The organism is Streptomyces sp. NPDC101393, from assembly GCF_044767385.1.
In the GTDB taxonomy this organism is placed as follows: Bacteria; Actinomycetota; Actinomycetes; order Streptomycetales; family Streptomycetaceae; genus Streptomyces.
In genome coordinates, this window is sequence record NZ_JBIWNU010000005.1 from 579,950 (window position 1) to 635,705 (window position 55,756).

The following is a 55,756-nucleotide window of genomic DNA, read 5'->3' on the forward strand; positions in this document are numbered from 1 at the left end:
GGCGGCCCACTCCGGTGCAGCATCCGTAGCTGTAGCTGTAGCTGTAGCCGTATCCGGAACCGACGTCGTGTCCGGCTCCGCCGCGGACGACGCCGGTGCGGCGTTCGCGATGCGGCTGGGGACGACGGCGACGGAGAAGTACGGGACCGAGTCCCCGTCGATCGCGGCGAGCCGGTCGGTGCGCTCCCCGGCCATCGTGGCGCGCTCGACGTACTGCGCCTCCGGCATCCGGCCCGAGCGTTCCATCGCGCGGCGGACGGTGGGGAAGGTACGGCCGAGCTTCATGACGACGGCGGCGTCGGTGGCCGTCAGCCGCGCGGTCAGCTCCTCCTCCGGCAGCGTGCCGGGCAGGATCGTCAGCACCTCGTCGGCCTCGGCCAGCGGCTTGCCCAGACGGGCCGCGGCCGCGCTGATGGACGTGACGCCGGGGATGACCTCGGTCGGGTAGCGGTGTGCCAGCCGCTTGTGCATGTGCTGGTACGAGCCGTAGAAGAGCGGATCGCCCTCGGAGATCACGGCGACCGTGCGGCCCGCGTCGAGATGCACCGCGAGCCGCGCCGCGGCCTCCTCGTAGAACTCGTCCAACGCGCCCCGGTAGCCGCCGGGGTGATCGGTCGACTCGGTGGTGACCGGGTAGACCAGCGCCTCCTCGATGTGGTCGGCGCGCAGGTGCTCGGCGGCGATGGAGCGCGCGATCGAGCGTCCGTGCCGGGCGCTGTGGTAGGCGACGACGTCCGCCTCCGCGATCACCTGGACGGCCCGTACGGTCATCAGCGACGGATCGCCGGGGCCCAGCCCGACGCCGTAAAGACGGCCCGCGGCCGGCGCCTCTCCTGCGGGGTGGCGGTCGGTCTCCCGCTCGCCGGTGCCGCCGTCTGCCTGCTGCTCGCTCACGCTCACTCTTCCTCGCTCGCAATGGCGTTGACCGCGGCCGCGGCCATGGCGCTGCCGCCCCGCCGTCCGCGCACCACGATGTGGTCCAGCGCCGACGGATGCGCGATCAGCGCGTCCTTGGACTCGGCGGCGCCGATGAAGCCGACGGGTATGCCGATGACGGCCGCGGGACGCGGCGCGCCCTCCTCGATCATCTCCAGGAGGCGGAACAGCGCGGTCGGGGCGTTGCCGACGGCCACCACGGCACCCTCCATCCGGTCCCGCCACAGCTCCATCGCCGCGGCACTGCGGGTGGTCCCCATACGGGCGGCCAGGTCCGGCACCGACGGGTCGGCGAGCGTGCACAGCACCTCGTTGCCGGCCGGCAGCCGCTTACGGGTCACGCCGCTGGCGACCATGTTGGCGTCGCACAGGATCGGCGCACCGGCGCGCAGCGCCTCGCGGGCCCGCGCCACCACCTCGGGGGTGAAGGCCAGGTCGCGTACGAGGTCGACCATGCCGCAGGCGTGGATCATCCGGACCGCGACCTGGCTGACGTCGGCGGGCAGGCCCGCGAGGTCCGCCTCGGCGCGAATGGTGGCAAAGGACTGGCGGTAGATCGCCGCCCCGTCCTTCTCGTAGTCGAACACTGTGCCCTCGGTGGTGGGGTGGGAGTGGGGAGGTGGCCGGTGGTGGGGCTGGGGCCGGGGGTGGTGGGTCATGGAGTGGTGGGGGTCGGGCGTACGACGGTTACCCGGTATCCGGGCTCCCCGTCGAGTCCGGGGCCGTCACTCCCGTGGGCGCTGCGGTCATCCTTGGCGCCTTCGCCCCTGCCGTCGCCGTCGCCCGCGCCCGTGGCCACGACGTCGATCCAGCTGCCGTGCGGGTGGCCGCAGCGGCGTTCGCAGCCGGACCAGTGGACGGGGAGCCCGCCGACCGGCGCCGGGGTACTGCCCCGGACGACGGCGGCCGTGGCGTCGGCGCGGACATCGGAGAGGGACTTGGCGCAGCCTGGCCGGCCGGTGCAGGCGCTGATCCGGTGCCAGGGGGAGCCGGGGTCGGTGATCAGGCCGGCGGCGGCCAGCTCGCGCAGCCGCGCCCCGGCCGTGGTGCCCGGCAGGCCGGGGACGATCACGCCGCGCCAGGGGGTGGTCCGCAGCTCGCCCGCCCCGTCCTCGGAGGCGATCGCGGTCAGCAGCCGCCACTGGTCGACGGTCAGCCGGCCGAGCGGCGCGAGGACGGAGAGGGCCCGGCGGCCGTCGGGGGCTTCGGTGATCCCGGGAGCGGTGGCGCCCGCGCCCGGCGGCACGGCGCCCGGATCCGGCGCCGCGACGTACACGGCCCCGATACCCGCCGCCCGCAGGTCCGCCGCCACCGCATGCGCGGTCGGCACCTGTGGGGCGGGGAGCTCGCGGACCCGCCAGGCGCCGGTGCCGCACGCCTCGGCGGCGGCGAGGAAGGACCCGGCGGCGAGGAGCGCGGCCCGCGCCGCGTCCGGTCCGGCGATACGCAGCGCGGCCCCGTCGCCGAGGCGCAGCAGCGCCCCGCCGGGCGCTGCGACCAAGGTCACATCACCGCCGAGCGTCGCCACATCGCCGCGGCCGTCGTCCAGGACGAACAGGAAACGGCCGGAGAGCGCGGTCGCCGAGGGGCTCGTGCAGAGCAGGGTGTCCAGCTGCCGGGCCCACAACCGCACGTCAGAGGGGGTGTGCGGGTCCAGGCCCGCAAGGGGTGAGGCGAGGATGTTGCGGAGGCGTTCGTGGCGCTCCGAGGGCAGCAGACCGGCCTCGCGCAGCAGGCCGGCGAGTTCCTGGCCGCAGTCGTCGGCGAGGCCGCGCAGCTCCGCGTTGCCGCGGGAGGTGAGGGAGAGGTGGCCGTCGCCGAGGCGGTGGGCCGCGTCCCCCAGCGCAGTGGCCTGACGTTCCGTCAAGTCACCGGCGGGCAGCCGTACTCGTGCCAGCCGGCCGTCCGCCGCCGGGTGCAGCCGCAGCGCTCCCGGGCAGGCGTCACCGCGGTCCCGTGGGGGCGGTGCGGCCCGTGCGGGCCGTGGCGAGGGGGAGGGCGGCATGGCGGCGAGCATACCGACGTCGGCGGGTGGCGGATCCGGGGAGGCGGGCACCCGGGGAACCCGCGGACCGCGGGCCCGGAGGCGCCCTCCCACGCCCCGGACACAGCCTTTACTATGCAGGTCGGTGGGTCGGCTGACCCACCGGACGCCAGCGACGGCGCCAAGGGAGGAAGCCCGGTGAGAATCCGGCGCGGTCCCGCCACTGTGAACCCGGCCACCGCCGGGCGAGCCAGGAACTCCCGCCGTCCCTACGACCCACCCGGGGCGCGGACACCCCGAGGAAGGCCTGCGCTCGCATGCTCCTGCTGCTGTCGACCTCCGACACCGACCTGCTCAGCGCCCGCGCTGCCACCGGTCCCGTGCCCTACCGGCTCGCCAACCCCGCCCGCCTCGACGTCGCCGAGCTGCCCGCGCTCCTGGAGGGGACCGACCTCGTCGTCGTCCGCCTCCTCGGCGGCATCCGCGCCTGGGAAGAGGGCCTGGAGGTGTTGCTCGCCGCGGACCAGCACCGTCCCGTCGTCGTCCTCACCGGTGAACAGGCCCCCGACGCCCAGCTGATGGAGGCCTCCACGGTCCCCGTCGGCACCGCGGCCGAGGCGCACGCCTACCTCGCGCACGGCGGCCCCGCCAACCTCGACCAGCTGGCCCGCTTCCTCTCCGACACCGTGCTGCTGACCGGCCACGGCTTCGAACCCCCGGCGCCCGCCCCCACCTGGGGACAGCTGGAGCGCCCGGACGCCCGTACGGACACCGGCGGCCCGCAGGTCGCGGTGCTCTACTACCGCGCCCACCACATGAGCGGCAACACCGGCTTCGTCGACGCCCTCTGCGCGCAGATCGAGCGGGCCGGCGGGCGCCCGCTGCCGCTGTTCGTCGCGTCGCTGCGCGCGCCCGAACCGGAGCTGATCGAGGCGCTGCGCCCGGTCGACGCCATCGTCACCACCGTCCTGGCCGCCGGCGGCACCAAGCCCGCCGAGGCCTCCGCCGGCGGCGACGACGAGTCCTGGGACGCCGGTGCGCTCGCCGCCCTGGACGTACCGATCCTCCAGGCGCTGTGCCTGACCGGTTCGCGCGCTGCCTGGGAGGAGAACGACGAGGGCCTGTCGCCGCTGGACGCCGCCTCGCAGATCGCCGTGCCCGAGTTCGACGGCCGGCTGATCACCGTCCCGTTCTCCTTCAAGGAGGTCGACGAGGACGGCCTGCCGGTGTACGTCGCCGACCCCGAGCGGGCCGCCCGGGTCGCCGGCATCGCCGTGCGGCACGCCCGGCTGCGGCACATCCCGGCCGCCGACAAGCGCCTGGCCCTGGTCCTCTCCGCGTACCCCACCAAGCACTCCCGCATCGGCAACGCCGTCGGTCTGGACACCCCCGCCAGCGCCGTCGCCCTGCTGAGCCGCCTGCAGGCGGACGGCTACGACTTCGGCACCGAAGAGGTGCCCGGCCTGGTCTCCGGCGACGGCGACGAGCTGATCTACGCCCTCATCGAGGCCGGCGGCCACGACCAGGAATGGCTCACCGAGGAACAGCTCGCCCGCAACCCGGTCCGTATCCCGGCCGCCGACTACAAGCGCTGGTACGCCACGCTGCCGCAGGAGCTGCGCGCGTCCGTCGAGCAGCACTGGGGCCCGCCGCCCGGCGAGATGTTCCTCGACCGCAGCCGCAACCCCGAGGGCGACATCGTCCTCGCGGCCCTGCGCCGCGGCAATCTCCTCGTCCTCATCCAGCCGCCGCGCGGCTTCGGCGAGAACCCGATCGCGATCTACCACGACCCCGATCTGCCGCCCTCGCACCACTACTTGGCCGCCTACCGCTGGATCGCCGCCTCCCAGGAGGACGGCGGCTTCGGCGCGGACGCGATGGTGCACCTCGGCAAGCACGGCAATCTGGAGTGGCTGCCCGGCAAGAACGCCGGCCTGTCCGCCGCCTGCGGCCCCGACGCCGCCCTCGGCGACCTCCCGCTCATCTACCCCTTCCTGGTCAACGACCCGGGCGAGGGCACCCAGGCCAAGCGCCGGGTGCACGCCACCCTCGTCGACCACCTCGTCCCGCCGATGGCCCGCGCCGAGTCCTACGGCGACATCGCGCGCCTGGAGCAGCTGCTCGACGAGTACGCCGCGATCTCCGCGATGGACCCGGCGAAGCTGCCCGCCATCCGCGCGCAGATCTGGACCCTGATCCAGGCCGCCAAGCTCGACCACGACCTCGGCCTCGAAGCCCGCCCGGACGACGACGGCTTCGACGACTTCCTGCTGCACGTCGACGGCTGGCTGTGCGAGGTCAAGGACGCCCAGATCCGCGACGGTCTGCACATCCTCGGCGGCGCGCCCACCGGTGCGGCCCGCGTCAACCTCGTCCTCGCCATCCTCCGCGCCCGCCAGATCTGGGGCGGCACCACCGCCCTGCCCGGCCTGCGCGAGGCGCTCGGCCTGGACGAGTCCGCGGCGACGCGCACCGCGGCCGACGACACCGAGGAGCGCGCCCGCGCCCTCGTCCAGGCGATGGAGGACGCGTCCTGGGAGCCGTCCGCGGCAGAGACGGTCGCCGCCGAACTCGCCCCCGAACAGCGGGACGCGGTCACCGCGATCCTCACCTTCGCGGCCCGTGAGGTCATCCCCCGCCTGGCCGGCACCACCGACGAGATCACCCACGCCGTGCACGCCCTGAACGGCGGCTTCGTCCCGGCCGGCCCCTCCGGCTCCCCGCTCCGCGGCCTCGTCAACGTCCTGCCGACGGGCCGCAACTTCTACTCCGTCGACCCGAAGGCGGTCCCCTCCCGCCTCGCCTGGGAAACGGGCCAGGCGCTGGCCGACTCGCTCCTCGCCCGCTACCGCGACGACAACGGCGACTGGCCCACGTCCGTCGGCCTGTCCCTCTGGGGCACCAGCGCCATGCGCACCTCCGGCGACGACGTCGCGGAAGCGCTCGCCCTGCTGGGCGTCCGCCCGGTCTGGGACGACGCCTCCCGCCGCGTCACGGGCCTGGAGGCCATCCCCGCCGCCGAGCTGGGCCGCCCCCGCATCGACGTCACGCTCCGCATCTCCGGTTTCTTCCGCGACGCGTTCCCGCACGTCATCGGCCTCCTCGACGACGCCGTGAAACTCGCCGCGTCCCTCGACGAGCCCGCCGACGCCAACTTCATCCGGGCCCACGCACAGGCCGACCTCGCCGAACACGGCGACGAACGCCGCGCCACCACCCGCATCTTCGGCTCCCGCCCCGGCACCTACGGCGCGGGCATCCTCCAGCTCATCGACAGCCGCGACTGGCGCACCGACGCCGACCTCGCCGAGGTCTACACCGTCTGGGGCGGCTACGCCTACGGCCGCGGCCTCGAAGGCCGCCCGGCCCGCGACGAGATGGAGACCGCCTACAAGCGGATCGCGGTCGCCGCCAAGAACACCGACACCCGCGAGCACGACATCGCGGACTCCGACGACTACTTCCAGTACCACGGCGGCATGGTCGCCACCGTGAAGGCGCTCAAGGGCAAGGCCCCCGAGGCCTACATCGGCGACTCCACCCGCCCGGAGACCGTCCGCACCCGCACGCTGGTGGAGGAGACGTCCCGGGTCTTCCGCGCCCGCGTCGTCAACCCCCGCTGGATCGAGGCGATGCGGCGCCACGGCTACAAGGGCGCCTTCGAACTCGCCGCCACGGTCGACTACCTCTTCGGCTACGACGCCACCACCGGCGTCGTCGCCGACTGGATGTACGACAAGCTCGCCCAGACCTACGTCCTGGACCCGGAGAACCGCGCCTTCCTCCAGGAGTCCAACCCCTGGGCCCTGCACGGCATCGCCGAACGCCTCCTCGAAGCCGAATCCCGCGGCATGTGGGAAAAGCCCGACGCCGAGACCCTGGCCGCCCTCCGCGCCGCCTTCCTGGAGACGGAGGGGGAGCTGGAGGGGGAGGACTGAGACGGGCGGGGGCGCGGGCGCGCCCCGGTCAGTTGTCCGGGCGGCCCGGTCCGGGGCCGTGCCCCCGCTGATACTGGGGGCATGGCCGAGACCGTCACCCAGTCCGCAGCGCAGGCTCCGCGCGCACCGCACCCTCCCGCGTGGCGCCGGGCCCGCCGCACCCGCGGCGGTGCCGGTGCTGTCGGCGGCATCCGTCGGCTGCGGCGCCGCCGCGCTCGCCCTGGCCGACGCGCACATCTCCACCACCAGCCCGGCGCCTGCCGCTACATGGCGGTGCCGGGGACGCCTTTCGCCTGTGCCCACGGCGGACTGCTCGTGGCCGTACCGGCCCTCCTGGGGTACGTCGTGACGGCCCGTGCGCGGCGGCGTCGCGGGGAGGGGGCGCCCGCCGCCCTGCCGAGAGCGCTCGCCGCGCCCGCCGTCGTCGCCGGCTTCATGGTTCCCGTGATGGTGCTCGTCGTCACCCTCACGCATACCGAAGCCGCCGAAACGGCACGGAAACTCGGTACGCCGCTGTGTGAAGGGTGAGGTGGGCAGTCATGAGGGGGCGTCATGTGGACGGGGAGCGGACCGAGGCGGAGCGGGAGGCGGCGCGGCGGGCCGCGGAGAGGCCTTCCCGCCGGTGGTGGTGGCACGGGTGGTCGCCGGTGACGAGGGGTGTGGTCTTCTGGGGCGCCCTGGCGGCCACCGCGGCGCTCGTGGTGGCGATGGTCGTCGGCGTCCTCGGCCTCCTCGGGGACATGGACCATCCGGACGAGAACGGCTGGAGCGGGTGGCAGTGTGCCGCCGACTCGGGGCCGTGCGACAGGTGACGGGACGCGTCGGCAGCCCGGGCCTCAGCTGCCGGACGGGGGGAAGTCCGGGCCCACCGTCAGGGTCACCACGCCCGGTGTCGCGTCGTCCGTCTCCTTGGCCTCGGTGCCGGGGAGGCGGGACGCCAGGACCTGCGCGCGGGTCTTGAGGGAGGGCGAGGAGGGCGGGTAGGTGACGGTGGTCTTGCCGGTGGAGGGGCCGTTGCCGGTGGTGACGACGGTGAAGCCGAGCTTGCGGAGCGCGTCGGCGGCGGTGGCGGCGTGGCCGGGGGTGCCGGTGCCGTTGAGGACCTGGACGCGTACGGAGCGGGCGGTGACCGGGTTCTTGGCGGCTTCCGCGAGTTTCTTCTTGCCGGCGGCGCCGACCTCGCGGTCATGCGCGAGGTCGCTGAACAGGCCCCCGGCCTGCGGATACTGCCAGACGACGTTGGCCTTGTCGGTGGGTACGTCGGCCTCGCGCCCGTAGTTGGGGACCGTCAGGAAGGTGAGGCGGTCGGTGGGGATGTCCTTGACGGTCGCGGCGAGGTCGTAGAGCGGTTTGAGGCCGGCCAGGTCCTTGTCGGTGGTGATCGACTTGGTCGCGGAGTCCAGGAAGTCGTAGAGGTCGCCGGGGCTGGTCAGCTTGGACTGGGCCTTCGTGGCGAGGGCCTTCATGAATTCCTGCTGCCGGCCGATGCGCCCCAGATCCGAGCCGTCGCCGACGCTGTAGCGGGTACGGACGTAGCCGAGGGCCTTTTCGTCCTTGACGGTCTGGCAGCCCGCCTTCATGTCGAGGTGCGCCTTCTCGTCGTGGATGGCGTGCTCGGGGCAGACCTTTATGCCCTCCAGGGCGTTGACCATCCCCTTGAAGCCCTGGAAGTCGACCGAGGTGAAGTGGTCGATGCGCAGTCCGGTGTTCTTCTCGACGGTCTTGATCGTGCAGGCCGCGGCGTTGCCGATGTCGCCGCTCTCGCCGCCGATCGAGAACGCCTCGTTGATCTTGAAGTGGTGGGGCGAGGACCGGGCGCCGTGGCCGCGGTCGCAGGCGGGGATCTGCACCCAGGAGTCGCGGGGGAAGGACAGCGCCGTCGCCCACTTACGGTCGGCGGCGATGTGCAGCACCATCAGCGTGTCCGACTGCATGGTGGTCAGGCCCTTGCCGTATTTGGCGTTGGCGCCCGCGCGGCTGTCGGAGCCGACGACCAGGATGTTCTTGGAACCGGGGCTGAGGTTGACGGGCCGGTCGCCGTCGAGCCGGCTGCCGACGTCCGCGCTCTGGATGTTGCCGTCCAGGTGCTGGTAGAGCCAGGCGCCGGCCCCGCCGGTGGCGAGCAGGACGACGCCGAGACCGCCGCCGGTCCAGGCGAGTATCCGGCCGCGGCGGGTCATCCGCGTCGTGCCCCTCGTGCCCTTCGTGCCTGCCTCACCCGTCTCACCTGCTTTGGCCGCTTTGCGGGTTGCGGCGGTTCCGGCGCGCTCGCCGGTGCTGCCGGTTCTGCGGGCGGCCCGTCGGGTCGTCCGTTGAGAGGTCTGCCTGTCGTCCACGCCGGTGGCCCTTCTGGTTCCTTCTGGTGCTTCAGATGGTTCAGCTGCTTCGGGGGGAGAGAGGGGTACACCGGCGGCCGGGTTGCGGCAGGAGGCAAGAAGGCAGAAGTGGGCAGCGGCGGGCAGAGGCGGGCAGAGGCCGGGGAGGGGAGTGGAAGGAGGGGAACGGGCGGCGCCGGGAGGGCGCCTGAGTGCGCGCCACATCGGCGGCCCGGAAGACCGGCCACGGATGCAGGCGCGCGTCAGGTCCGGGTCAGATGCCGGTGCTCGGGAGGAGCCGTACGGCTTCGGGGTCGTACCGGAGCCACTGGGGGCGGGGGCCCGCAGGCAGGGTGCGCAGCCGGCACCATTCGCCGCCGGTGGCGTCCGTCCACCACCCGCTGATCCGGCCCAACTCCCAGTTGCCGTCCGGGTGGTGGACCTCCACGGGTTGGTAGACCCATCGCACTTCCGCCTCCGGGGGCGGGCAGTCCCAGGTCAGGAGTCCGCTCTTCGTCGCCATCTCCCCCTCGGGGCGCGCCTGTTGTGCATGCCGTGCACGAACCGTGCAGTGTCAGGCGCAACCCTACCGGGCGTATCTACAGCGTTGTAGAAGTTGTGGGGTGTGGGACGGATCACAGAGTGGATCACTGGGGGACGTCGGGTGCGCAGGGGTGCGCGGGGGGCGCACGCGCGCACTCACAGGGGAGTCGCGGCCTTGAGGACGAGGAACAGCGCCACCGCGGCATTCAGCGAGGAGAGCGCGGAGGCGGCCGTGCCCGCCGCGGCGACCAGCGCGGCGAGGCCCGCCGGGGTCAGCGCCGGCGGCCAGCTGCGGGCCGGCGGCACCGGCGCCAGGAGAGCGGCCACCCGGCGCGGTACGGGGCCTGGTTCCGGCGCCGCGAAATGCGCCAGCTCCGGTTGCGGCGACGGCCGCGCGATCAGCGCCGCCTTGCCCACCGCGCGGGCGGTCAGCCGCCGGTCGCCGACGAACCGCGCGGCCTCCTCGTCCGCCCACCGTTCGGTGCTGAAGGCGACCGCCGAACGCATCGGCAGCAGGAGCGGGTTGACGCAGCCCGCCAGCCGGACGGCGAGCAGATAGCGGTGGTGGCGGTGGCTCAGATGGGCGCGCTCATGGGCGAACAGTGCCTGGTGCTCGTCGGCGTCCAGGCTGCGCAGCATCCCGCGGGAGACCGCTATCCGGCCGGGCCGGGCGGGACGCCCCGGGCGGCCGGGGGCGCCGGGCACCGCGTACGCGTACGGATCGTCGTCCGGCAGCACCGCGGGATCGGCGTCGGCGGGCAGCCCGTCCAGCGCGCGGTGGGTGCGGGTCCGGATCCGGCGGTGGCGGCGCAGTGTGGCGCCGGACACCGTGAGGGCGGCGGTCAGCGCGACGATCGCCGCGGTGCCGGTCACCTCGTCGTGCGGCACCGCGGCCCGCACCTCCGGGACGGACCAGCTGTCGGGCAGCGGATTGCCGGGCAGCTGGGCGGTGCCCACGACCATCAGCAGCGCCAGGCAGAGGGTGCTGCACAGACCGAGGACGACCGAGAGCAGCGTCAGCAGGCGGGTGGTGACGCGCGGATGGAGGTGCTGCTCCGCGAGCCGGGCGATCGGCAGCGCGGTGAGCGGCAGGACGAGCGGCAGGAACACGAAGACACCCACCGGTCAGCCTCCGGGCGCTTCGTCGGCGCCGGTGCCGCCGGCGGGGGCGTCCGGGCCGGACTCCCCCGCGCCCTCGGCCGTCACCCGGTCGAGGAGGCTGCGCAGCAGCTGCTCGTCATGTGCGGAGAGCGCCGAGACGAAGCTGGTGAGCACCGCGTCCCGGTCCGGTTCGCCGTCCAGGACCCGGCGCATCCGCAGCGCGGCGAGACCGGCCTCGTCGGCGGCCGGGGTCCAGACGTAGGCGCGGCCGACCCGCTCGCGGGTGACCGCCTTCTTCGCGTGCAGCCGGGACAGGATCGTCATCACGGTCGTGTAGGCGAGGTCGCCGCCGAGCCGTTCCTGGACCCGGGCCGCGGTGGCCGGGCCGGGCGAGTCGTGCAGCGCGGCCAGCACCTGGGCCTCCAGCTGCCCCTGTCCGCGGCGCCGGGCGCGGTCGCTGCCGGAGGCGCCGAACGGCCCGCCGAAGGAGTCCTTGAACGAGTCGCCGAAGGAATCGCCGAGGGCCTTCCCGAAGGACTTGCCGCCCATGCCGTCGCCTCCCGTCGCGCCGCCGTCCCGCCGGCCGGGACATCGGAGCATCTTACTCAGCGCGGGTGTACGGGGGCATGGACGGTGGGGCCGCGGTGGCGGCCCCGGCGCCCGGTCCCCGCCGGTGGGGGAGGGTCCCGGCGCCCGGTCCCCGTACGGGCGCCCCGTGCACGGCGCACGTCCCCCGCACCAACTTCTACACTCCTGTAGATTTTGAGATTCCGCACGGGGAGAGCCGGTGTGCACCCACGCCGGAACCACCCCCAACGCAACGCATCCACCACCTGGAGGGAAGCCATGGGAGTCTCGCTGGCCAAGGGCGGCAACGTCTCGCTGTCCAAGGAAGCGCCCGGTCTGACCGCGGTCACGGTCGGCCTCGGCTGGGACGTCCGCACGACGACGGGCGCCGACCACGACCTGGATGCCAGCGCGCTGCTGTGCACCGAGGCCGGCAAGGTCGCCTCGGACAGCCACTTCGTCTTCTACAACAACCTCACGAGCCCCGACGGCTCGGTGCAGCACACCGGCGACAACCTGACCGGTGAGGGCGAGGGCGACGACGAGACCATCAACGTCACGCTGTCCGCCGTGCCCGCCGAGATCGCGAAGATCGCCTTCCCGGTCTCCCTCCACGACGCCGAGAGCCGCGGGCAGAGCTTCGGCCAGGTCCGCAACGCCTTCATCCGCGTCGTGAACCAGGCGGACGGGGTGGAGCTGGCCCGTTACGACCTGAGCGAGGACGCCTCCACCGAGACCGCGATGATCTTCGGCGAGCTCTACCGCAACGGCGCGGAGTGGAAGTTCCGCGCGGTGGGCCAGGGGTACGCGTCCGGCCTGGCGGGCATCGCGGCCGACTTCGGCGTCAACGTCTGACGGGCGCCCGGCCGCCCGGCGAACGGCCGGGCGGCGGTGAGGGCCGGGGGCGAGAGGGGCCGGCGCCCCCTCTCGCCCCCGCCACGTTCCTCCCGCCCCGTCTCTCCTCCCTGCCGCGTCGCTCAGAGGTCGAACTCGGCCGGGGCGATGTCCAGGGCGAAGCACACCTCGCGCACCACCGCCTGCTCGGTCTTGTCGAAGTCACCGTCGGCGCCGCCGATGACGATGCCGATCTGGATGACGGCCCGCGCCTCGACCGGCTTCTTCTTCACCTTGCCCAGCTCCTGCATCACGCTGACCTTGCCGAAGTCGGCATCGGCGGCCAGCTTGTCCAGGTAGCCGTTGAAGCGCCGCTGCAGATCGTCGGCCGGGAAGTTCTGCAACACCTCGTCGGTGGCGATGAGTTGCGCCACGCGCCGCCGCTCGGCCGCGTCGATGGTGCCGTCCGCGGCGGCGACCAGCGCGCACATCGCCACGCTCGCGTCCCGGAAGGCGCCGCTCTTGAGGTCGTTCTTCTTGGCGACGAGCTGGGTCTGCATCGTCTGCGCGGAATCCTTGATCCGGTCCCACAGCGCCATGTGGCTCTCCTCAACTGATCCTGAACTGATCGTCCGATGGGTCGCGCGACAGGTCGTGCGGCAGGTCGCGACAGGTCGTACGACAGGCCGTGCGCTGCGCTCGCGACGCGTCGCGCGACGGTCATGTGGAAGTAAAATCTACAGTCTTGTAGAAGTTGGCGGAGATGCGGGGCCCCTCTCGCGACGGCCGAGCCGGCTCCCGGAAGCTTCGGATGCACCGCACCGAATCCGTTTAACCCGACATTGACCGATACGGGATGATTCGCGGGCTTGGTCCGGAGTACGGTGGAGCTACCGCAGGGCATTTCGTATGCCGACACTCACGTCGGCCTCGTCCTCGGAGATCGGTAACACCGGGCGTGCCGGCACCTGCAGCGATCCGCCCGAGTGAGGTGAGCACCATGCAGATACTGCTGACCGTGATCGTGCTACTGGCTCTGGTCGCGCTGGGCGTGCTCTTCATCGTGCGGGTCAACGCACAACAGGCCGGACGGCTCGCCGGCCACAAGTACGCGTCCCTGCGCCCGTCCTTCCGCCTCCGGATGCGGAAGCGGTCGCACGGCGGCGGCGCACATCCCGGGGCGCACGCGGCCGGACCGCCGCCGCCCACCCGCAGGACGGGCGACGATCCGTGACCACGCGCCCTTCCGCGCCGCAGGCCCCTACGGACACTCCGGACGCCCGTGGAGGGCGTCGAGCAGTCCGGCGCCCGGCCGCCGCTCCCTCATCCCCGAGGCACCTGGAGTGCTCGTGTCCGCAGATCTCCCCGTGAACCGCACCGCAGCCACCGCCCGGTCGTCCTCGGCACCGGCGCGCTCGTCGGCATCGCCGTCGTCATCAGCGGCAGCATCGGCCAAGGAGTACGACGGAACGTCGCCCTTCCCCACCGACGGACCCGAGCCGCCGCCGAGCAGCGGCCGGCGGATGTATGTGACCGTGACCGCGATCATCGTCATCGCCCCGTTCGTCGGCCTCGGGCTGGCCATCCCCCTCTTGTGGGGCAGCGCCGTCCACCTCACCGATCTCGTGCTCGCCGCCGTGTTCTACGTCGTCTCGGGCCTGGGCGTCACCGTCGGCTTCCACCGCGGCCTCACCCACGGCAGCTACACCGCGACCCCCGCACTGCGCGTCGCCCTCGCCCTCGCCGGATCGCTGAGCTTCCAGGGCGATGTCATCGACTGGGTCGCCACCCACCGGCGCCACCACGCCTTCACCGACCGCCCCGGCGATCCGCACTCCCCCTACCGATACGGCACCAGCCTGCGTGGCCAACTGCGCGGCATGGCGCACTCGCACATCGGCTGGCTGTTCGGCAACGACCCGACCTCGCACGAGCACTACGCCCCCGATCTGCTCGCGGACCGCGGTATCCGCGCCGTGGACCGGGCGTTCCCGCTGCTGTGCCTGGTCACTCTGGGCCTGCCGTTCCTGCTGGGCTGGGCCATCGGCGGTACTTGGGTCACCGGCCTGACCGCCCTGCTGTGGGCCGGATTCCTCCGGATCGCGCTGCTGCACCACGTCACCTGGAGCGTGAACTCGCTCTGCCATGTGATCGGGGAGCGGCCGTTCCGCACCCGGCGGCACGACCGTGCGACGAACCTGTGGCCGCTGGCCCTGCTCTCCTTCGGCGAGAGCTGGCACAACCTCCACCACGCCGACCCGACCTGCGCCCGGCACGGCGTCGACCGCGGTCAGCTCGATCCGTCCGCCGCCCTCATCCGGGTCTTCGAACGTCTCGGCTGGGTGCGGGACGTGCGCTGGCCGGACCCCGCCCGCGTTGCGGCCCGTCGCATCGAGGCGGCGGAAGGCGCCTGACGGAGAGGGACGCGGGGGCGGTCCGGGCCTGGGGCGCGGGAAGCCTCAGCGCCCCAGGCCCGGACCGCCCCCGGACCCGCACCCACCCGCACCACCGTCGAACTCCTTCCTCCCTTCGCGCCTCCCTTCGCCCTTCATGACCTGTCAGGAGCACAACATGACCACCGCTCTCGGGGCCCTTCCCACGCAGCCGGCCCCGCCGCCCGTCTCCCGCCTGACCATCGCGCCGCCCAGCGGTGCCGTGCGGCGCGTGGACGGGGCATGGTGGCCGCACTCGGTCGACCTCGTCACCGAACTCCCGCAGCTGCTGGCTGCGTTGCCGTTCAACTGGCCGCAGATCACCCATGCCACGGTGAACGGCACGATGTGGTCCCCGCTCCCCGGCCGGATGCTCGTGGCCCACCACGTGGTCCGGCTGCGCACCCTCGCCCACCGGCAGCCGCCCGGCCCGGACACCATCTGCCTCGTCTCCGCCGGCCACGGCCGTTGGGACCTGCTGATCATCCCGCCGGACACCCCCGAGCCCACCGCCGTCCGGATCATGGCGGAGATGGCGGAGATGGCCGAGAGTGCGGAGCGGACTGAGAGGGCGGGCGGGACGGAGAGTACGGAGCCGTCGGCCGGGAAGGGGAGGCCCGGTCTGACGGCGGGCCGGGACATGCCGTCGGCCCGTCTGCCCCGCGTCCGTCGGCGCGGCTGAGCCCTCCCGCTCTGCCGGGAATCCCCCGGCCGGCCGGGGCACCGGTCCGCTCGCCCTGCCCGGTCCGTCCGCGGGCCGCACCCGGACCGCCCCGCCCCACCGATGACGGTCATACCCCGAGGACCCGCGCCGCGCATCTTGTGGCGCACGGCCCCCACGCGCGGCGCCGGCGGCAACTGAAGCACTGACCGCAGGCCCACGACCGGCTGACCGCGGCAAACGCCGTGGTCCCGGGCCTGCCCGCCTCCGGTGCGGTCGCGGAGCCCACGGCGGGGCCCGGCTACTGCGTACGGGTGGTGTTCATCCGAAGAACGCCCGAGAACGGGCGTTGCTCCCCATATCCACTCATTACGTACTCATCATAAGAAAACGCAACGGATCTCCCACAGATCCGGTGCGCAGAGCTCACGCAGCTCGCACAGCTCAACAGCTCACGCAGTACCGCAGTACTCCGCACATCCCGCAACTCCTGCGACACCGCAACTCCTGCGACACCTACCGAAAGTGAGGGGCCATGGCTGCGACCAAGGTCATGAAGTTCTGGGCGGTATGCCTTGCCGTACTCGGCAAGCTGCTGGCATCACTGGGCGTCTCCGCCCCGGCATCGGCGGCCCGCCGGGAAGCCGCGCTGTACGAGGCGGCCCTGCGCACCGCGGACGCCACGTCGCCGCGCACCACGGGCGCCGCGTCGAGAGCCGGGACCCGGCGCGATCCGGAGGCGGTGAGCTGTGCCGCACCGGCCAAGTCAGTCCTGCCGCTGTACGGGCCCGCCGTGTCCGATCCGCGGATGGCGAGCTGCCCGCAGCTGCCGCCCACGATCAAACAGCGCATCCGCGCCGAAGCGCACGGGGCCTCGCCCACCTCCCGCACCCGCCTCACCGCCGGGGTCGAGCCGCTGTCCACCGTCGCCGAGGCCGCGCTGCACTCCGGAACCGGAGCAGGCGAGCAGCCCACTGTGGCCATCCCGGCGGCCCGCCGCCGGGGGCAGCACACCGCGTACGCCGCCTGATCGACCGGCAGTTCCGCTTTTCGCGGACCCGTTCATCAGCGGACCCGTTCACCAGCGGACCCGTTCATCAGCGGACCGGTTCACCGGCCAGGCCCGCCGGCCGTAATGGCGGGACGGCGCGTGAGTGTTCCGCGCCATGGAGCCACGAGACCACGGAGCCCCGTGCAGTACCGGGGCCACGGAGCAGTACCAGGACCACCGGTCAGCACCAGGACCACCGAGCAGTAACCAGGACCACCGAGCAGTAACCAGGACCACTGAGTACCACCCGGATCGACCCCGGGACTTCGCGGCGGAGTGCGAGCCACTTCCGCCGGGGGCCACGGCGGCTGGTGTTCGGGTGGCGACGACGCTGTACCGATGACGGCGGTGCCGCTCACGCGGATGCGTGGGGTGAGGCCCGCCGGCCCGGAAGGTGCACGCCGCAGATCGCTGACCTCCCCCGGAGCGCGGAACGGAATCCGTGACGGCGGGCAGGCTCTCGACGGCGCGGCCAACTCCCCCTGCGTACGCGCCCGGTAGGCCGCCTCGCAGCGCTGTGGTCAGCTTCTCCAGGGTCAAGAGCCCCTCCGCGGGGCCTCCCTGAGGTGCTCGGCCACGTCCTCGCGCTCGGCGTCCGCAGCGCGCGTCGGCCGCGCCCTCCGCGCCCGGCCTCTCCGTACCCCTGATGTCTCGTGAACTGCGCCGCGCATCGGCCCGGTTGAGCGGAACCCCCGGCTCCGGGGTGACCCCGCTCCCGCCTCATGCCCCCATGCGAAACTGCTCGGATGAACATGCGGAGCACGAGGGGTGCCGGCGCACTCGTGGCGGTGGCCGCGCTGGGGCTGAGTGCCTGCGGCGCGGGGGCGGGCTCCGGCGGCGCAGGCTCCGCCGGGGACGACGGTGCGGACGGCGCCCAGGGCACGAACCGGGTCGTCACCACCATCCCCAAGGCCGAACGGCAGCCGGCACTCGACCTCTCCGGCACCACCACCCGCGGCAAGCCCCTCGACCTCGCCGACTACCGGGGCAAGGTCGTCGTCCTGAACCTCTGGGGCTCGAACTGCGCCCCGTGCATTGCCGAAGCGCCGCATTTCAGCAAGGTCGCCAAGGCCACCGAGGCCAAGGGCGTGCGGTTCGTCGGTATCACCCGCGACGTGGAGAGGTCGCGGGCCGTGGACTTCGAGGACAAGCACCACACGCCCTATCCGAGCCTCTTCGACCCCGGCGACAAGCTGGTGCAGCGCTTCCCCAAGGGCGTCATCAACCCCCAGGTCATCCCGGTGACCGTGGCCCTGGACCGCAAGGGCCGCCCGGCCGCCCGGTCCCTCGGTGCCCTCGACGAGGGCGAGTTGCGCGCCCTGATCGCCCCGCTGCTCGCCGAGAAGTGACCGGCGTCGGGGCGGTGCCCGTGACAGCGGGGCGGTCCCGCCGGGCGGGTGAATCACGCGCATGTCGCGGTGTCCTGGCGCCGCGAAAACCATATTGGCGGGTTACCTGGCTCGTGCCCATCGCCGTGGCGAGCAATCGCCGCGGCGCTACCGGAGCACAGCTGAGGAGTACCGTCATGCCGTCGACCCACGCCAAACGGTCCGTCGAAGCGACCCTGACCGTTTTGCTGGTCCTGCTGGGAATTCTTGGTCTCGCAGGCCAGAGCGCTGCGGCAGTGGGCGCGCAGGCAGCTCCAACGGGAACCGACTGGCAGCGGGTGGCGGCGTGCGAGAGCAGCGGTCGCTGGCACATCAATACCGGGAACGGTTACCACGGCGGTCTGCAGTTCGACGTCCGGACCTGGCGGGCCTACGGCGGCCATCGTTACGCCGCGCGTGCCGACCTCGCCTCGAAGCCTCAGCAGATCGAGATCGCCGAACGCGTCGTCCAGGCCCGCGGCTTGTCCGCCTGGCCCGTATGCGGGCGTCTCGGCGCCATGGGTACCGGATCCGGCAGTTCCGCCACAGGCTCGGGTGACACGGGCTCCGGCAGTGACAGCGTGACGCAGCAGACCCCCTCGGTGAACGACGCACCGGCACACCGCCATGAGAAGGCCACCGGAACGACGTCCGGCCGGTCGACCGGCGAGTCCTCCCGCGCCGCCGCACACCGCTCGTCCGGTACCTCGGCCCACCACGGACCCAGCGCCACCGCTCGCACCTACGTCGTGAAGTCCGGTGACTGCCTCTCCGTCATCGCGGACCACGCCGAGGTACAAGGCGGCACCCAGGGCCTGTACGAGCTGAACAAGCACCAGCTGGACGAGGGCCCGGACCGCATCTACCCCGGACAGCACTTGGTCCTGAGGGCCTGATCCTCCGGGCCTGATCCTGTGGGCTTGGTCCTGCGGGCCTGATCCTGAGGGTTTGGTCCTGAGGGTGTGCTCCTGAGGGTGTGCCCCCCGGATCTGACCTCGTGGGCCGCTACGCCTCGGGCTACGCCTCGGGCCGCACCTCGTTCAGCACCTCGTTCGGCGCCTTGTTCGGCACCTCGTTCGGCAATGCGTTCCGTACCTCGTTCTCCGACTCGACGGCCGGTTCGATCGCCTGCTCCGTCCAGACGGTTTTGCCGGAGATCCCGTAGCGGCTGCCCCAGTGGGTGGTGACCTGGGCGACCAGGAACAGGCCGCGGCCTCCTTCGTCCGTGTCGCGGGCCTGGCGCAGTCTCGGCTGGCTGTTGCTGGAGTCGGTGACCTCGCAGATCAGCACCCGGTCCTTGACCAGACGCACCCCGATCGGACCGTCGGCATAACGAAGGGCGTTGGTGACCAGTTCGCTGACGACCAATTCGGTGGCGAAGGCGAGATCCGCCAGCCCCCACCGTTCGAGCTGTTCGGTGACCAGTTCCCTGGCCTGCGCGACCGCGGCGGGCTCCGGAGGGAATTGCCACTGTGCGGTGCGGTCGGCCGGGACGGCCCGGGTACGTGCCAGAAGGATGGTGATGTCGTCGGTGCGCGGAGTGGACCGGAGCGGTCCGGCCAGGTCACGGCCGATGGCTTCGAGCGTCCGCCCCGGTTTGCAGGCGCGGCTCAGCCGGGCCAGCACATCGGCCTCGGCGTCCCCGTTCGTACGGTCCGCACCATGACTCGCGGCCTCCAGGAAGCCGTTGCTGAACAGGGCCAGCACGCTGCCCGGCGGGATGCGCACCTCCGTCACCTCGAAGGGCATGCCGCCGACGCCGAGCGTGGGTCCGGGTGAGACGTCGATGAAGCGGGCGGTGCCGTCGGGATGCACCACGGCGGGCGCCGGATGCCCCGCGCCGGCCAGTCGGCACAGCTGGTCGATGGGGTCGTAGACGGCGTAGAGGCAGGACGCGCCCACGGTGTCGGGGTGGTCGGACTCCTCGGCCATGCGCTGCACGAGGTCGTCCAGCCGGGGCAGCAACTCGTCCGGGGCCAGGTCGAGTTCGGCCAGTGTCTGGACGGCGGTACGGAGCCGGGCCATGGTGGCCGACGCGCCCAGACCGTGGCCGATCACATCGCCGACGACCAGGGCGGTCCGCAGCGAGGACAGCGGTACGGCGTCGAACCAGTCGCCGCCGACGCCGGCGTCGCCCTCGGCAGACAGGTAGATGCCGGTCGTCTCGGTGGCCGCGGTGCTGCTGGAGACCGGTGGCAGCAGGCTGTTCTGGAGGAGGACGGCCATCCGGTGCTCGCGGGTGTAGCGACGGGCGTTGTCCATGCCGAGCGCGACGCGGGTGACGATCTCCTCAAGCAGCTTGGCGTCCTGACCGTCGAACGCGTACGGCCGCCGGGTGCGGTACACCTGCACATAACCCAGCACCAGGCCCCGCGCCACCAGGGCCGCCCCGATCGAGGCGCGCATGCCCTCCGGCACCATCCGCGCCGCGCCCGGGTCCCCGCCGAGAAAGGCGACGTATTCCCCCGGATCGTTGGCGACCAGCACCTCGCCGCGCTCCAGGCCCCGGAAGCCCAGCTGGTCGGGGATCGGCGGCAGCAGCTCGCCGGGCTGGAGCTGGTCGGGCGGCCAGGGACCGTGCGCGTGCTTGACGGCGATACGGCGGAAGTCGCCGTGCACGCCCTCGACGCTGCGCGGCGGCTCGTCGCCGCGCAGCGTCGCGTCGGCGATCTCCACCGTGGCCAGGTCCCCCAGCGAGGGCACCAGCAGGTCCACCAGGTCCTGCGCGGTCCGGTCGACGTCCAGACTCTCGCTGATGCTGCGCGACGCCCGGTAGACCAGGTCGAGGCGGCGCATCGACCGGTAGCGCTCGGTGACGTCGACGAGAGAGGTCAGCGCGCCGTTCGTACGGCCCCACAGGTCGTGCACCGGGGCGGCGGTCATGGAGTAGATCAGGTCGGGCTGCCCCGGCCGCGGGGCGCGCAGCACACCGGAGGCGTCCACCACCGGCACACCGGTCTCCATGACCTGCGCCAGCAGGTCGGCGCCGGTCCCGCTGCCCTCCACCCCTGGCATCGCGCACAGCGGGTCGCGGCCGTCCTCGCTCAGCCGCCCGGCCCGGGTGACGGCGGGGCTGCTGTCGCGTACCCGCAGGTCCAGGTCGTGCACGGCCATCTGCCAGGCGTCCTGGGTGAGCAGGGTCCGGCCGAGCGCGGTGTCGTCGCTCCAGGCGGACAGTGTCAGCGCAGGCAGCCCGAACGCCAGCACGTCCGGCGATCCGCTCATGCCCAGCAGTCGTACCCACACATCGACCGGGTGGCCGTCACGGTGTGTCAGCGCCAGCACCCGGCCACCGGGCGCACCGCCGTACGGTTCGTCGGCGCGGCTGTACCTGCGGGGCCCCAGCAGCGCCCGTGCGGACGTCCCGAGCACCTCCGATCCGGGGTATCCCAGCAGCTCGGCCGCCGCGCGGCTCCAGTGCGTCAGCCGGCCCTGCCCGTCGATCACGACCGTGACGGCGCCGTTCAGCGGCACGGGCGGGGTCGATCGGGGCACGGGCATGCGATCACTCCGGACGTCGAACGGACTGACCCCACCACTGTGCCCCCGTATGGCCGATCGAACGAGCGGTGACAGCCACTCGGGTCTTCCTGGCCCCGGGCCCCGGGGAGCCGCCGCCCGTCCCCGTTCAGGCTCCGGCCGCGAGGGAGCGGGGGCCGCGTCCGGCCGCCGCGTGGAGAAGGGCGGCCGGAGACTCCCCGGGCCGCGACGCTTCGTGTGCGTACGGGCCGCCTACGGGGTCGGCAGCGGGCCCTGGTGGGCGGAGTCCCGAAGGGGGGCCCGAGGGGTGTCCCGAAGGGGGCGAGGGGGGTGCGGCGGTGCCGGGGCCCGGGTCAGGCGGTCGCGCAGCGTGGCGGCGAACTCCTCGGCCCTGGCGAGCTGTTGACGCAGATCCGCCACCCGCCGCTGCGCCGCCTCCTCGAAGCTTCGCACCCGCGCGAGGAGGTCCTCGCGTTCCTCGTCCGGCATCCGGGCGCCGGAGTCGAGGCGGTCGGTGGCGGCCAGCAGCTCGCGCATCTCGTCCAGTGCGAACCCGAGCGGCTTCATCCGGCGGACGACCATCAGGCGGGCGACATCGTCCTCGGTGTAGAGCCGGAAGCCGCCCTGGGAGCGGGCGGAGGGGATGACCAGACCGGTCTCCTCGTAGTGCCGGATGGTGCGCAGCGACAGCTCGGTGCGCGCGGCGACCTCGCCGATCTGCATGTGTCCGCCGCTCACGCGGTCCTGCTCGCCGCTCACGCGGTTCCTTCCTGTCGTGCCAGGGGCCGGGGCCCTGCTTTTGGCCCTGTCCGCCGAGGTCAGCGGCGTATGACCGCCGCAGTGCGCTCTGCTCCTGGCATCTCTACCCTAACGTCAGGGTAGAGTTGCCGAGGCCGGGACCTCGGCCTTCTTCCGATTTCCCGCGCGCCCCTCGTACGGCTCGGGCGGGCCCGAGCACGACAGGTTTCGCTTCTTTGTCCTCCTCCGCACGCTCCGCGCCGTCCGCCGCGCCGTCCCCCCTCGCGCGGCTGCGCGGCTCCCGCCCGCCGTGGCTGTCGCCGAAGGTGTTCCGTACGGAGGTCCTGGCCGGCCTGGTCGTCGGCCTGGCGCTGATTCCCGAGGCGATCTCGTTCTCGGTCATCGCCGGGGTGGATCCCAAGGTGGGGCTGTTCGCGGCCTGCACCATGGCGATGGTGATCGCCTTCGTGGGCGGACGGCCCGCGATGATCTCGGCCTCCACCGGGGCGGTGGCCCTGGTCGTGGCCCCCGTCGCCCGCGAGCACGGCCTCGGCCACCTCATCGCCACCGTCATCCTCGCGGGCGTCTTCCAGATAGCCCTGGGGGCGCTGGGGGTCGCCAAGCTGATGCGGTTCGTGCCGCGCTCGGTGATGGTGGGCTTCGTCAACGCGCTGGGCATCCTGCTGTTCGCGGCCCAGATCCCCAACCTGGTCGATGTGCCGTGGGCGGTGTACCCGCTGGTCGCCGCGGGCCTGGCCCTGATGGTGTTCTTCCCCCGGCTCACCAAGGCCGTGCCGGCTCCGCTGGTCGCGATCGTCATCCTCACCGTCGTCACCGTCGCGGTCGGCATCGCCGTCCCCACCGTCGGCGACAAGGGCAAGCTGCCCTCCTCCCTGCCGGTGCCGGGGCTGCCCGATGTCCCGTACAGCGTCCACACCCTGACCGTGATCGCCCCGTACGCGCTGGCGATGGCCCTGGTCGGGCTGATGGAGTCGTTGATGACCGCCAAGCTGGTGGACGAGATGACCGACACCCGCTCCCACAAGACCCGTGAGTCCATGGGGCAGGGCATCGCCAACATCGTCACCGGTTTCTTCGGCGGGATGGGCGGCTGCGCGATGATCGGCCAGACGATGATCAACGTCAAGAACGGGGCGCGTACCCGGCTGTCGACGTTCCTCGCCGGGTTCTTCCTGCTGCTGCTGTGCATCGGCCTGGGGCCGGTCGTCTCGGAGATCCCGATGGCGGCGCTGGTCGCGGTGATGGTCCTCGTCTCGGTCGGCACCTTCGACTGGCACTCCGTCAAACCGGCCACCCTCAAGCGGCTGCCCCTCGGCGAGACCACCGTCATGGTGATCACCGTCGCCGTCGTGGTCGCCACCGGCAACCTGTCCATCGGCGTCGTCGTCGGCACGATCACCGCCATGGTCATCTTCGCCCGCCGCGTCGCGCACCTCGCCCATGTCACGGCGGTCACCGACCCCGACGGCACCCAGGTCGTCTACTCCGTCACCGGCGCACTCTTCTTCGCCTCCGTAGGTGACCTGGTCACCCGCTTCGCTTACGCCGACGACCCGGAGAAGGTCGTCATCGACCTCTCCTCCGCCCACATCTGGGACGCCTCGTCCGTCGCCGCGCTGGACGCCGTCGAGACCAGGTACGCACAGCGCGGCAAGACCGTCGAGATCGTCGGCCTGAACGAGCCCAGCGCCCGCATCCACCGGACCCTCAGCGGCGAACTCGGTGCGGCGGCCGAGGAGTCCACACCGGCGAAGAAGGCCGGCGCCCCGCAGCTGTAGGGGATCGCCGCGCTCACGGGCTTCGGCACCGCTCTCCCCGCCCCGAGTTGGCCGGCCGAGCCGGAAACGGCCCTGCCGTCCCGGCGTAACTCGGGGCGGTGTGGCTATGATCCTGTGATATTTGTTCGGGTCGCATCGGCGGAGGTACGAGGTGCTCACTGCGCGTATACGTCCGGTCATTGGCTTCCTTTCCGTGCTTGCGTTCTTCGTCGCGGTCCTGGTCTTCAGCGAGTTGGACCTGGCGAGTGGCTATGGCATCAGGAATGAAGGGCCGGGCGCATATCCGCAGACCGTGGGCGAAATCCGCCATCAGGACCAAGGCGGCGGATCCTGAGCCGGTGTCGTACTACAAGAGGGGGAAGAGTGAAGCGTGTACTGAAGTCCGCGGTTCTGGGCGTGTCGGTGGCCGCGATGCTGGGAGCCGTGGCCGCCGGTCCGGCGCAGGCGTCCGGGCAGCAGAAGGCCCAGGTGTCCGCCAAGGGGCGCTACGACTGCGGCAACAACAAGCTCTGCACCTGGGACAGCAAGAACTACCGCCAGCGGCAGACCTGGGGGGAGACCAACCCCGTGTCGTCCCACAAGTGCGGCAAGGGATCGTGGAAGCCCAGGGCCCACTACGCCCCCCGGTCGGTGTGGAACCGTACGACGCACACCTGGTACGGGTTGGACAAGAAGGGCAAGGTGCGCCAGACGGTCCGCAAGAAGGCCATGCACGGCTCGCTCGACCCGGACATCGCCGCGTGGAAGTCGATTACCCACTGGTGCTGGAAGTAGCAGTCAGGCACCCGGAACAGCCGCCGGACCCAGCCCCCGGATATTGCCTTGCATATAGCTGCCGGATAGTGCCGGGCCCGTATGCGTAGGGGCTGTGGGTGAATGCCCTTTTGCTCCGCCCCATCGGCTTTTGGTGGGGCGGAGTTCGTTCCGGTTCCTCCGTCATCGGGCGGTGCCCGCGGCACACGGAATTGCCCGTAGCGTGTGTCGTGACCGGTCCAGGGAGGTACGGGGGTTGAGTGATGAAGAGGCCCATACGGCGCCGGAAGGTCATTTTCGGCATCACCGGCGCGGTGCTCGCCCTTTCCGCCGTCCTCGTCGTACGCGAGGTGACCTCACCGGCCTCCGGCATCGAGCCGGCCGGGCATGCCACCTCGGCCGCCTGCACCGGCCTTGAGGACGGATACCTCGGCCAGGTCGGCGGCAAGGACCTCGACCGCTCCGGCCCGCCAGGAGTGGCGACGTGGGGGGACGGCGACATCGTCTGGCGCTGCGGCCTGACGCCGATCCCGCCCACCGGCGACCCGTGCGTGAACGTCAACGGCGTGGACTGGGTCCTCCAGGAGGACAGGTCCACCGGCGGCAGGAAGACCCTCCTCACCTACGGCAGAACCCCGGCCGTCGAGGTCACCGTGCAGGACGGCGCCGCGGCGATCGACGGCGTACTCGTCGACATCAGCCGGATGGCCAAGCCTCTCCGGAAATACAGCAAGTGCATCGCCGTGAGCGACGTCCAGGCCCCTTAGCGCACTGACGGCGCTGAGGGGCACCGCCCAACGGGATGTGCCCCAAAGGGAGTTGGCCCCAAAGGGAGTTGACCCAAAGGGGAGTTGACCCAAAGGGAGCGGTGCCCTGCCCGGTGGTGGTCATCCGGCAGGCAGGGCACCCGTGATCACGCTGCGGCCGCCCCCCTGACGTCTGGCGAAGCGGAATACTGGTGACTCACACAGCGCGGATCGGCGCACAGCGTCTCGTGGGCGAGCACCGCCAGCACCGCGACCTGCAATCGCGTCTGCTGGCCCAGCTTTTCCACGATCCGTGCGATGTGCGCCTTCACGGTGCGCTCCGCGATTCCCAGTTTTCGCGCGAGTTCGCGGTTGCCGACGCCTGTGCCCACCAGGAGGAGAACCTCTCTCTCCCGGTCCGTGAGGGTCTTCAGTCTCCACAGTCCCTGTACGGGTTCAGATCCCGTACGACGGTAGGCGCAGGCGGTGTTCCCCGCGTCGGACCGTTCGGTCATGCCGGTCCTTCCTGGCCGCCGCTTTTCCCAGCAGAGCCCCGTGCCCTGGGTGCAGCGACGATCACCTCCCAACGTAACGCGCGAGTGATGCGCGCACGTCAGGATTTGCTGCAGAGCCCAGCCCGGAGGGACGCTGCCCGAAAGGGAGTTGTTCCATGGGGCAGTGACCCACAGGGTGCTGCCTGAAGGGACGATGTCGGCCAACACAGCGAGTTCATAGGGTCGTTGATGTCGCTCCGGCACCATGACCCAGGGGAACTCCATGCTCACGCGCACCACCAGCCGTCTGGCCTCCGCCGGCATCGCCACGATCGCCGGCCTCGCCGTCCTCGCCCCCGCCGCCCACGCCCTCGACTCCGCCGCCGCGGGCAAGCAGCCGGCGAAGCTCACCGTCGCGGGCTACACCAAGTACCTCAAGGCGAAGCAGACCCCCGAGGCCAGGAAGACCCTCAAGAAGTTCAACGCCCTGCCGAAGGCGAAGAAGAGCCGGTTCGTCAGGTACCTCCAGGACCGCGACGTCTACCGTGCGCTGATCGACACCACCAAGGGCCGCATCGGCGGCCCGCTGCACATCGTCGACCCGTACAACAAGGACGTCCGCTTCGTCACCGACGTCACCTCCCACGCCGCCAAGGACAAGGGACGCACCACCAGTGTCCGCTTCACGGTGACCGAGCAGATCTACCGGATCCCGGTCACCAGCGAGACGATCCGGCTCCGGTACCAGGCCAAGAAGCCCGGCAAGAAGGTCGCCGCCACCGCCAAGCTCACCAACGTCAACGCGGCCCTCTCCATCAAGCACGGCCGGGTCACCGCCAAGGGCGGCCCGGCCACCGCCCGCACCACCTGGCACGCCTCCCCGCGGGTGGCGTCCTTCGGCAAGAAGGTCGTCAAGACCCAGTCCGTCGCCTCGGCGGCCGGCACCTGGAAGGCCCAGCTCGGCAACCGCTGACCACTGCCAGGGCCCAGGTCACCGACCTGGGCCCTGGCCGTCCGTCCGGCCACTCCCTCTCCAACTGCCCGCTCCGGCACGCGAGTCGGGCAGCGGCCGAGGTCCCGGATCAGCTCCCGCCGGCCCCGGGAACGACGGCCTCGCTGCCGTACCGCACGGCCCGGACGACCGCGTCGTGCAGGGCCTTGAGGCCGCCGGGCGGGACGGCCGCGGGGCTGCCGGTGAGGGTGTACCACTCCTCGGCTCCGAGGTACTGGATCCGCACCGCTGCCCGTCCGTCCGGTTGCGGGGCGGTGACCACGGTGACGTCGCCGGTGATGACGCCCACCTCGTCGGTCATCGCGCCGCCGGGACCCGTGGCCACCGTGTCCTCCTGCCGCGCTCCGGCCTCGCCGGCCATCAGTCGCAGGTGTCGAGCATCGTGTCGAGCTGCTCCTGCTCCGGCTGGGTCACCGACAGCATGTAGAGGTACTTGACGTCCACCCAGGCGCGCGAGTACGTGCACCAGTAGGCGCGGCTCGGCGGGCTCCACTGGTCGGGGGACTGGTCGCCCTTGCTCCGGTTGGAGGCCGCGGACACGGCGATCAGCTGCGAGTTCTCCAGGTCGTTCGCGAACGCCTTGCGCCGTTCCGTCGTCCAGCCGTCCGCCCCGGACCGCCAGGCGTTGGCGAGCGGCACCATGTGGTCGATGTCCACCTGCGACGCCGAGTCCAGGGTCCTGCCGTCGTACAGGCTCAGCCAGGAACCGGAGACGGCCCGGCACTGCGCGTCCTGCGTGACGTCCGTGCCATCACGCAGGAGGACCACCTCGCGGGTGTCGCAGTTCTTGCCCTGCTGCGCCCAGTGCGGGAACTTCGCCCGCGAGTAGCCGTTCATCGAGTGCGGCGCCTCCACGGTCAGCGCCGCGAGTTCACCCCGGGCCGTGGCCGCGGGGGGCGGCTCGGGCATCTGGGCGGGCGCCGCGGCGGCCGGGGACACAGCGAGGGGGCCGAGGGCGGCGGCCAGCGCGAGAGCGACGGCGGCGAGCGGCCGGCGTGCACGGGTGATGATCATGGACCGAATTTAACGGCAGCGATCCTCCGAGGCGGGGCAGTCGCCCCGGGACCACCCGGACGCAGTAGGCAGCGCTGATGCGCCCCTTCCGGGGCGGGTTGCCGAAACGGGCCGCCCCCCGGCGCCCTCGATGCCCCTGACCGCCGCATACGTTGGGGCGTGCAGGTCCGTAAACGGGGAGAGTCGGCAGACGCGGCGCTCGCCACCGGGCCGAAAGGCGGGCGGCACGCCGCACCGGCCGCTCCGTCCCCCCGCCGCCCACCGACCACGCCCCCACCAGCCCCTAGGGCCCCCGCCGCCCCGCACACAGAAGGAACGCCGGATGAGCATGTGGACGACCAGGCTGGATGCCGCGGGCATCCACGACCCGCAGCTGCGCGACGACTTCACCCGGCAGCGTGCGCTGGTGGCCCGCTACAAACGCGCGGCCTACACCGCGGTCCTGCTGCTGTTGCCGCGGCCCCTCGCCCCGCATCTGATCGCCGCCATCGCCTTCATGCACCACACCGACAACCTCCTCGACCACGGCCCGCCGGCCGAGCGCGCCGCCGCCTATGCCGCGTGGGAGCAGGAGGCCACCCAGGCGCTGGCCACCGGCAGCAGCGACCACCCCGTGCTCCGCCCGCTCCTGCACGCCGGCAGCCGCCACCCCCGCCTCCTCGGGCATGCCGGCGACTTCCTCCGCACGGCGGTCACCGACCTCGAATTCACCGGCTTCGTCACGGAGTCGGACTACCAGCGCTACCTCGACCGGTACTCCCTGCCCGCTTTCCTGCTGGTCGCCTGCCTGCTCGTGCCCGGCGACGAACCTGACGGCTACCGCGCCGCCTGCCGCACCTACATCGACGGCAGCCAGCGCCTGGACTTCGTCAACGATCTCGCCGAGGACCTGGCCGACGGCCGACTGACCCTCCCCCAGGACGCGTTGGCCCGCCACGGCGTGACCCGTGAGGACCTCGTACGCGCCCAGGACACCCCCGCGGTCCGCGCTCTGCTGGGGGACCTCCTCCGGCAGGCCCGCGCCGACCTGACCGCCAGCCACACGGTGACCGGGTTCCTGCCGCCCGCCAACCGCCCCTTCGTCCGGGCTCTGATCGCCCTGGAAGAGGCCACCACCGACGCGGCCGAGGCCAGGGGACCGGGTCTCCTGACCGCCTCCGCACGCCCCACCGTTGCCGCGATGCTGACGATCCTCACGCGCGAGTACCGCCACCTGCGCCGCCTGCGCCGCTCCGGCGCCGACGGCCGGGAGAGCGCGGAAGGCCGCCCGTACAGCCCCTGATCCACGGCGCGTTGGCCGCGCGGCGGGCACGGACCCGCGGCCGGCGGAACGGGGGGACGCCCGGTGTATCGCCGCTCACAGCGCCTTTGCCGTATCCGCCTATTCTTTTCTGCTGGATCCCGCTGGATCCAGCGCGACCGATGGCCGGGGAGAGAAGGGCGTGTGCTGAACGAGACGGTGGTCCGGAGCGACGATGTGCCGGTGGGGGACCGGTTGGCCTACTGGGCCGAGTGCGTGGGCCAGACGCACGCACCGGTGCGGATGCGAAGCGACCACGCCGATGACTTCCGCGCCCAGCAGCGTGTGATGGATCTGGGGGCCGTCTCCCTGTGGCCGGCGACCTTCCAGCAACTGGTCATCCAGCGCACACCGAAGCTGATCCGGCAGTCCGACCCGGAGCTGTTCCACGTCTCGCTGGTCGTCGAGGGAACGGGCGTGGGCACCTGGGACGACCATGAGACCCTCTACCGGCCCAAGGACCTGCACTTCAACGACTCCTCGATGCCCTGGGAGATCCGCACCGGCAAGGAGCCCGCCACCACGGTGGGCCTGGAGCTCCCCAAGGCGGTCCTGCCGCTGCCGCGGAAGATGGCCGCCCACATGCTGCCACGACGGGTACCCGCCCAGACGGGCATCGCTGCGCTGCTGTCCCAGTTCTGCCTCCAGGTGAGCAAGGACTCCGCCTCGTACCAGCCCGAAGACGGCCCGAGGCTCGGCCGGGTCGCCGCCGAGCTGGTCGCCGCACTGTTCGCGCACGCCGTCGAGGACGAATCCCTCCTCCCGCCCGACGCCCGCAAGCGCACCCTGGTGCTGCGCATCAAGCGCTACATCCAGCAGCACCTGCACGATCCGCAGCTCACCCCCACCACCATCGCGGCCGCACACCACCTGTCCACCAGCTATCTGCACCGCCTCTTCCAGGACGAGGACGCCACCGTCGCGGCCTGGATCCGCCGGCGCCGGCTGGAGGGCGCGCGTCGTGAACTCGGCGACCCGGCACTGCGGTCCGTGCCGATTCATCGCATCGCCGCCCGGTGGGGCTTCCCCCGCGCCGTCGACTTCAGCAGAGCCTTCCGGACCGCTCACGGTCTGGCCCCCAGTGACTACCGGCACCAGGAAGGCACCGCGTCGCCGAGTCGACGGATCGCTAACTGAAGTGTGGACGGAGTGCTATCGCCAACCTCCCGCCCCGGAACCACACTGGCTGTGCGCGCGAACATGCGTGCCCCGGACCGGCGTCCGGGGGCGATGAGCAAGCGCCCTCTCACGGTGTGCGGCCCTGCGCGGGGGTCAGGGTCGCACGCTGCCAAGAGCCCGCCGGGTCCGCCCGCCCCGGCGGTGCCGAGCACGCCACCCACGCCTCCAGTCCAGACGGGGGCCGGGCGCCAAGCGCGAGGCCGGCACGCCGCTGCCGGGCCGGGCCCACGGATCGGTGTACGTCAGTCGCGGTGCCGGTCGAGGAAGTCGGTGATGAGCTGCTGCCATTCCTCGGGGCGTTCGACCATGGGCAGGTGGCCGGTGGGGATCTCCACGAGTTGTGCGCCGGGGATGGTGTCGGCGAGCTGGTGGTGCAGGCGGGTGGAGGTGAAGCGGTCCTGGGTGGTGGAGATGACCAGGGTGGGTGCCTGGATGCCCGGGAGGTCGTCGCGGACGTCGGCCCGGGGGGCCAGCTCGGCCTGCTCGGGGGTGCCGTCGGCGACGCTTGCGGCGGTGAACCCGACGGCCTGCCGGAGCTGCTCGTCCGGCATCGCCTCCAGTGCGTCGGCGCCGAGGGCCATCATCGTGAGGTACTCGGCCAGCAGTTCGCGGTTGCCCGACTCGGCCAGCTTGCGCCAGACGGGCAGGGCGAGCGCGAGCCGGTTGTCCCGGTGGGCGAAGGTCGCGGTCAGGACGAGGGCGCTGACGCGCTCGGGGTGGCGGGCGGCCGCGCGGAGGGCGACCGGGCCGCCGAGCGAGTAGCCGGACACCGCGAAGGTGTCCAGGCCCTCCGCGACGGCCGCGGCGACGAGTTGGTCGGCCAGGTCGTCCAGCGACAGCGGTGCGGCGGAGCGGGGAGTGTCGCCGCTGCCGGGGTAGTCGACACCGACCACGGTGTGGCGGGCGGCCAGGCCGTCCAGGATCGGGCCGTAGGTGCCGGCCACGCTACTGCCGGCGCCGTGGGCGAGCGCGAGGCCGGGGCCGGAACCCAGGACGGTGCGGGCGAAGGTGGCTTCGGGCAGGGGACGTGCGGACATGAGGATTCCCTTCTTCGGGGAGCTTCGGGGAGCTTCGAGGAACTTCGGGGAGGTTCCGGGAGCTTCGGGGCGCGGGCCGCAGCCGCCCCGGGGCGAGGCGGCGGAACGGAGGTTCAGGGAAGGAGCACGACCTTGCCCCTGTTGCGGCGGGCCTCGATGTCCCGGTGGGCGGCGGGCGCCTGGTCGAGCGGGTACGTACGCCACACAGGGACGTCGAGTTCGCCGGCCGCGGCCTGCCGCACCAGCTGCGGCAGGGAGTCTTCGGCGTGGTCGGTGCTGCCGGCGCTGAAGCGGACACCGTGCTCGGCGGCGGACATGTCGGCGATGGTGATCACGCGTGCGCTGTCGCCGGTCAGGGCGACGGAGTCGGCGAGGACCCCGGCGCCGGAGGCATCGAAGACGAAGTCGACCCCCTCGCCGGCCGCGGCCCCCACCCGCTCCGCCCAGCCGTCGCCGTACCGGACCGCGGTGGCGCCCAGCGCGGTGAGGCGCTCGACGCCGTGCTCGCCGACGGTCCCGACGACGGTGATGCCGCGGGCGACGGCCAGTTGCACCGCGAGGGTGCCCACACTGCCCGCGGCGCCGTGAACGAGCAGGGTCTGCCCGGCCTGTGCACCGAGCTGCCGCAGGACCCGGGACGCGGTCCCGCCGACCGTGACCAGCGAGGCGGCGACCTCCCACGACAGGGCCCGGTGCTTGACCACCGGCCGCTCCAGCAGGGCGTACTCGGCGTAGCTGCCGCCGACGGTGGCACCGAGGACCTCGTCCCCCACGGCCGCGCCGGCTCCCTCGCCGACGGCATCGACGACACCGGCCGCGTCCAGACCGGGGACCACGGGGAAGTGCGCCGGGGCGACCTTCGTCATCAGACCGGACCGGATCTTGAGGTCGAGGGGGTTCACGGAGGCGGCACGCACTCGGATCCGGACCTGGCCCGGCGCGGGCTCCGGCGGCGTGACCTCCGACGGCCGCAGCACCTCGGGCGCGCCGTACTCGGAGAAGGTGATTGCTGTGGACATCGGAAACTCCCAGGTAGGGGCGAGGGAGAGGCAACTGCACGCGCGCTGACTCACGTTGCGGCTGCCTCGGCGCGGTCGCCGCCGCTCAGGCGGTGAGGGTGGGGTAGTCGGTGTAGCCGCGGTGGTCGCCGCCGTAGAAGGAGGACTTGTCGGCGTCGTTGAACGGGCCGCCGGAGGCGAGGCGCCGGGGCAGGTCGGGGTTGGCCAGGAACAGCGCTCCGTAGGCCACCAGGTCCGCGCTCCCGTCCTCGATCAGACGCAGGGCGTCGGGGCCGGTGGCGTCGGGGTAGGTGAAGGGGTTGAGGACGAACGTGCCGGGCCAGCTCTTGCGCAGCCGCGGGGTCAGGTCGCGGTTCGGCCCTTCCATCAGGTGCAGGTAGGCCAGGTCCAGGCCGGCGAGCCGGTCCAGCAGGGCGAGGTAGACCTCGTCCGGGGTGTCCTCGGAGATGTCGTTGAACGGGTTTCCGGGCGAGATCCGCAGGCCCACCCGGTCGCTGCCGATCGCCTCGGCCACGGCGGTGACGACCTCGACGGCGAAGCGGATCCGGCCCTCGGTGGTGCCGCCCCACCCGTCGGTGCGGCGGTTGGTGTGGGGCGCGAGGAACTGGTGGATCAGGTAGCCGTTGGCGCCGTGCAGCTCCACGCCGTCGAACCCGGCCTCGACCGCGTTGCGTGCGGCGTCGGCGAACTCGGTGATGGTCTGGCGGATCTCCGGCTCGCTCAGCTCCTTCGGCGTCACGAACTCCTTCGGCCCCTCGTGGGTGAAGACCCGCCCCTCGGCGGCCACCGCCGACGGCCCCACCGGCACCAGCCCGTCGGGCAGCAGGCTCGGGTGCCCGATCCGGCCGGTGTGCATCAGCTGCGCGAAGATCGCACCGCCCTCGCGGTGCACGGCGTCGGTCACCGTCCGCCATGCCCGCACCTGCCCGGGTGTGTGCAGGCCGGGGGTGTCGGGGTAGCCCTGGCCGACCGGCGAGGGCTGGATGCCCTCCGTGACGATCAGCCCGGCGGTGGCGCGCTGCGCGTAGTACGTCGCCATCAGCTCGGTCGGCTCGGCGCCGGGACCGTAGGCGCGGCTGCGGGTCATCGGCGCCATCACGAGGCGGTTGGCCAGGCGCTTGCCGCCCAGCGCGATCGGGTCGAAAGCAGTGGTCATGGGTCTCTTCCTCCGGATGAGTGGTGCTCCCGCGGCCGGTCGCTCACGAGCCCGCACCGCAGATGCCTGCCTGAACAAGTAAATCATCTGTCCGAACAGGTAACTGCCCCGAATCTCTTCCCGCTCTCCCGTGTGAACCAAGTAACATGATGCGCACTCCCACATATCCCCTGGTGGGAGCGTGGATTCCCTCCCGCGTCGCCTCAGAAGGTAGACTTATGCTGCCTAAGCAGGAAAGTGAGGTTTCGATGACACAGTCCACACCGGAAGCCGGGAAGGGCCCCGCGGAGACGGGGCAAGAGGTCACCGTTCCGGTACCGGCCGCGGCCGGCGGCGGGCCCGTCAGCCACGCGATCTTCCGCCTGGCCCGCCTGCACCGCATGTTCGCCGGACAACTACTGCGCCGGATCGGCCTGCATCCGGGCCAGGAACTGGTGATGATGCACCTCTGGGAGCTCGGCCCCCAGAGGCAGGCCGACCTGGTGCGGCTGATGGACTCCGACGCCGCCACCATGACCCGCACCGTCCGGCGCCTGGAGCAGGCCGGCTTCGTCCGCCGCCGCCCCTCGCCCACCGACAAGCGCGCCTCACTCATCGAACCCACGGCGGCCAGCCATGCCCTGCGCCGCGAGGTCGAGCAGGTCTGGAGCCAACTGGAGGACCTCTCCACGGCGGGCCTCTCCGCCGACGAGCGAGCCGCCGCCCTGCACACCCTCGAACGTCTGGAACAGAACCTCGTCCAGGCCGCCGCCGATGGAGCCGATGCCGGCGGAGCTGGCGGGGGGAATTAGCCCACCTCGCCGAGTGGCCGCAATGGCGGCAATGGCCGCAAAGGAGACGCACGCAAGGGGGATTGGCCATCCATCAGAGGCTGTCCGCAGTGTTGCCGACGCCCTGGACTCTCTCCGCCCAGCAGTTCCCGGATGGCTGTACGCCGCCTGGCCCGCCCGTCAACGTCCCCGCGCCCGAGCCGATTTGTTCCACCCGCAGCCCGGCGAGTACTGGTCGCCCGACAGCGCCCGACTGAGGGGCCCCATGGCGCGCCGTCTCTGAGGGGGCGCGGTATGCCCCGCCCCGCCGTCCTCACGAGAAGAAGCAGGCACGCGGCGCCGCTCCCGAAGTCGGCCCGGAAACGAACAAGGCCCAGGTCTCCGACCTGGGCCTCAACTGTCTCTGCTGCTCCAACTATGGAGCGGGTGACGGGAATCGAACCCGCGCTCTGAGCTTGGGAAGCTCATGTTCTACCATTAAACTACACCCGCGCGAAGCCGCCCCCGAGGGAGGCGGAGCGTCGTCGCACACTCTACCCCATGGCCTCCTTACGGTGCATTTGGCGTGCTCGGGGGTGGTGGGCCGAGGGGGTCGGCCGGTGCTGGAGGGCGGGGTTCGCGGAGTGGGATGCGGGTGTGGGGTACGGGAGTTGACGCGTACGGTGGGGCGTCGGAGTGCCGCTTGTGATGGCGCCCAGTTCATCCCCTAATGTGGCAATTGTTGTCCACGTATTTGGGAGAGGGACTTGATGGAGCGCACCGTCGTACGTTGTGCCGAAGGGCACGTGTTCAGCACCGCTTCGTTCCCGATGCAGACCACTGACCGGCTCGGTCCCGGGCGGCTGCTGCGCTGCCCGCGCTGTGCCCGGCTGAGGCATTCGGTGCCGGTGGAGCACGCGAAGCGGTAGCAGAGGTTGCAGTAGGGGGAGAGCAGAAGCAGTAGGAGGGGTAAGGCGGCGGGAGCAGGAGAAGGTTTGGGCGCGGGCCCGGTCCCTTGGTGGGGCCGGGCCTTCGTCGTGCTCGCCCCGGGGGTCGGCGGGGTGCGTCGGGGCGGGTGCGGGCGCGTATCCTCGTCTGCGTGCTTCTCTCAGACAAGGACATCCGGGCCGAGATCGACGCAGGTCGGGTACGTATCGACCCCTACGACGAGTCGATGGTGCAGCCGTCGAGCATTGACGTGCGGCTCGATCGGTTCTTCCGGGTGTTCGAGAACCACCGCTACCCGCACATCGACCCCGCCGTCGAACAGGCCGACCTGACGCGCGAGGTCGTTCCGGAGGGCGATGAGGCGTTCATCCTGCACCCCGGTGAGTTCGTGCTCGCCTCGACGTATGAGGTCATCACGCTGCCTGATGATCTTGCGTCGCGGCTCGAGGGGAAGAGCTCGCTCGGGCGGCTGGGGCTGCTGACGCATTCGACCGCCGGCTTCATCGACCCGGGCTTCAGCGGGCATGTGACCCTCGAACTCAGCAATGTCGCGACGCTGCCGATCAAGCTGTGGCCGGGCATGAAGATCGGCCAGCTGTGCATGTTCCGGCTGACCTCGCCCACCGAGCACCCGTACGGCTCCGAGCGGTACGGCTCCCGCTATCAGGGGCAGCGCGGCCCGACGGCTTCGCGGTCCTTCAAGAACTTTCACCGCACGCAGGTCTGACGACCGCCGTCGCGGGTGCGACGGAGCGGGTGCGGCACAGGTGTGGGGAAGCGCCGGTTGGTGGCGTGTGGACGAAGTTGTGGAACGAAAAGGTCTGAGAGAGATACGTGAGTGACGTGCGGGAGAACCTGACGTACGAGCGCTTCGGCGGCGCGGTCCGCGAGCTGGCGCAGACGATCGTGGACGACGGCTACGAGCCCGATGTCGTGCTGTCGATCGCCCGGGGCGGTGTCTTTGTCGCGGGTGGTCTGGCGTACGCGCTGGACTGCAAGAACATCCACCTGGTGAATGTGGAGTTCTACACCGGCGTCGGGACGACGCTGGAGATGCCGGTGATGCTGGCGCCGGTGCCGAACGCGATCGACTTCTCACAGAAGAAGGTGCTCATCGCCGATGACGTCGCCGACACCGGCAAGACGCTGAAGCTGGTGCACGACTTCTGCCAGGGAACGGTGGCGGAGGTGCGCAGCGCCGTCATATATGAGAAGTCCCATTCGCTGGTGAAGTGCGAGTACGTGTGGAAGCGCACGGACGAGTGGATCAACTTCCCGTGGAGCGTCCTGCCTCCCGTGAGCAAGTCGGGCGAGGCGCCGAAGGAGAATCTGGAAGCGCTCTGACCTGTGACAGAAGCGCTCTGACCTGCGACAGGGGCCCTCGATGGATCGAGGGCCCCTTCGTCGTCCGGGCGACGCCGGCGCGTTCCTTCGTCGCGCGTGCCCTTACTTGTGGGAGCTGATCACGCCGCCGGCGCTGAGCACGATGTACACGCCGTTGGCGTCGACCCCGACGTCGTGCCCCTTCGTCTCCAGGGTGGCGGCCGCGCCTTCGAAGCCGCTGATCTCCGCGCGGTACCGCAGCTCGCCGACCTTCGTGACCTTGGCCTTCCAGCCGCCCGCGAGCGTGAAGGTGCCCGGTCCCTGGTGCTCGCCGCCCATCCAGGAGTGGATCTCGCCGCCCATCGTGAGCACGACGTACATGCCGTTGGCGTCGAGCCCGGCGTCGGCGTCCTGCCCGGTCGTCTCCATCGTGGCCACGACCGCACCGTCGCTGATGATCTTGGCGCGGTAGCGCTGGGAGCCGAGGTCGTAGATCTCGGCCTTGCTGCCGTCCACCAGGGTCTCGGTGCGGGCCGGGGCTGCCGACTTGCCGCCGCTCGTGGCCTGCGTGCCGCCCGACTGCTTGCCCGCGGCGTCCGGCTTGGCGCCGCCCTTGGCATCGGGGCTCGCCTTCTCGTCGGAGTTCTGCACTCCGGACCAGCCCGAGGCGGTGGACTTGGCGTCGGCCGAGCTCGTGCTCGACTGGCCCGACTTCGCGTCGGCGGCGTCCGAGCCGGAGCAGGCGGTCAGGGTGAGGGCGGCGGCCGCGGTCAGGGCCGCGGCGGCGATGCGCAGGGTGCGGCGACGGGCGGTGCGGGCGGTGGCGTTGGAGCGCATTTGGGGGTCCCCCGGAGGCGGTCGGTGTCGTGTTTTCCTCGGTACGTCACCCACTCTGACCGGGGCCACTAGCGAGAGGCTGCCGCTCCACTAACGACCGGCTAACACGGGTGTGAAGGGGGAGGGGCCGCGCCTCTGAAGGGAGAGCAGAAAGGCCGTGCCGGAGGTGGCAACGCCCGGCCGTGACAAGAGAGTTGACGATGTGTCGGCCTCCTTGCGCGCGTTTCGGCCAATACCGTTCCGGGTGTTCCGCCGGTGACTACCTCCGAGTAGAAACCGGCGGTAACAGCAGACCGGAGGGGAGCCCCAATGGTGCGTGCGAGACGTCGGAGCAGGGTGCGAGCGGCCGTCGGGATGGTGACGGTGACCGCGGCCCTGACCGTGGGTGTGAGTGTGGCGGCGGGCGGGGTGGCCAGTTCCGCGCCGCGGAGCGGGACGGAGGCCGTCTCCCGCCCCGCCGCCGGTAAGCCGCTGCCGCCCGAGTTGGAGAAGATCCGGGCGCAGGAGGCGGCGAAGCTCTACGGCGATCCGGCCGAGCGGCCGGTCGGTGAGCGGAAGACCTCGTTGATCTCGCTGGGGGACAGCGAGATCTCGGGGGAGGGCGTCGGGACGTACGAGCCGGGGACCGACGGGCCCGCCAACTGGTGCCACCGGTCGCCGGACGCGGCGATCCACCGGACCGGGATCGCGGCCGATGTGACCTACAACGCCGCCTGCTCGGGCGCGTACAGCGGCAATATCCGGATCGGCGGCAGCAAGCAGTACGCGGATGAGCTGGTGCAGAGTGACTCGCTGGCCATCGCGGCCCGCAACACCCGGCTGAAGATGGTGCTGTTGGTGGCGGGCGCCAATGACGATCTGCAGTTCGGGCCGGTGATGACGGACTGTGTCGAGCGGTGGTTCCTGCTCCAGGGGACCTGCGAGCAGAAGTACCGGCCGGGGTGGCAGGCGCGGGTCGACAGGCTGGTGCCGAAGGTGGAGCAGACCGTCGGCGATCTGCGGACGGTGATGCGGGACGCGGGGTACGCGGACGGCGACTACCGGCTCGTGGTCATGTCGTATCCGAGCCCCATCGGGCCGGACGTCGAGGACAACCCGCACTATCCGGGGAAGCTGCCGGGCGGTTGCACCGGCTACACGTCGGATGCGGGGTGGGGGCGGAACGCCGCCGTGCCGGCGTTCGAGAAGGGGATGCGGAAGGCCGCCGGCGACACCGGCGCCACCTATCTCGACGCCTCGCGGCTCTTCCACGGCCACGAGGTGTGCATGGAGGACACCTGGGCGCGCGGGCTGTATGTGAACCTCTCCAACCCCTTCCCGCCGGATGCGAATTCGGTGCGGCAGTCCTTCCATCCGAACGCCCGCGGACACGGCGCGTTCGCCTCGTGCCTGACGCAGCTGTACGCGTCGGGGCTGCGTGAGGCGTCCTGCGCCGATCCGGCGAGCACCGGGCAGCCGACGCTGTACGCGGGGGCCTGGGACGACGCCTACCGGCCGCTGAAGAACGCCGGTACGGGGACCTGCGTGGACGCGACCGGCGGATCCAGCCGCAACGGGACGGCGGTCGGCGGCTGGGACTGTGCCGACCAGCGCAACCAGCGCTGGTGGTTCGACCCCGAGCGGCGGGCGGTGCACGTGGAGTTGAGCCAGGACCGGTGTCTGGACGTGCCGGAGGCACGCTACGAGCCGGGCGCCGCCCTGGTCCTCTGGAACTGCTCGGGCGCGGCGAACCAGCAGTTCGTCCGGGCCGACGGCGGTACGGTCCGGCCGGCCGCCGCGCAGTCGCTGTGCCTGACGCTGGGCGCGGCGAAGGACCCGCTGCGGTTGCGGACGTGCGACGGATCGGCGGCGCAGCGGTTCGTCTGAGAGCGGTACGGCGAAGGGCCCGCCCCGGATGTCCGGAGCGGGCCCTTCGGCAAGGGCGGGTGTACGGCTACAGCGTGCCGAGCTTCACCAGGGCGAGCAGCGCGACCAGCTGGATCGCGGAGGCGCCGAGCGCCTTGGGCCACGGCAGGTCGTGCGACTTGTTGACCATCGACGTCAGCAGGAAGCCGGTCGCGAGCCAGGTCAGCCAGCCCAGGACCTGCACCAGCGGGCTGTCGCCGCCGAGGAACATCGCGAAGATCAGCCGGGGCGCGTCCGAGATCGTCATGATCAGCATGGACAGGCCGATGGTCGGGGCCCAGGCGCCGTCCCCGCCGAGCTGGCGGGCCAGGGTGTGGGTGACCGTGCCCAGGATCAGGCTGCCGATGACGAACATCACGGCGGTGATCAGCACCCAGGGGATGCTGTTGGCGAGTGTGGCGTTCAGCACGTCCTCGCGGGCCTTGTCGAAGCCGAAGACGGCGAGCAGGCCGTAGACGAAGGTGACGATCAGCGCCGGACCCCACACCGTGTGGTCGCGCATCTGCCAGAACGTCGGGTTGGGGCGCAGCACGATGCCGGACAGCAGCTGCTTCCAGTGCAGCCGGGGGCCGGCCGGCGGGGCCGTGGTCTGCCCGGCGCGGTAGGTGCCGCCGTCGGCGTACTGGCCGTCGGCGCCGCCGCCCGGCCGGTTGTCGTACTGGTCGGGATGCGGGCCGTACGCATCCGGGGCCTCGCCCACGCTGAACTGCTGAGTGTGGCCGGGGTTGTCATTGGCGTACGGCGCGTAGGACTGCTGCTGGGGCTGGTAGCCGCCGTCGCCGAAGTACTCGGGCTCGCCCGGCTGCCCGGGTGCGCCCTGCGGCTGCGGTTGTCCCTGGGGGCGGCCGCCGTACTGCGGTGGTTGCGGCGGCTGCTGCTGCCACTGCCCGTGCGGAGGCGGGGGCTGCTGCCCGTACGGTCCTTGCTGTCCGTACGGAGCCTGCTGCCCCTGCTGCGGTCCGTCTTGCGCGGGGCGGGCATCCCGTCCGCGACCCATCCTGAATCCAGCCACGTCATCGAACGTACCTGGTCCCCGGGGGCCGGGTGGCAAGGCCGGGGCTCCCAAGCGGCCTTTGCTGCTGACCTGTGACATCCCCTAGGGGGTCCCCGGAGGGATCAGGCCATGGGGGGAGGGGCATCAGGCCACTACGCCGTTGGGGCGGCGGCGGGGCACCGTGTCGGGAGCGGGCGGCGAGGCGCTGCGCACGGGGCCGTGGCGGGGCCGGGCCGCTCGCCGGGAAAGCGGACGGGCCGGGAGCGGGTCGCGGGTTCCCGGCGGCCGCGGTCACGAGCCGGACGGGGGCAGGAAGTCCGTTGTGGTGAGGGTGAGTTGAGGGCGGGTGCGGAAGCCGGACGGGCCGCCAGAGAGGACGGTGAGCCTGTCACGGGTGGTGCCGCGGCGGGTGAGGAGGACGAGGTCGGCGTGCCGGTCGTGGTCGAAGTCGGTGAGGGCCGGCACGGTGGTGAGGGTGGTGCCGGCGCCGGCGAGGCGGGGCGTGGGCAGCCGCTCCGGCGTGCCGGACAGGCCGCCGGGTGCGCCGCGCAGCAGGACGGGGCGGCTGCCGCCGAGGACGAGGTCGCTGCGGCCGTCGGCGTTGACGTCGCCGACGGCGAGGGTGGGGGCGCCGCCGCCCGTCCCGGTACGGAGGCTGCCGGGGCGGCCGGCGCCCAGGAGGCGGCCGTCGGTGTCGGCGGTCACCGCTGCCAGAGGCGCCCCGGCGCCGCCGAAGTGGCCGTAGGCCAGGGCGTATCCGGGCGGGAAGGCGGCGCCGGCGCGGGTCGGGCCCTGGGGGCCGCCGAGGGCGAGGCGGCCGCGGGCGCGGCGGCCGGGGTCGGCGGCGCGTACGAGGAGGTCGTCGGCGCCGTCGGCATTGGTGTCGAGGGCGGGGGCGAGCGGGCCCCCGGTGGTGGCGAGGGCGGTGCCGGGGACGGCGACGGGGGCGCCGGCCGCCTTCGGGGCGCCGGCGCGGGTGAACGGGCCGCGCAGGTAGCTGACGCGGGGCCCGGAGGCGGTGACGGCCAGGTCGGGCGCGCCGTCTCCGTTGAAGTCGCCGCAGACCGGCTGACCGGGCCATTCGTTGCCGATGCGGGCCCCGGCCGGGATGCGCAGTTTCACGGCGCGTACCGCGCCCAGGCCCTTCGGCGAGCCGAAGAGGAGCTGGACGGGGACGGGCGGGCGGCCGATGCCGTCATAGGGCGGGTCGGTGGTGACCACGAGGTCGGTGAATCCGTCCCCGTCGAGGTCGCAGGTGGTCTCCGCGTCGAAGGCGGCGGGGACGGTACGGCGGGTGGCGGCGGCGTTGCGGGCCGGGGTCAGCAGCTCGCGGGTGGCCGGGTCGAGGCCGTGCGCCGAGCCGTAGACGATGCCGATGCCGGGGTCGTCGTCATGGCCGCCGGCCGGGGCGAGGAGGCTGTCGACGACGAGATCGGGGTGGCCGTCGCCGTTGAAGTCGTGGGCGGTCCTGCTGCCGTCGCCGGCCGGTACGGGGCGTATGGGCGGGCCGGAGGCGCGGTGGGCGCGGGGGCGGTCGTCGCCGGAACCGCCGGAGGGGAGCAGGCCGCAGCCCGAGAGCAACAGGGCACAGCCGAGTCCTGCCGCCGCCAGCCGTCTTCGCACAACGCACCTCACCCGTAACGCTGTTGATGTGTGGACCGAGCCCCGGCCTTCCGGGGTGCGGATGATGCTGCCCAATGGGGCGGCGGGCCGCAATGCGACGGCCGGCCCCGCACATGCGCGGGGCCGGCCGTCGGTCGGGATTCAGCGGTGCTGCGGTGTCACTTCACCGGCTCGGGCTCCGGTGCGTCCTCGGTCTCCGGCTCGCCGGCCGGGTCGGCCGGGACCTTGACGGAGTCCAGCAGCAGCTGGGCGACGTCGACGACCTGGACGGATTCCCTGGCCTTGCCGTCGTTCTTCTTGCCGTTGACGGAGTCCGTCAGCATGACGAGGCAGAAGGGGCAGGCGGTGGAGACGATGTCGGGGTTGAGGGAGAGGGCCTCGTCGACGCGCTCGTTGTTGATGCGCTTGCCGATCCGCTCCTCCATCCACATCCGCGCGCCACCGGCGCCACAGCAGAAGCCGCGCTCCTTGTGGCGGTGCATCTCCTCGTTCCGCAGGCCCGGCACCTTGGCGATGATCTCGCGCGGCGGTGTGTAGACCTTGTTGTGGCGGCCCAGGTAGCAGGGGTCGTGGTAGGTGATCAGACCCTCGACCGGGGTGACGGGGGTGAGCTTGCCCTCGTCGATGAGGTGCTGCAGCAGCTGGGTGTGGTGGATGACCTCGTACTCGCCGCCCAGCTGCGGGTACTCGTTCGCGATGGTGTTGAAGCAGTGCGGGCAGGTCGCGACGATCTTCTTCGCGGACTTCGGCTTCTTGGTCGACTCGTCCACTGAACCGTCCTCCGCGAGGGACTCGCCGAAGGCCATGTTCAGCGTGGCCACGTTCTCCGCGCCGAGCTGCTGGAAGAGGAACTCGTTGCCCAGGCGGCGGGGGGAGTCACCGGTGCACTTCTCGTCGCCGCCCATGATCGCGAACTTCACGCCGGCGATGTGCAGCAGCTCCGCGAACGCCTTCGTGGTCTTCTTCGCGCGGTCCTCCAGGGCGCCGGCGCAGCCGACCCAGTAGAGGTACTCGACCTCGGTGAGGTCCTCGACGTCCTGGCCGACGACCGGGACCTCGAAGTCGACCTCCTTGACCCAGGCCAGGCGCTGCTTCTTGGCCAGGCCCCAGGGGTTGCCCTTCTTCTCCAGGTTCTTGAGCATCGTTCCGGCCTCGGAGGGGAACGACGACTCGATCATGACCTGGTAGCGGCGCATGTCGACGATGTGGTCGATGTGCTCGATGTCCACCGGGCACTGCTCGACGCAGGCGCCGCAGGTGGTGCACGACCACAGGACGTCCGGGTCGATGACGCCGTTCTCTTCGAGGGTGCCGACCAGCGGGCGCTCGGCCTCGGCCAGCGCGGACTGCGGGACGTCCTTGAGCTGCTCGGCGGTGGCCTTCTCGTTGCCCTCGTCGTCCTTGCCGCCGCCCGCCAGGAGGTACGGCGCCTTGGCGTGCGCGTGGTCGCGCAGCGCCATGATCAGCAGCTTCGGCGACAGCGGCTTGCCGGTGTTCCAGGCGGGGCACTGCGACTGGCAGCGGCCGCACTCGGTGCAGGTGGAGAAGTCGAGGATGCCCTTCCAGGAGAAGTGCTCGATCTGCGAGACGCCGAACTGGTCGTCCTCGCCCGGGTCCTCGAAGTCGATCGGCTTGCCCTCGGTGGTCATCGGCTGCAGCGCACCGAGCGCGACGTCGCCGTCGGCCTCGCGCTTGAACCAGATGTTGGGGAAGGCCAGGAAGCGGTGCCAGGCGACACCCATGTCGGTCTTCAGGGCGACCGTGATCATCCAGATGAAGGACGTCGCGATCTTCAGGCCGGCGAAGAAGTAGGTGAGGTTCTGGAGCGTCGGGACGTCCAGGCCCTCCAGCCCCGAGACCACCGGGTACGAGATGAAGAACGAGGCGTCGTAGCCGGCCACGTGATGCTGGGCACCCTCCAGCGCGTGCAGCATGAAGATGCAGACGCCGACGATGAGGATGACCGCTTCGACGAAGTACGCCTGGCCGATGTTGGAGCCGGCGAAGCGGGACTTGCGGCCCGCGCCGCCCGGCCTGCTCAGCTGCCGGATGACGATCAGGACCAGGATGCCGACGACCGTCATCGTGCCGATGAACTCGACGAAGACGTTGTAGGGCGCCCATTCACCGATGACCGGCAGCAGCCAGTCGGCCTTGAAGAGCTGGCCGATGGCGTTGACGATGGTGAGCAGCAGCGAGAAGAAGCCCACCGCCACGAACCAGTGCGCCACGCCGACGATGCCCCAGCGGTTCATCCGGGTGTGGCCGAGGAACTCCTTGGCGACAGTGACGGTGCGCTGGACGGGCTCGTCCGTGCGGGTGCCTGCGGGTACGGGCTGGCCTAGCCGTACGAAGTGGTAGATCTGCAGGATGGCACGGCCGAACAGCGCGACGCCGACCGCGATTAGGACCAGCGACACGATGATCGCGGCGAGTTGCATGGGTGGCTCCTCGAACCTGCGAGAGCGGATTTCTCGGGGGAATCCAGGGGACTCTAGGGAATTACTAAGCGGTAACTTTTCAGGTCTGCGCTGAGGTTACCCAGTATCCGCCGCCCCATGAAGCCGCCCGGCCGGTGATCTGTGTCGCGCAGGCAACCCTCTCCTGGGCGCGGACGTCTTGGCTGACATGGCACTGACGATAAGGCCGACATAAAAGTTGAGTGCGCCCGACTCAGCTCTGTTGACAGGTTTCGATCCGTGTTGCACGCTTGAGTCTGTTCCACTCAAGTCAGCTGGAGGAATTGAAATGGCACGTGCGGTCGGCATCGACCTGGGCACGACGAACTCCGTCGTCAGTGTTCTCGAAGGCGGTGAGCCCACCGTCATCACCAACGCCGAGGGCGCCAGGACCACGCCGTCCGTTGTCGCCTTCGCCAAGAACGGCGAGGTGCTGGTCGGCGAGGTCGCCAAGCGCCAGGCGGTCACGAACGTCGACAGGACCATCCGGTCGGTCAAGCGCCACATGGGCACCGACTGGAAGATCGACATCGACGACAAGGGCTTCAACCCGCAGCAGATGAGCGCCTTCATCCTGCAGAAGCTCAAGCGTGACGCCGAGTCGTACCTGGGCGAGAAGGTGGTGGACGCGGTCATCACCGTCCCTGCCTACTTCAACGACTCCGAGCGCCAGGCGACCAAGGAGGCCGGCGAGATCGCGGGCCTGAACGTCCTGCGTATCGTCAACGAGCCCACCGCGGCGGCGCTGGCGTACGGCCTGGAGAAGGACGACCAGACCATTCTGGTCTTCGACCTCGGTGGCGGCACCTTCGACGTCTCGCTGCTGGAGATCGGTGACGGCGTCGTCGAGGTGAAGGCCACCAACGGTGACAACCACCTCGGTGGTGACGACTGGGACCAGCGCGTCGTCGACTACCTGGTCAAGCAGTTCCAGAACGGCCACGGCGTCGACCTGGCCAAGGACAAGATGGCGCTGCAGCGTCTGCGCGAGGCCGCCGAGAAGGCGAAGATCGAGCTGTCGTCCTCCACCGAGACGACGATCAACCTCCCGTACATCACGGCCTCCGCCGAGGGCCCGCTGCACCTGGACGAGAAGCTCACGCGCTCGCAGTTCCAGCAGCTCACCTCGGACCTCCTGGACCGCTGCAAGACGCCGTTCCACAACGTCATCAAGGACGCGGGTATCAACCTGTCCGAGATCGACCACGTGGTCCTGGTCGGCGGCTCGACCCGTATGCCGGCCGTCGCCGAGCTCGTCAAGGAGCTGACCGGCGGCAAGGACGCCAACAAGGGCGTCAACCCGGACGAGGTCGTCGCCATCGGTGCGTCGCTGCAGGCCGGTGTCCTCAAGGGCGAGGTCAAGGACGTCCTCCTGCTGGACGTCACCCCGCTGTCCCTGGGCATTGAGACCAAGGGCGGCATCATGACCAAGCTCATCGAGCGGAACACGACGATCCCGACCAAGCGGTCCGAGATCTTCACCACCGCCGAGGACAACCAGCCCTCCGTGCAGATCCAGGTCTACCAGGGCGAGCGCGAGATCGCGGCGTACAACAAGAAGCTCGGGATGTTCGAGCTGACCGGTCTGCCGCCGGCCCCGCGCGGTGTCCCGCAGATCGAGGTCGCCTTCGACATCGACGCCAACGGCATCATGCACGTCGCCGCCAAGGACCTCGGCACGGGCAAGGAGCAGAAGATGACCGTCACCGGCGGCTCCTCGCTGCCGAAGGACGAGGTCGACCGCATGCGCCAGGAGGCGGAGCAGTACGCGGACGAGGACACCAAGCGCCGCGAGGCCGCCGAGTCCCGCAACCAGGGTGAGCAGCTCGTCTACCAGACCGAGAAGTTCCTCAAGGACAACGAGGACAAGGTCCCCGGTGACGTCAAGACCGAGGTCGAGACCGCCGTCGGCGAGCTGAAGGAGAAGCTCAAGGGCGAGGACACGGCCGAGATCCGCACCGCCACGGAGAAGGTCGCCGCCGTCTCCCAGAAGCTGGGCCAGGCCATGTACGCCGACGCCCAGGCCGCGGGTGGCGCCGAGGGCGCTGCCGGTGCCGCGGGCGCCGAGGGTGGCGAGGCGCAGGCCGACGCCGCCGACGACGTGGTGGACGCCGAGATCGTCGACGACGAGAAGCCGAAGAAGGATGGTGCCGCGTGACGGAGGAGACCCCGGGCTTCGACGAGAAGCCCGACGTCCCCTCCGACACCGAGTCCGCAGGAAACCCTGACGACGCGGCGCAGGCCGAGTCCGCCGACAACACGGCGGGCTCGTCCCCGGCCGGGGACGACAACGAAGGCACCCAGGACATCCAGGATGTCGCTCTGACGGCGCAGCTGGACCAGGTGCGTACGGCGCTCAACGAGCGCACGGCGGACCTCCAGCGGCTCCAGGCGGAGTACCAGAACTACCGCCGTCGGGTGGAGCGGGACCGGGTCACGGTCAAGGAGATCGCCGCGGCGAACCTCCTGACCGAGCTCCTTCCCACCCTCGACGACATCGGCCGTGCCCGCGAGCACGGCGAGCTGGTCGGCGGCTTCAAGTCGGTGGCCGAATCGATGGAGACCGTCGTTGCCAAGATCGGTCTGCAGCAGTTCGGCAAGGAGGGCGAGCCCTTCGACCCGACGATCCATGAAGCGCTGATGCATTCCTACGCACCGGATGTCACCGAGACCACGTGCGTGGCAATCCTTCAGCCCGGGTATCGCATCGGTGAACGAACGATCCGCCCCGCGCGGGTCGCCGTCGCCGAGCCGCAGCCCGGCGCACAGGCCGGCAAGCCCGCCTCGGAGGAGGACAGCACGTCGTCTGACGAGGAGAGCGGTGGCCCGGAAGAGGGCTGACGTGAGAACGACAGAGATAACCGCGCGGAAGGAGGGACGTCGGGGATGAGCACCAAGGACTTCGTGGAGAAGGACTATTACAAGGTCCTCGGCGTCCCGAAGGACGCGACCGAAGCGGAGATCAAGAAGGCGTACCGCAAGCTCGCCCGGGAGAACCACCCGGACGCCAACACCGGTGACGCCAAGGCCGAGGAGCGCTTCAAGGAGATCTCCGAGGCCAACGACGTCCTGGGTGACGCCAAGCGCCGCAAGGAGTACGACGAGGCCCGGTCGCTGTTCGGCAACGGCGGCTACCGCCCCGGTCCCGGCGCCGGCGGCGGCAGCTTCAACTTCGACCTCGGCGACCTCTTCGGGGGCGCGCCGGGCCAGAGTGGCGGCGGCGGTGCCGGCGGCTTCGGCGGCGGACTCGGTGACGTCTTCGGCGGCCTGTTCAACCGCGGCGGCGCGGGTACCCGTACCCAGCCGCGCCGCGGCCAGGACATCGAGTCCGAGGTGACGCTCAGCTTCACCGAGGCGGTCGACGGGGCCACGGTCCCGCTGCGGATGTCCAGCCAGGCGCCGTGCAAGGCGTGTTCGGGCACCGGCGACAAGAACGGCACCCCGCGGGTCTGCCCGACCTGCGTCGGCACCGGTCAGGTCAGCCGGGGCGGGGGCGGCGGCTTCTCGCTGACCGATCCCTGCGCGGACTGCAAGGGCCGGGGCCTGATCGCCCAGGACCCCTGCACCGTGTGCAAGGGCAGCGGGCGCGCGACGAGTTCACGCACCATGCAGGTCCGGATCCCCGCGGGCGTCTCGCACGACCAGCGCATCCGGCTGCGTGGCAAGGGCGGCCCCGGTGAACAGGGCGGCCCGGCCGGCGACCTGTATGTCGTGGTGCATGTCGACGCCCACCCGGTCTTCGGCCGCAAGGGCGACAACCTCACCGTCACGGTGCCGGTCACCTTTCCGGAGGCCGCGCTCGGCGGCGAGGTGAAGGTGCCGACGCTGGGCGGCCCGCCGGTCACCCTCAAGGTGCCGGCCGGCACTCCGAACGGCCGCACGATGCGGGCCCGGGGCAAGGGCGCGGCCCGTAAGGACGGCACTCGCGGTGACCTGCTGGTCACCATCGAGGTGATCGTCCCCAAGGATCTCGGCGACAAGGCGAAGGAGTCGCTGGAGAGCTATCGCGAGGCGACCGCGGGCCATGACCCGCGGGAGGAGCTGTTCCAGGCCGCGAAGGGAGCTTGAGATGGACAGCCGGGGCGGGCATCGTCGGAACCCGTATGAACTGACCGAAGAGTCGCCGGTGTACGTCATCTCCGTCGCGGCTCAGCTCTCCGGCCTGCATCCGCAGACCCTGCGGCAGTACGACCGGCTGGGCCTGGTCTCGCCCGACCGCACGGCCGGGCGGGGCCGCCGCTATTCCGCCCGGGACATCGAACTGCTCCGTACGGTGCAGCAGTTGTCCCAGGACGAGGGCATCAACCTCGCCGGCATCAAGCGCATCATCGAGCTGGAGAATCAGGTCGCCGCCCTCCAGCAGCGGGTCGCCGAGCTGCAGGGCGCCGTGGAGGGCGCGGCCAGCGCGATGCAGCAGCGGGAGGCGGCGGTGCATGCTTCCTACCGCCGCGACCTGGTCCCGTATCAGGACGTGCACCACACCAGCGCGCTGGTGGTGTGGCGCCCCAAGCGGGACGGTTAGCCGCCTGCGAACGCAGCGAGAGGGCCGGGGAAACCCGGCCCTTTTCGTCTGCCCGCCGCAGGTCGTCCCCGGTCAGCAGCCGTTGTAGCCGGCCGTCGGCATCGACAGGCGGCGGTGCACATGCGACTTCATCGCCAGTGTGTAGACGGGCTCGTCGACGTCGACGAGCTCCAGGCGGACGCCGGCCGCGGCGCAGCGTGCGGTGAACTCGTCGGCGCCGTCGATGGCGGTCTCCAGCGCCCTGCGGTTGGGCGTCACGAAGACATCCACCTTGCCCGCTTCGACGTCGCTCCACAGCGCGAGGTGGTCGGCGCGCAGCTGGTGCAGGCTGAGTTGGCAGGTCAGGTGGTAGTCACGGGCTGCCGCCCACTGTTTGCACATGTCGTGCTGGCGGCGGTCGTCGACCAGGAACGGGTCCTCGTCCAGCTCGGACAGCGGCATCAGGCAGGCGATCGCCGTCACTCGGACCGAGTTCATCGTGCCCTCCGGGGCGTGGCGACTGTGGGGGCGACGATACCCCCGCGGACGGCCCTGGGTGGAGGGGCGGTGCCGGGCGGCGAGGCGTAGCCGCAGGCGTGGCAGATCTTCCATCCGTCCTGGTTGACGGCGAGTTGGCCGCCGCACCGCGGGCACAGCTCGGCGCGCGGGCACGGCCGGGCGGGTTCCGCGCGGCGGGGAACGGTGGTGGGGATGCGCACTGCCGACGCCATAGGGCCTCCAGGCTCGGTGCCAACCGCTCCTGGGTACCAGGTGGTTGCCAGGGGGCGGGCGGAAGGGGCCCGGTTTCGGCCAGGCCGGGCAGCAGGGCGTCCTACCGGGCTCAGGCCCGGCCCAGCGCCTTGGTGACCGCGATCTCGATCATGACGCGGTCGGGGTTCGGCGACGGCATCCGGTGGTAGCGCCCGGCGTAGCGGTTCACCGCGTCCGCCACCGACTCGGCGTCCGTACGCACCCGCGCGATGCCCTCCAGCGTCGCCCAGCGCCCGCGGTCGACCTGGCACACGGCCACCGGCATCCCGTCCGGCCCGGCGGCGGTGATGTTCTTGACCTTGGTGCTGTCCTTGCGGGTGATGATCCGCGCGATCCGCTGCTCCGCGTCGTAGGTCACACCGACGGGGACGACGTGCGGGGTGCCGTTGCGGCGGAGGGTGGTCAGCGTCGGCATCAGGTATTCGCCCCAGAAGGCGAGGTACTCGGAGCTGAGGGCGGAGAGGTCGTGGGCCATGGGGCAAGGGTAGTTGGGGCCCGGCCCCGGAGCCTCAGAGGAAGTCGGTCGTCTCCAGGTCGAAGGAGAAGGCGCGGGGAGGGGGACGGACTTGCCGAAGGGGACCGTGATGTTCGCTACGTAGTCCTCTGCGGTGGGGTCGCTGAAGAGCGTGAGGGCGGACTTCTCGCGGTCGATGAGGAGGTAGAGCGGAATGCCGGCGCGGGCATAGTCGTGGTGCTTGGCGACACGGTCCTTCCGGGGCCTGCTCGACGTCACCTCGACGACCATGGCGACGCCGTCGCTGGGCATCCAGGGGGGCGCGCCGCGGAAGAGGCGCAGCGTGCGCGGGGCGATGGTGGCGTCGGGGACCACGTGGTCCGTGGGCAGACCGCCCGTACTGGAGAGGACGAGTCCCTTATGACCGGACCATTCCATGTCGGTCACCGACTCCCGTAGCACCTGCCGGTTGACGGTGCTCAGATAGTCCTCGTGATCGCCATCCGGCGGCGGTGTCACAACAATCTCCCCCTCGATGAGCTCGGCCCGGAAACCGGTCGGGGTTTCCAGGGCCAGAAAGCCGTCCAGGAGGGTGTTGTCCTGCGTGGGCATCGGCTCGTGTGCCATAGCCGTCATGCTGCACCTCCTTGTGGTGGAAGGCCAGTGGCGCCAGGGCGCAGCGCCGGCGAAGGTGCGTTCGGCTTCCCTCACCCGTAAGAAGGGCGTGATCCGTGCGTGCTGACGCTCCCGGATCAACCTTGAGTGGAATAGACTCAACTTATCGCACGTTGGTGTGAGCAGACCGGCCGCGGGGCCGGAATCACAGGACCGCAGGACGAGCACGAGGAGGAGCACGCGGACGTGGACGCCGAGCTGACCAACAAGAGCCGGGAGGCGCTGAGCGCCGCCAATGAGCGGGCGGTCACCGCCGGGCATGCGGACATGACGTCCGCGCATCTGCTGCTCGCGCTGCTGGCGGGGCAGGACAACGAGAACATCATGGATCTGCTGGCGGCCGTCGAGGCGGACGCCGCCGCGCTGCGCTCCGGTGCCGAGCGGCTGCTCGCCGCGCTGCCCAGCGTGCAGGGCTCGACCGTCGCGCCGCCGCAGCCGGACCGCGACCTGCTGGCCGTCATCGCCGATGCGGCGCAGCGCGCGAAGGAGCTCGGCGACGCGTATGTTTCCACCGAGCATCTGCTCATCGGCATCGCCGCCAAGGGCGGCCGGACCGGTGAGCTGCTGGAGCAGCAGGGCGCCTCGGCCAAGAAGCTGCTGACCGCCTTCGAGACGAGCAGGGGCGGGCAGCGAGTGACCACCGCGGATCCGGAAGGCACGTACAAGGCGCTGGAGAAGTTCGGTACGGACTTCACCGCGGCGGCCCGCGAGGGCAAGCTCGACCCGGTCATCGGCCGGGACCAGGAGATCCGCCGCGTGGTGCAGGTCCTCTCGCGCCGTACGAAGAACAACCCGGTGCTGATCGGCGAGCCGGGCGTCGGCAAGACCGCCGTCGTCGAGGGGCTGGCGCAGCGGATCATCAAGGGCGATGTGCCCGAGTCGCTGCGCAACAAGCGGCTGGTCGCGCTCGATCTGGGGGCGATGGTCGCGGGTGCGAAGTACCGCGGTGAGTTCGAGGAGCGGCTGAAGACCGTCCTCGCCGAGATCAAGTCCAGCGACGGCCAGATCATCACCTTCATCGACGAGCTGCACACCGTCGTCGGCGCGGGCGCCGGCGGCGACTCCGCGATGGACGCCGGCAACATGCTCAAGCCGATGCTGGCCCGTGGTGAGCTGCGGATGGTCGGCGCCACGACGCTCGACGAGTACCGCGAGCGGATCGAGAAGGACCCGGCGCTGGAGCGGCGCTTCCAGCAGGTGCTGGTCGCCGAGCCGAACGTCGAGGACACGGTGGCGATCCTGCGCGGCCTCAAGGGACGCTACGAGGCGCACCACAAGGTCGTGATCGCGGACTCCGCGCTGGTCGCCGCCGCCACCCTCTCCGACCGCTACATCACCTCCCGCTTCCTCCCCGACAAGGCCATCGACCTGGTCGACGAGGCGGCGTCCCGGCTCCGTATGGAGATCGACTCGTCGCCGGTGGAGATCGATGAACTCCAGCGCGCCGTCGACCGGTTGAAGATGGAGGAGCTGGCGCTCAAGAACGAGACGGACGCCGGATCGCTCCAGCGGCTGGAGAAGCTGCGCAAGGACCTCGCCGACAAGGAGGAGGAGCTGCGCGGGCTGACCGCCCGCTGGGAGAAGGAGAAGCAGGGCCTCAACCGCGTCGGTGAGCTGAAGGAGCGGCTCGACGACCTGCGGGGACAGGCCGAACGCGCGCAGCGCGACGGCGACTTCGACACCGCATCCAAGCTCCTCTACGGCGAGATCCCGGGCCTGGAGCGGGAGTTGGCCGAGGCCGCCGAGGCGGAGGCCGAGCAGGAGGCCAGCAAGGAAGCGGGCGGCTCCAAGGAGTCGATGGTCAAGGAGGAGGTCGGTCCGGACGACATCGCGGACGTGGTCGGCTCCTGGACCGGCATCCCGGCCGGCCGCCTCCTGGAGGGGGAGACGCAGAAGCTGCTGCGCATGGAGGACGAGCTGGGCAAGAGGCTGATCGGCCAGGGCGAGGCGGTGCGCGCGGTGTCGGACGCCGTGCGGCGCACCCGGGCCGGGATCTCCGACCCGGACCGTCCGACCGGCTCGTTCCTCTTCCTCGGCCCGACCGGCGTCGGCAAGACCGAGCTGGCCAAGGCGCTCGCCGACTTCCTCTTCGACGACGAGCGGGCGATGGTCCGTATCGACATGAGCGAATACGGCGAGAAGCACAGCGTCGCGCGGCTGGTCGGGGCGCCGCCCGGCTATGTCGGTTACGAGGAGGGCGGCCAGCTGACGGAGGCGGTCCGCCGCCGTCCGTACAGCGTGGTGCTGCTGGACGAGGTCGAGAAGGCCCACCACGAGGTCTTCGACGTCCTGCTCCAGGTCCTTGACGACGGCCGGCTCACGGACGGCCAGGGCCGCACGGTCGACTTCCGCAACACCATCCTCATCCTCACCTCCAACCTCGGCTCGGGTGCCCTGATGGACCCGCTGCTGAAGGAGGAGCAGAAGAAGGAGAGGGTGCTGGACACCGTCCGCGCGTCCTTCCGGCCCGAATTCCTCAACCGGCTCGACGACCTGGTGGTCTTCCACCCGCTCGGCACGGACCAGCTGCAGCGGATCGCCCGGATCCAGATCGACCACCTCCAGCGCCGGCTGGCCGACCGCCGCCTCACCCTCGACGTCACCGACCGCGCGCTGACCTGGCTCGCCTGGCTCGGCCAGCAACCGGTCATCGACGCCCCCGCCACGTCCCTGCCGGACCTGTCCTACGGCGCCCGCCCGCTGCGCCGCCTGGTCCAGACGGCGATCGGCGACCAGCTCGCCCGCGCCATCCTGTCCGGCGAGGTGCTGGACGGCGACACCGTGCAGGTCGACGTGGACACCGCCGCGGGCGGCGACCGGCTCACCGTTCAGGCGGTCCGACCCGTCTGAACGGCGCCACCTCGCGCCCCGTCCGGCCTCGGCTTGCCAGGACGGGGCCGCGATGGTGGAGGATGGTAAAGACCATACGAAGGGAAATCCACGGTGAGCATCGACCCGTCCTCGATCCCGAATTTCGGGGGCAAGCCCGAGCCCGAGTCCGACCCGCAGGAGTCGGGGCCCGAGGGCCCCGTCATCCCCGACCAGGACCTGGTCAAGCAGCTCCTGGAGCAGATGGAGCTGAAGTACGTAGTCGACGAGGAGGGTGACCTCGCCGCCCCGTGGGAGCAGTTCCGCACGTACTTCATGTTCCGCGGTGAGGAGGAGCAGCAGATCTTCTCCGTCCGTACGTTCTACGACCGCCCGCACGGCATCGACGACAAGTCGAAGCTGCTGGAGGCGATCGATGACTGGAACCGCCGGACGCTGTGGCCCAAGGCCTACACCCACACCCACGACGACGGCACCGTCCGTCTGATCGGTGAGGCATCGATGCTGATCGGCACCGGTGTCTCGCTTGAGCACTTCGTCTCCAGCACCGTCAGCTGGGTCCGTGCCTCGATCGAGTTCGACAAGTGGATCATCGAGCAGCTCGGCCTCGAAGCCGAGATCGAGGGCGACTCCGACGAGAAGCCGGGCGACGACGAGGCCTGAGACCGCCCCGGCGGTTCAGCGCCCGAAAGCGCCGCGCGAGGCCCCTGGAGCACCTTCCGTGCTCCGGGGGCCTCGCGCTGTGTGGCCGCGGGGCGGGGGCGGTCAGAGGCGCTTCAGCCGTGTCGCGGCCTCCTGCAGGATGTCGAGGCTCTTGCAGAACGCGAAGCGGACGTAGGGCGCGCCCTGGTCCTTGTGGTCGTAGAAGACGGCGTTGGGGATCGCGACGACGCCGATGCGCTCGGGGAGGGCACGGCAGAAGGCGAAGCCGTCGTCGTGGCCCAGGGGACGGATGTCGGTGGTGATGAAGTAGGTGCCGGAGGGGCGGAAGGTGGCGAAGCCCGCCGCGGTGAGGCCGGCGGCCAGGACATCGCGTTTGGCGCGCAGGTCGTCGCGCAGTCCCGCGTAGTAGCTGTCGGGGAGGGCGAGCGCCTCGGCGATGGCGTACTGGAAGGGGCCCGCGGAGACGTAGGTGAGGAACTGCTTGGCGGAGCGGACGGCGCTGATCAGGGCGGGGGCCGCGGTGACCCAGCCGACCTTCCAGCCGGTGAAGGCGAAGGTCTTGCCGGCCGAGCTGATGGTGACGGTCCGTTCGCGCATGCCGGGGAAGGACGCGAGCGGCAGGTGCTCGCCGTCGAACACCAGGTGTTCGTAGACCTCGTCGGTGATGACGAGGAGGTCGCGCTCGCAGGCGAGGCGGGCGACCTCGGCGAGTTCGTCGCGGGTCAGGACGGTGCCGGTGGGGTTGTGCGGGGTGTTGAGGAGGATGAGGCGGGTGCGGTCGGTGACGGCGTCCCGCAGTTCGTCCAGGTCGAGGGTGTAGGTGCCGGTCTCCGGGGCGGGCCGCAGGGTCACCGGGACCCGGGTGCCGCCGGCCATCGCGATGCACGCGGCGTACGAGTCGTAGTACGGCTCCAGGGCGATGACCTCGTCGCCGGGCTCCAGCAGCGCGAGCAGCGAGGCGGCGATCGCCTCGGTGGCGCCCGCGGTGACCAGGACCTCGGTGTCCGGGTCGGGGGAGAGGCCGAGGTGGCCGTAGAAGCGCTGCTGGTGGGCGGCGATGGCGGTGCGGAGTTCGGGGATGCCGGGGCCCGGCGGGTATTGATTGCCGCGGCCGTCGCGCAGGGCCCGGACCGCCGCCTCCCTCACCTCTTCGGGGCCGTCGGCATCGGGGAACCCCTGGCCGAGGTTGATCGCGCCGGTCCGTACGGCGAGTGCCGACATTTCGGCGAAGATCGTGGTGCCGAATTCGGCGAGGCGGCGGTTGAGCAGCGGTCGGTCCATGCGCGCCATCCTGCGCTGAACCTCTGGAGTTCCTCAACTGTGCTTTGAGGTCTCCGGGGCGAGGGCATCAGCCCGGCACGGAAGACAACGAGGGCGGTCAACGGGCCGCCGGACGGAGCGGATGCCTCGCTTCGGGGGAACGGAAGGAGTGTGAGGCAGATGGGGTTTGTGATCTTCCTGGTCATTTTTGTGGGTGTCATCGGCATGGTGGCCGTGGCAGCCCGCGGCGGCGGCAAGAAGAAGAGGGGCCGCGGCGGAAGCGGCGGTTACTCCGCCGCGGCCGGCGGC

General features: G+C 71.4%; 50 protein-coding genes, 1 tRNA gene and 1 riboswitch (2 of these 52 cut by a window edge). Of the genes, 27 read left to right on the top strand and 24 right to left on the bottom strand.

From position 1 onward, the window contains the following. The 3 genes from ACIRQ7_RS19190 to cobG form a co-directional block, all read right to left on the bottom strand. A protein-coding gene (locus ACIRQ7_RS19190; protein WP_404263739.1) for a precorrin-2 C(20)-methyltransferase crosses the window boundary here: on the bottom strand, positions 1–900 show its 5' portion. Its footprint begins 750 nt before the window's first position; only the first 900 of its 1,650 coding nucleotides appear in the window; it begins with the start codon at positions 898–900; its stop codon lies off the left edge, out of view. Beyond that, a complete protein-coding gene (locus ACIRQ7_RS19195; protein WP_401465867.1) occupies positions 897–1,523 on the bottom strand; it encodes a precorrin-8X methylmutase in 627 nt (208 codons plus the stop codon). Before ACIRQ7_RS19195 ends, ACIRQ7_RS19190 begins: the two co-directional genes overlap by 4 nt. Positions 1,524–1,591: 68 nt before the next feature. Further along, the gene (cobG, locus tag ACIRQ7_RS19200) at positions 1,592–2,941 is read right to left on the bottom strand and encodes a precorrin-3B synthase (protein ID WP_404263741.1); all 1,350 of its coding nucleotides are present in this window, start codon (positions 2,939–2,941) and stop codon (positions 1,592–1,594) included. A gap of 107 nt (positions 2,942–3,048) precedes the next feature. Beyond that, a riboswitch (cobalamin riboswitch) is annotated at positions 3,049–3,201 on the top strand. Between the two features lie 36 nt (positions 3,202–3,237). Here cobG and cobN point away from each other — a divergent pair. The 3 genes from cobN (at position 3,238) to ACIRQ7_RS19215 (ending at position 7,670) form a co-directional block, all read left to right on the top strand. Continuing rightward, positions 3,238–6,858, top strand: coding sequence for a cobaltochelatase subunit CobN (gene cobN, locus ACIRQ7_RS19205; RefSeq protein ID WP_404263742.1), 3,621 nt, complete (start codon positions 3,238–3,240; stop codon positions 6,856–6,858). Positions 6,859–6,939: 81 nt separating this feature from the next. Next, positions 6,940–7,386 carry a hypothetical protein gene (locus tag ACIRQ7_RS19210; protein WP_404263743.1) on the top strand — a complete coding sequence of 149 codons (447 nt, stop codon included), beginning with the start codon at positions 6,940–6,942 and terminating at the stop codon, positions 7,384–7,386. An 11-nt stretch (positions 7,387–7,397) separates the two neighbouring features. Further along, positions 7,398–7,670 (top strand): hypothetical protein, encoded by a 273-nt coding sequence (locus ACIRQ7_RS19215; RefSeq protein ID WP_404263745.1) that lies wholly within the window; start codon positions 7,398–7,400, stop codon positions 7,668–7,670. A 24-nt stretch (positions 7,671–7,694) separates the two neighbouring features. Here the strand turns inward: ACIRQ7_RS19215 and ACIRQ7_RS19220 are convergent, their stop codons facing one another. The 4 genes from ACIRQ7_RS19220 to ACIRQ7_RS19235 all read right to left on the bottom strand — a co-directional run bounded on the left by ACIRQ7_RS19220 (position 7,695) and on the right by ACIRQ7_RS19235 (position 11,366). Next, complete coding sequence (locus ACIRQ7_RS19220; RefSeq protein WP_404263746.1) at positions 7,695–9,038, bottom strand: LCP family protein; 1,344 nt, start codon at positions 9,036–9,038, stop codon at positions 7,695–7,697. Between the two features lie 409 nt (positions 9,039–9,447). Next, positions 9,448–9,696: a hypothetical protein gene (locus tag ACIRQ7_RS19225; RefSeq protein ID WP_404263748.1), complete on the bottom strand. Its 249-nt coding sequence runs from the start codon at positions 9,694–9,696 to the stop codon at positions 9,448–9,450. A gap of 176 nt (positions 9,697–9,872) precedes the next feature. Beyond that, entirely contained in the window at positions 9,873–10,838 is a 966-nt protein-coding gene (locus tag ACIRQ7_RS19230; protein ID WP_404263750.1) for a M56 family metallopeptidase, read from the bottom strand. Between the two features lie 3 nt (positions 10,839–10,841). Further along, positions 10,842–11,366, bottom strand: a complete 525-nt coding sequence (locus ACIRQ7_RS19235) for a BlaI/MecI/CopY family transcriptional regulator (protein ID WP_404263751.1) — start codon at positions 11,364–11,366, stop codon at positions 10,842–10,844. A 297-nt stretch (positions 11,367–11,663) separates the two neighbouring features. Here ACIRQ7_RS19235 and ACIRQ7_RS19240 point away from each other — a divergent pair, with 297 nt between their 5' ends. Beyond that, positions 11,664–12,239 carry a TerD family protein gene (locus ACIRQ7_RS19240; protein ID WP_404263752.1) on the top strand — a complete coding sequence of 192 codons (576 nt, stop codon included), beginning with the start codon at positions 11,664–11,666 and terminating at the stop codon, positions 12,237–12,239. Positions 12,240–12,361: 122 nt separating this feature from the next. Here ACIRQ7_RS19240 and ACIRQ7_RS19245 read toward each other — a convergent pair whose 3' ends face one another. Next, positions 12,362–12,817 (bottom strand): tellurite resistance TerB family protein, encoded by a 456-nt coding sequence (locus ACIRQ7_RS19245; protein WP_404263754.1) that lies wholly within the window; start codon positions 12,815–12,817, stop codon positions 12,362–12,364. A 401-nt stretch (positions 12,818–13,218) separates the two neighbouring features. On the opposite strand from ACIRQ7_RS19245, the gene ACIRQ7_RS19250 reads away from it, so the two are divergent. The 6 genes from ACIRQ7_RS19250 (at position 13,219) to ACIRQ7_RS19275 (ending at position 18,625) form a co-directional block, all read left to right on the top strand. Further along, complete coding sequence (locus ACIRQ7_RS19250) at positions 13,219–13,452, top strand: hypothetical protein (protein ID WP_404263756.1); 234 nt, start codon at positions 13,219–13,221, stop codon at positions 13,450–13,452. A gap of 133 nt (positions 13,453–13,585) precedes the next feature. Then, positions 13,586–14,632 carry an acyl-CoA desaturase gene (locus tag ACIRQ7_RS19255; RefSeq protein WP_404263758.1) on the top strand — a complete coding sequence of 349 codons (1,047 nt, stop codon included), beginning with the start codon at positions 13,586–13,588 and terminating at the stop codon, positions 14,630–14,632. A gap of 157 nt (positions 14,633–14,789) precedes the next feature. Then, positions 14,790–15,332: a DUF5994 family protein gene (locus ACIRQ7_RS19260; RefSeq protein WP_404263760.1), complete on the top strand. Its 543-nt coding sequence runs from the start codon at positions 14,790–14,792 to the stop codon at positions 15,330–15,332. A 514-nt stretch (positions 15,333–15,846) separates the two neighbouring features. Continuing rightward, positions 15,847–16,341, top strand: coding sequence for a DUF6344 domain-containing protein (locus ACIRQ7_RS19265; protein WP_401464057.1), 495 nt, complete (start codon positions 15,847–15,849; stop codon positions 16,339–16,341). Positions 16,342–17,108: 767 nt separating this feature from the next. Then, the gene (locus ACIRQ7_RS19270; RefSeq protein ID WP_404263762.1) at positions 17,109–17,711 is read left to right on the top strand and encodes a TlpA family protein disulfide reductase; all 603 of its coding nucleotides are present in this window, start codon (positions 17,109–17,111) and stop codon (positions 17,709–17,711) included. A 176-nt stretch (positions 17,712–17,887) separates the two neighbouring features. After that, a complete protein-coding gene (locus ACIRQ7_RS19275) occupies positions 17,888–18,625 on the top strand; it encodes a transglycosylase family protein (RefSeq protein ID WP_404263764.1) in 738 nt (245 codons plus the stop codon). 121 nt (positions 18,626–18,746) lie between these two features. On the opposite strand, the gene ACIRQ7_RS19280 is transcribed toward ACIRQ7_RS19275, so the two are convergent. Together ACIRQ7_RS19280 and ACIRQ7_RS19285 are read right to left on the bottom strand one after the other, a co-directional pair. Continuing rightward, positions 18,747–21,230 carry a SpoIIE family protein phosphatase gene (locus ACIRQ7_RS19280; protein ID WP_404263765.1) on the bottom strand — a complete coding sequence of 828 codons (2,484 nt, stop codon included), beginning with the start codon at positions 21,228–21,230 and terminating at the stop codon, positions 18,747–18,749. A gap of 231 nt (positions 21,231–21,461) precedes the next feature. Then, positions 21,462–21,947: a MerR family transcriptional regulator gene (locus tag ACIRQ7_RS19285; RefSeq protein ID WP_404263927.1), complete on the bottom strand. Its 486-nt coding sequence runs from the start codon at positions 21,945–21,947 to the stop codon at positions 21,462–21,464. A 236-nt stretch (positions 21,948–22,183) separates the two neighbouring features. Between ACIRQ7_RS19285 and ACIRQ7_RS19290 the strand changes: the two genes are divergently transcribed. The 3 genes from ACIRQ7_RS19290 to ACIRQ7_RS19300 all read left to right on the top strand — a co-directional run bounded on the left by ACIRQ7_RS19290 (position 22,184) and on the right by ACIRQ7_RS19300 (position 25,266). Further along, a complete protein-coding gene (locus ACIRQ7_RS19290; protein ID WP_404263766.1) occupies positions 22,184–23,746 on the top strand; it encodes a SulP family inorganic anion transporter in 1,563 nt (520 codons plus the stop codon). A gap of 363 nt (positions 23,747–24,109) precedes the next feature. After that, entirely contained in the window at positions 24,110–24,520 is a 411-nt protein-coding gene (locus ACIRQ7_RS19295) for a peptidase inhibitor family I36 protein (RefSeq protein ID WP_404263767.1), read from the top strand. Between the two features lie 242 nt (positions 24,521–24,762). Then, positions 24,763–25,266 carry a DUF3515 family protein gene (locus tag ACIRQ7_RS19300; protein WP_404263768.1) on the top strand — a complete coding sequence of 168 codons (504 nt, stop codon included), beginning with the start codon at positions 24,763–24,765 and terminating at the stop codon, positions 25,264–25,266. A 146-nt stretch (positions 25,267–25,412) separates the two neighbouring features. Here the strand turns inward: ACIRQ7_RS19300 and ACIRQ7_RS19305 are convergent, their stop codons facing one another. Beyond that, positions 25,413–25,760, bottom strand: coding sequence for a response regulator transcription factor (locus ACIRQ7_RS19305; protein WP_401464049.1), 348 nt, complete (start codon positions 25,758–25,760; stop codon positions 25,413–25,415). 262 nt (positions 25,761–26,022) lie between these two features. On the opposite strand from ACIRQ7_RS19305, the gene ACIRQ7_RS19310 reads away from it, so the two are divergent. Then, a complete protein-coding gene (locus tag ACIRQ7_RS19310) occupies positions 26,023–26,712 on the top strand; it encodes a hypothetical protein (protein WP_404263770.1) in 690 nt (229 codons plus the stop codon). Between the two features lie 109 nt (positions 26,713–26,821). Here the strand turns inward: ACIRQ7_RS19310 and ACIRQ7_RS19315 are convergent, their stop codons facing one another. Beyond that, positions 26,822–27,076: a hypothetical protein gene (locus tag ACIRQ7_RS19315; protein WP_404263772.1), complete on the bottom strand. Its 255-nt coding sequence runs from the start codon at positions 27,074–27,076 to the stop codon at positions 26,822–26,824. Between the two features lie 35 nt (positions 27,077–27,111). Further along, complete coding sequence (locus ACIRQ7_RS19320; protein ID WP_404263773.1) at positions 27,112–27,765, bottom strand: HNH endonuclease family protein; 654 nt, start codon at positions 27,763–27,765, stop codon at positions 27,112–27,114. A gap of 322 nt (positions 27,766–28,087) precedes the next feature. On the opposite strand from ACIRQ7_RS19320, the gene ACIRQ7_RS19325 reads away from it, so the two are divergent. Beyond that, a complete protein-coding gene (locus ACIRQ7_RS19325; protein ID WP_404263775.1) occupies positions 28,088–29,047 on the top strand; it encodes a squalene/phytoene synthase family protein in 960 nt (319 codons plus the stop codon). A gap of 162 nt (positions 29,048–29,209) precedes the next feature. Beyond that, a complete protein-coding gene (locus ACIRQ7_RS19330; RefSeq protein ID WP_404263776.1) occupies positions 29,210–30,202 on the top strand; it encodes a helix-turn-helix domain-containing protein in 993 nt (330 codons plus the stop codon). Between the two features lie 284 nt (positions 30,203–30,486). On the opposite strand, the gene ACIRQ7_RS19335 is transcribed toward ACIRQ7_RS19330, so the two are convergent. The 3 genes from ACIRQ7_RS19335 to ACIRQ7_RS19345 all read right to left on the bottom strand — a co-directional run bounded on the left by ACIRQ7_RS19335 (position 30,487) and on the right by ACIRQ7_RS19345 (position 33,456). Beyond that, positions 30,487–31,281 (bottom strand): alpha/beta fold hydrolase, encoded by a 795-nt coding sequence (locus tag ACIRQ7_RS19335; RefSeq protein ID WP_404263778.1) that lies wholly within the window; start codon positions 31,279–31,281, stop codon positions 30,487–30,489. 113 nt (positions 31,282–31,394) lie between these two features. After that, positions 31,395–32,300, bottom strand: a complete 906-nt coding sequence (locus ACIRQ7_RS19340; RefSeq protein ID WP_404263779.1) for an NADP-dependent oxidoreductase — start codon at positions 32,298–32,300, stop codon at positions 31,395–31,397. Between the two features lie 85 nt (positions 32,301–32,385). Continuing rightward, entirely contained in the window at positions 32,386–33,456 is a 1,071-nt protein-coding gene (locus ACIRQ7_RS19345; protein ID WP_404263780.1) for an alkene reductase, read from the bottom strand. Between the two features lie 248 nt (positions 33,457–33,704). Here ACIRQ7_RS19345 and ACIRQ7_RS19350 point away from each other — a divergent pair, with 248 nt between their 5' ends. Then, a complete protein-coding gene (locus tag ACIRQ7_RS19350) occupies positions 33,705–34,247 on the top strand; it encodes a MarR family winged helix-turn-helix transcriptional regulator (RefSeq protein WP_404263782.1) in 543 nt (180 codons plus the stop codon). A 397-nt stretch (positions 34,248–34,644) separates the two neighbouring features. Here ACIRQ7_RS19350 and ACIRQ7_RS19355 read toward each other — a convergent pair. Next, a tRNA-Gly gene (locus ACIRQ7_RS19355) sits at positions 34,645–34,718 on the bottom strand. Between the two features lie 586 nt (positions 34,719–35,304). Here ACIRQ7_RS19355 and dcd point away from each other — a divergent pair. Together dcd and ACIRQ7_RS19365 are read left to right on the top strand one after the other, a co-directional pair. Further along, positions 35,305–35,880, top strand: coding sequence for a dCTP deaminase (gene dcd / locus ACIRQ7_RS19360; protein ID WP_401464018.1), 576 nt, complete (start codon positions 35,305–35,307; stop codon positions 35,878–35,880). 107 nt (positions 35,881–35,987) lie between these two features. Next, positions 35,988–36,497, top strand: coding sequence for a phosphoribosyltransferase (locus ACIRQ7_RS19365; protein ID WP_401464016.1), 510 nt, complete (start codon positions 35,988–35,990; stop codon positions 36,495–36,497). A gap of 102 nt (positions 36,498–36,599) precedes the next feature. On the opposite strand, the gene ACIRQ7_RS19370 is transcribed toward ACIRQ7_RS19365, so the two are convergent. After that, a complete protein-coding gene (locus ACIRQ7_RS19370) occupies positions 36,600–37,313 on the bottom strand; it encodes a hypothetical protein (RefSeq protein ID WP_404263784.1) in 714 nt (237 codons plus the stop codon). A 309-nt stretch (positions 37,314–37,622) separates the two neighbouring features. Between ACIRQ7_RS19370 and ACIRQ7_RS19375 the strand changes: the two genes are divergently transcribed. Beyond that, on the top strand, positions 37,623–39,179 hold the full coding sequence (locus tag ACIRQ7_RS19375; protein WP_404263785.1) for a ricin-type beta-trefoil lectin domain protein: 1,557 nt from the start codon (positions 37,623–37,625) through the stop codon (positions 39,177–39,179). Between the two features lie 67 nt (positions 39,180–39,246). Here the strand turns inward: ACIRQ7_RS19375 and ACIRQ7_RS19380 are convergent, their stop codons facing one another. The 3 genes from ACIRQ7_RS19380 to ACIRQ7_RS19390 all read right to left on the bottom strand — a co-directional run bounded on the left by ACIRQ7_RS19380 (position 39,247) and on the right by ACIRQ7_RS19390 (position 44,276). Next, positions 39,247–40,215: a YIP1 family protein gene (locus ACIRQ7_RS19380; RefSeq protein WP_401465862.1), complete on the bottom strand. Its 969-nt coding sequence runs from the start codon at positions 40,213–40,215 to the stop codon at positions 39,247–39,249. 288 nt (positions 40,216–40,503) lie between these two features. Continuing rightward, positions 40,504–41,835 (bottom strand): FG-GAP repeat domain-containing protein, encoded by a 1,332-nt coding sequence (locus tag ACIRQ7_RS19385; protein ID WP_404263786.1) that lies wholly within the window; start codon positions 41,833–41,835, stop codon positions 40,504–40,506. A gap of 158 nt (positions 41,836–41,993) precedes the next feature. After that, complete coding sequence (locus tag ACIRQ7_RS19390; protein WP_404263788.1) at positions 41,994–44,276, bottom strand: (Fe-S)-binding protein; 2,283 nt, start codon at positions 44,274–44,276, stop codon at positions 41,994–41,996. A gap of 307 nt (positions 44,277–44,583) precedes the next feature. Between ACIRQ7_RS19390 and dnaK the strand changes: the two genes are divergently transcribed. From dnaK to ACIRQ7_RS19410, 4 genes are read left to right on the top strand one after another with little or no spacing between them, the layout of a single operon-like run. Next, entirely contained in the window at positions 44,584–46,452 is a 1,869-nt protein-coding gene (gene dnaK, locus ACIRQ7_RS19395) for a molecular chaperone DnaK (RefSeq protein ID WP_404263789.1), read from the top strand. Beyond that, the gene (gene grpE / locus ACIRQ7_RS19400) at positions 46,449–47,135 is read left to right on the top strand and encodes a nucleotide exchange factor GrpE (protein ID WP_404263790.1); all 687 of its coding nucleotides are present in this window, start codon (positions 46,449–46,451) and stop codon (positions 47,133–47,135) included. Before dnaK ends, grpE begins: the two co-directional genes overlap by 4 nt. 45 nt (positions 47,136–47,180) lie before the next feature. Further along, a complete protein-coding gene (dnaJ, locus tag ACIRQ7_RS19405; protein WP_401464003.1) occupies positions 47,181–48,362 on the top strand; it encodes a molecular chaperone DnaJ in 1,182 nt (393 codons plus the stop codon). 1 nt (position 48,363) lies between these two features. Continuing rightward, positions 48,364–48,816 carry a heat shock protein transcriptional repressor HspR gene (locus ACIRQ7_RS19410; protein ID WP_401464001.1) on the top strand — a complete coding sequence of 151 codons (453 nt, stop codon included), beginning with the start codon at positions 48,364–48,366 and terminating at the stop codon, positions 48,814–48,816. 72 nt (positions 48,817–48,888) lie between these two features. On the opposite strand, the gene ACIRQ7_RS19415 is transcribed toward ACIRQ7_RS19410, so the two are convergent. Further along, positions 48,889–49,293: a hypothetical protein gene (locus ACIRQ7_RS19415; protein WP_401463999.1), complete on the bottom strand. Its 405-nt coding sequence runs from the start codon at positions 49,291–49,293 to the stop codon at positions 48,889–48,891. A 343-nt stretch (positions 49,294–49,636) separates the two neighbouring features. Further along, positions 49,637–50,656 carry a Uma2 family endonuclease gene (locus ACIRQ7_RS19420; RefSeq protein WP_404263793.1) on the bottom strand — a complete coding sequence of 340 codons (1,020 nt, stop codon included), beginning with the start codon at positions 50,654–50,656 and terminating at the stop codon, positions 49,637–49,639. A gap of 225 nt (positions 50,657–50,881) precedes the next feature. Here ACIRQ7_RS19420 and clpB point away from each other — a divergent pair, with 225 nt between their 5' ends. Beyond that, positions 50,882–53,545: an ATP-dependent chaperone ClpB gene (gene clpB, locus ACIRQ7_RS19425; protein WP_404263794.1), complete on the top strand. Its 2,664-nt coding sequence runs from the start codon at positions 50,882–50,884 to the stop codon at positions 53,543–53,545. Positions 53,546–53,638: 93 nt separating this feature from the next. Further along, entirely contained in the window at positions 53,639–54,187 is a 549-nt protein-coding gene (locus tag ACIRQ7_RS19430; RefSeq protein ID WP_401463990.1) for a YbjN domain-containing protein, read from the top strand. Positions 54,188–54,289: 102 nt separating this feature from the next. On the opposite strand, the gene ACIRQ7_RS19435 is transcribed toward ACIRQ7_RS19430, so the two are convergent. Further along, positions 54,290–55,468, bottom strand: coding sequence for a pyridoxal phosphate-dependent aminotransferase (locus ACIRQ7_RS19435; protein WP_403673895.1), 1,179 nt, complete (start codon positions 55,466–55,468; stop codon positions 54,290–54,292). Positions 55,469–55,627: 159 nt separating this feature from the next. Here ACIRQ7_RS19435 and ACIRQ7_RS19440 point away from each other — a divergent pair, with 159 nt between their 5' ends. After that, positions 55,628–55,756, top strand: the 5' end (the start) of a protein-coding gene (locus ACIRQ7_RS19440; protein WP_404263798.1) for a hypothetical protein. 159 nt of this gene lie beyond the right edge of the window; only the first 129 of its 288 coding nucleotides appear in the window; its start codon is at positions 55,628–55,630; its stop codon lies off the right edge, out of view.

What these genes read in the sequence shown, in the direction of transcription:
- ACIRQ7_RS19270 (WP_404263762.1), top strand. Translation starts at nt 17,109, where the DNA reads ATGAACATGCGGAGCACGAGGGGTGCCGGCGCACTCGTGGCGGTGGCC.
- cobG (WP_404263741.1), bottom strand. Translation starts at nt 2,941, where the DNA reads ATGCCGCCCTCCCCCTCGCCACGGCCCGCACGGGCCGCACCGCCCCCA.
- ACIRQ7_RS19220 (WP_404263746.1), bottom strand. Translation starts at nt 9,038, where the DNA reads ATGACCCGCCGCGGCCGGATACTCGCCTGGACCGGCGGCGGTCTCGGC.
- ACIRQ7_RS19415 (WP_401463999.1), bottom strand. Translation starts at nt 49,293, where the DNA reads ATGAACTCGGTCCGAGTGACGGCGATCGCCTGCCTGATGCCGCTGTCC.
- dnaJ (WP_401464003.1), top strand. Translation starts at nt 47,181, where the DNA reads ATGAGCACCAAGGACTTCGTGGAGAAGGACTATTACAAGGTCCTCGGC.
- ACIRQ7_RS19410 (WP_401464001.1), top strand. Translation starts at nt 48,364, where the DNA reads ATGGACAGCCGGGGCGGGCATCGTCGGAACCCGTATGAACTGACCGAA.
- ACIRQ7_RS19305 (WP_401464049.1), bottom strand. Translation starts at nt 25,760, where the DNA reads ATGACCGAACGGTCCGACGCGGGGAACACCGCCTGCGCCTACCGTCGT.
- ACIRQ7_RS19250 (WP_404263756.1), top strand. Translation starts at nt 13,219, where the DNA reads ATGCAGATACTGCTGACCGTGATCGTGCTACTGGCTCTGGTCGCGCTG.
- ACIRQ7_RS19210 (WP_404263743.1), top strand. Translation starts at nt 6,940, where the DNA reads ATGGCCGAGACCGTCACCCAGTCCGCAGCGCAGGCTCCGCGCGCACCG.
- ACIRQ7_RS19280 (WP_404263765.1), bottom strand. Translation starts at nt 21,230, where the DNA reads ATGCCCGTGCCCCGATCGACCCCGCCCGTGCCGCTGAACGGCGCCGTC.
- ACIRQ7_RS19345 (WP_404263780.1), bottom strand. Translation starts at nt 33,456, where the DNA reads ATGACCACTGCTTTCGACCCGATCGCGCTGGGCGGCAAGCGCCTGGCC.
- dnaK (WP_404263789.1), top strand. Translation starts at nt 44,584, where the DNA reads ATGGCACGTGCGGTCGGCATCGACCTGGGCACGACGAACTCCGTCGTC.
- cobN (WP_404263742.1), top strand. Translation starts at nt 3,238, where the DNA reads ATGCTCCTGCTGCTGTCGACCTCCGACACCGACCTGCTCAGCGCCCGC.
- ACIRQ7_RS19325 (WP_404263775.1), top strand. Translation starts at nt 28,088, where the DNA reads ATGAGCATGTGGACGACCAGGCTGGATGCCGCGGGCATCCACGACCCG.
- ACIRQ7_RS19240 (WP_404263752.1), top strand. Translation starts at nt 11,664, where the DNA reads ATGGGAGTCTCGCTGGCCAAGGGCGGCAACGTCTCGCTGTCCAAGGAA.
- ACIRQ7_RS19340 (WP_404263779.1), bottom strand. Translation starts at nt 32,300, where the DNA reads ATGTCCACAGCAATCACCTTCTCCGAGTACGGCGCGCCCGAGGTGCTG.
- ACIRQ7_RS19215 (WP_404263745.1), top strand. Translation starts at nt 7,398, where the DNA reads ATGAGGGGGCGTCATGTGGACGGGGAGCGGACCGAGGCGGAGCGGGAG.
- ACIRQ7_RS19245 (WP_404263754.1), bottom strand. Translation starts at nt 12,817, where the DNA reads ATGGCGCTGTGGGACCGGATCAAGGATTCCGCGCAGACGATGCAGACC.
- ACIRQ7_RS19435 (WP_403673895.1), bottom strand. Translation starts at nt 55,468, where the DNA reads ATGGACCGACCGCTGCTCAACCGCCGCCTCGCCGAATTCGGCACCACG.
- ACIRQ7_RS19265 (WP_401464057.1), top strand. Translation starts at nt 15,847, where the DNA reads ATGGCTGCGACCAAGGTCATGAAGTTCTGGGCGGTATGCCTTGCCGTA.
- ACIRQ7_RS19235 (WP_404263751.1), bottom strand. Translation starts at nt 11,366, where the DNA reads ATGGGCGGCAAGTCCTTCGGGAAGGCCCTCGGCGATTCCTTCGGCGAC.
- ACIRQ7_RS19375 (WP_404263785.1), top strand. Translation starts at nt 37,623, where the DNA reads ATGGTGCGTGCGAGACGTCGGAGCAGGGTGCGAGCGGCCGTCGGGATG.
- ACIRQ7_RS19310 (WP_404263770.1), top strand. Translation starts at nt 26,023, where the DNA reads ATGCTCACGCGCACCACCAGCCGTCTGGCCTCCGCCGGCATCGCCACG.
- ACIRQ7_RS19335 (WP_404263778.1), bottom strand. Translation starts at nt 31,281, where the DNA reads ATGTCCGCACGTCCCCTGCCCGAAGCCACCTTCGCCCGCACCGTCCTG.
- ACIRQ7_RS19350 (WP_404263782.1), top strand. Translation starts at nt 33,705, where the DNA reads ATGACACAGTCCACACCGGAAGCCGGGAAGGGCCCCGCGGAGACGGGG.
- ACIRQ7_RS19225 (WP_404263748.1), bottom strand. Translation starts at nt 9,696, where the DNA reads ATGGCGACGAAGAGCGGACTCCTGACCTGGGACTGCCCGCCCCCGGAG.
- ACIRQ7_RS19300 (WP_404263768.1), top strand. Translation starts at nt 24,763, where the DNA reads ATGAAGAGGCCCATACGGCGCCGGAAGGTCATTTTCGGCATCACCGGC.
- ACIRQ7_RS19390 (WP_404263788.1), bottom strand. Translation starts at nt 44,276, where the DNA reads ATGCAACTCGCCGCGATCATCGTGTCGCTGGTCCTAATCGCGGTCGGC.
- ACIRQ7_RS19260 (WP_404263760.1), top strand. Translation starts at nt 14,790, where the DNA reads ATGACCACCGCTCTCGGGGCCCTTCCCACGCAGCCGGCCCCGCCGCCC.
- ACIRQ7_RS19320 (WP_404263773.1), bottom strand. Translation starts at nt 27,765, where the DNA reads ATGATCATCACCCGTGCACGCCGGCCGCTCGCCGCCGTCGCTCTCGCG.
- ACIRQ7_RS19370 (WP_404263784.1), bottom strand. Translation starts at nt 37,313, where the DNA reads ATGCGCTCCAACGCCACCGCCCGCACCGCCCGTCGCCGCACCCTGCGC.
- ACIRQ7_RS19275 (WP_404263764.1), top strand. Translation starts at nt 17,888, where the DNA reads ATGCCGTCGACCCACGCCAAACGGTCCGTCGAAGCGACCCTGACCGTT.
- ACIRQ7_RS19380 (WP_401465862.1), bottom strand. Translation starts at nt 40,215, where the DNA reads ATGGGTCGCGGACGGGATGCCCGCCCCGCGCAAGACGGACCGCAGCAG.
- ACIRQ7_RS19420 (WP_404263793.1), bottom strand. Translation starts at nt 50,656, where the DNA reads ATGACGGCTATGGCACACGAGCCGATGCCCACGCAGGACAACACCCTC.